The organism is Halomonas shantousis (assembly GCF_054654615.1).
The window spans coordinates 1-57671 of the sequence record NZ_BAAIER010000002.1; the positions used below are offsets into that span (position 1 = coordinate 1).

At 61.5% G+C, this 57671-nt stretch carries 45 protein-coding genes (1 of these 45 running past the window's edge); 21 read left to right on the top strand and 24 right to left on the bottom strand.

The genetic code is table 11. The annotated features are described in order from the left end of the window. The coding region (locus ACYQ12_RS00695) for a UvrD-helicase domain-containing protein (protein WP_459866212.1) at positions 1 to 1649 on the bottom strand (1649 nt) is incomplete at its 3' end. Positions 1650 to 1842: 193 nt separating this feature from the next. On the opposite strand from ACYQ12_RS00695, the gene ACYQ12_RS00700 reads away from it, so the two are divergent. Continuing rightward, the gene (locus tag ACYQ12_RS00700) at positions 1843 to 2307 is read left to right on the top strand and encodes a tRNA (cytidine(34)-2'-O)-methyltransferase (RefSeq protein WP_459866214.1); all 465 of its coding nucleotides are present in this window, start codon (positions 1843 to 1845) and stop codon (positions 2305 to 2307) included. Positions 2308 to 2482: 175 nt separating this feature from the next. Here ACYQ12_RS00700 and ACYQ12_RS00705 read toward each other — a convergent pair whose 3' ends face one another. Together ACYQ12_RS00705 and pyrE are read right to left on the bottom strand one after the other, a co-directional pair. Next, complete coding sequence (locus ACYQ12_RS00705) at positions 2483 to 3037, bottom strand: YfaZ family outer membrane protein (protein ID WP_459866216.1); 555 nt, start codon at positions 3035 to 3037, stop codon at positions 2483 to 2485. An 84-nt stretch (positions 3038 to 3121) separates the two neighbouring features. Then, entirely contained in the window at positions 3122 to 3823 is a 702-nt protein-coding gene (pyrE, locus tag ACYQ12_RS00710; protein ID WP_459866219.1) for an orotate phosphoribosyltransferase, read from the bottom strand. 86 nt (positions 3824 to 3909) lie between these two features. On the opposite strand from pyrE, the gene ACYQ12_RS00715 reads away from it, so the two are divergent. Next, entirely contained in the window at positions 3910 to 4677 is a 768-nt protein-coding gene (locus ACYQ12_RS00715) for an exodeoxyribonuclease III (protein WP_459866222.1), read from the top strand. A gap of 77 nt (positions 4678 to 4754) precedes the next feature. Here the strand turns inward: ACYQ12_RS00715 and rph are convergent, their stop codons facing one another. Then, complete coding sequence (gene rph / locus ACYQ12_RS00720) at positions 4755 to 5510, bottom strand: ribonuclease PH (protein ID WP_459866224.1); 756 nt, start codon at positions 5508 to 5510, stop codon at positions 4755 to 4757. 282 nt (positions 5511 to 5792) lie between these two features. Here rph and ACYQ12_RS00725 point away from each other — a divergent pair, with 282 nt between their 5' ends. Further along, on the top strand, positions 5793 to 6656 hold the full coding sequence (locus ACYQ12_RS00725) for a YicC/YloC family endoribonuclease (RefSeq protein ID WP_459866227.1): 864 nt from the start codon (positions 5793 to 5795) through the stop codon (positions 6654 to 6656). Between the two features lie 76 nt (positions 6657 to 6732). On the opposite strand, the gene ACYQ12_RS00730 is transcribed toward ACYQ12_RS00725, so the two are convergent. The 7 genes from ACYQ12_RS00730 to hsdR all read right to left on the bottom strand — a co-directional run bounded on the left by ACYQ12_RS00730 (position 6733) and on the right by hsdR (position 19582). Continuing rightward, positions 6733 to 7224, bottom strand: a complete 492-nt coding sequence (locus ACYQ12_RS00730; protein WP_459866230.1) for a DUF4411 family protein — start codon at positions 7222 to 7224, stop codon at positions 6733 to 6735. Continuing rightward, entirely contained in the window at positions 7221 to 8360 is a 1140-nt protein-coding gene (locus tag ACYQ12_RS00735; RefSeq protein ID WP_459866233.1) for a helix-turn-helix domain-containing protein, read from the bottom strand. The genes ACYQ12_RS00730 and ACYQ12_RS00735 overlap by 4 nt, the downstream gene beginning before the upstream one ends. Before the next feature lie 95 nt (positions 8361 to 8455). After that, positions 8456 to 11686, bottom strand: a complete 3231-nt coding sequence (locus ACYQ12_RS00740; protein WP_459866236.1) for a DEAD/DEAH box helicase — start codon at positions 11684 to 11686, stop codon at positions 8456 to 8458. Further along, the gene (locus tag ACYQ12_RS00745; RefSeq protein WP_459866239.1) at positions 11683 to 13095 is read right to left on the bottom strand and encodes a restriction endonuclease subunit S; all 1413 of its coding nucleotides are present in this window, start codon (positions 13093 to 13095) and stop codon (positions 11683 to 11685) included. Before ACYQ12_RS00745 ends, ACYQ12_RS00740 begins: the two co-directional genes overlap by 4 nt. Beyond that, positions 13095 to 14720, bottom strand: coding sequence for a class I SAM-dependent DNA methyltransferase (locus ACYQ12_RS00750; protein WP_459866243.1), 1626 nt, complete (start codon positions 14718 to 14720; stop codon positions 13095 to 13097). The genes ACYQ12_RS00745 and ACYQ12_RS00750 overlap by 1 nt, the downstream gene beginning before the upstream one ends. Before the next feature lie 80 nt (positions 14721 to 14800). Then, on the bottom strand, positions 14801 to 15886 hold the full coding sequence (gene fic / locus ACYQ12_RS00755) for a protein adenylyltransferase Fic (RefSeq protein ID WP_459866245.1): 1086 nt from the start codon (positions 15884 to 15886) through the stop codon (positions 14801 to 14803). 198 nt (positions 15887 to 16084) lie between these two features. After that, the gene (hsdR, locus tag ACYQ12_RS00760) at positions 16085 to 19582 is read right to left on the bottom strand and encodes a type I restriction-modification system endonuclease (protein WP_459866248.1); all 3498 of its coding nucleotides are present in this window, start codon (positions 19580 to 19582) and stop codon (positions 16085 to 16087) included. Between the two features lie 435 nt (positions 19583 to 20017). Here hsdR and ACYQ12_RS00765 point away from each other — a divergent pair, with 435 nt between their 5' ends. The 7 genes from ACYQ12_RS00765 (at position 20018) to ACYQ12_RS00795 (ending at position 27429) form a co-directional block, all read left to right on the top strand. Further along, entirely contained in the window at positions 20018 to 20782 is a 765-nt protein-coding gene (locus ACYQ12_RS00765; RefSeq protein ID WP_459866250.1) for a glutathione S-transferase family protein, read from the top strand. Between the two features lie 156 nt (positions 20783 to 20938). Further along, complete coding sequence (locus ACYQ12_RS00770; RefSeq protein ID WP_459866252.1) at positions 20939 to 22078, top strand: ornithine cyclodeaminase family protein; 1140 nt, start codon at positions 20939 to 20941, stop codon at positions 22076 to 22078. A gap of 298 nt (positions 22079 to 22376) precedes the next feature. Beyond that, a complete protein-coding gene (locus ACYQ12_RS00775) occupies positions 22377 to 22802 on the top strand; it encodes a Rid family hydrolase (protein WP_459866255.1) in 426 nt (141 codons plus the stop codon). A gap of 46 nt (positions 22803 to 22848) precedes the next feature. Then, positions 22849 to 24141, top strand: coding sequence for an NAD(P)/FAD-dependent oxidoreductase (locus ACYQ12_RS00780; protein ID WP_459866258.1), 1293 nt, complete (start codon positions 22849 to 22851; stop codon positions 24139 to 24141). A 162-nt stretch (positions 24142 to 24303) separates the two neighbouring features. Beyond that, a complete protein-coding gene (locus ACYQ12_RS00785; RefSeq protein WP_459866261.1) occupies positions 24304 to 25002 on the top strand; it encodes a helix-turn-helix transcriptional regulator in 699 nt (232 codons plus the stop codon). A 94-nt stretch (positions 25003 to 25096) separates the two neighbouring features. Continuing rightward, a complete protein-coding gene (locus ACYQ12_RS00790) occupies positions 25097 to 26404 on the top strand; it encodes an aspartate aminotransferase family protein (RefSeq protein ID WP_459866264.1) in 1308 nt (435 codons plus the stop codon). Next, positions 26401 to 27429 carry a phosphotransferase enzyme family protein gene (locus ACYQ12_RS00795; RefSeq protein ID WP_459866267.1) on the top strand — a complete coding sequence of 343 codons (1029 nt, stop codon included), beginning with the start codon at positions 26401 to 26403 and terminating at the stop codon, positions 27427 to 27429. The genes ACYQ12_RS00790 and ACYQ12_RS00795 overlap by 4 nt, the downstream gene beginning before the upstream one ends. Positions 27430 to 27473: 44 nt before the next feature. Here ACYQ12_RS00795 and ACYQ12_RS00800 read toward each other — a convergent pair whose 3' ends face one another. Continuing rightward, positions 27474 to 28385, bottom strand: coding sequence for a helix-turn-helix domain-containing protein (locus ACYQ12_RS00800; protein ID WP_459866270.1), 912 nt, complete (start codon positions 28383 to 28385; stop codon positions 27474 to 27476). Between the two features lie 287 nt (positions 28386 to 28672). Here ACYQ12_RS00800 and feaR point away from each other — a divergent pair, with 287 nt between their 5' ends. Beyond that, positions 28673 to 29617, top strand: coding sequence for a transcriptional regulator FeaR (feaR, locus tag ACYQ12_RS00805; protein ID WP_459866273.1), 945 nt, complete (start codon positions 28673 to 28675; stop codon positions 29615 to 29617). 34 nt (positions 29618 to 29651) lie between these two features. Here feaR and ACYQ12_RS00810 read toward each other — a convergent pair whose 3' ends face one another. The 7 genes from ACYQ12_RS00810 to ACYQ12_RS00840 all read right to left on the bottom strand — a co-directional run bounded on the left by ACYQ12_RS00810 (position 29652) and on the right by ACYQ12_RS00840 (position 41140). Further along, positions 29652 to 31142 (bottom strand): aldehyde dehydrogenase family protein, encoded by a 1491-nt coding sequence (locus tag ACYQ12_RS00810; RefSeq protein ID WP_459866276.1) that lies wholly within the window; start codon positions 31140 to 31142, stop codon positions 29652 to 29654. A 158-nt stretch (positions 31143 to 31300) separates the two neighbouring features. Continuing rightward, the gene (locus ACYQ12_RS00815) at positions 31301 to 32641 is read right to left on the bottom strand and encodes an alginate export family protein (RefSeq protein WP_459866279.1); all 1341 of its coding nucleotides are present in this window, start codon (positions 32639 to 32641) and stop codon (positions 31301 to 31303) included. A 211-nt stretch (positions 32642 to 32852) separates the two neighbouring features. Next, positions 32853 to 34172, bottom strand: a complete 1320-nt coding sequence (locus tag ACYQ12_RS00820) for a TRAP transporter large permease (protein ID WP_459866282.1) — start codon at positions 34170 to 34172, stop codon at positions 32853 to 32855. Beyond that, complete coding sequence (locus ACYQ12_RS00825; RefSeq protein ID WP_459866285.1) at positions 34169 to 34672, bottom strand: TRAP transporter small permease; 504 nt, start codon at positions 34670 to 34672, stop codon at positions 34169 to 34171. The genes ACYQ12_RS00820 and ACYQ12_RS00825 overlap by 4 nt, the downstream gene beginning before the upstream one ends. Before the next feature lie 48 nt (positions 34673 to 34720). Further along, complete coding sequence (locus ACYQ12_RS00830; protein WP_459866287.1) at positions 34721 to 35797, bottom strand: TRAP transporter substrate-binding protein; 1077 nt, start codon at positions 35795 to 35797, stop codon at positions 34721 to 34723. Between the two features lie 127 nt (positions 35798 to 35924). After that, complete coding sequence (locus ACYQ12_RS00835) at positions 35925 to 38966, bottom strand: cytochrome P450 (RefSeq protein WP_459866290.1); 3042 nt, start codon at positions 38964 to 38966, stop codon at positions 35925 to 35927. Positions 38967 to 39244: 278 nt separating this feature from the next. After that, on the bottom strand, positions 39245 to 41140 hold the full coding sequence (locus ACYQ12_RS00840; RefSeq protein ID WP_459866293.1) for an FAD-binding monooxygenase: 1896 nt from the start codon (positions 41138 to 41140) through the stop codon (positions 39245 to 39247). Between the two features lie 528 nt (positions 41141 to 41668). On the opposite strand from ACYQ12_RS00840, the gene ACYQ12_RS00845 reads away from it, so the two are divergent. The 5 genes from ACYQ12_RS00845 to ACYQ12_RS00865 all read left to right on the top strand — a co-directional run bounded on the left by ACYQ12_RS00845 (position 41669) and on the right by ACYQ12_RS00865 (position 46394). Further along, on the top strand, positions 41669 to 42055 hold the full coding sequence (locus ACYQ12_RS00845; RefSeq protein ID WP_459866296.1) for a 5-carboxymethyl-2-hydroxymuconate Delta-isomerase: 387 nt from the start codon (positions 41669 to 41671) through the stop codon (positions 42053 to 42055). 44 nt (positions 42056 to 42099) lie between these two features. Beyond that, positions 42100 to 43608, top strand: a complete 1509-nt coding sequence (gene hpaE / locus ACYQ12_RS00850) for a 5-carboxymethyl-2-hydroxymuconate semialdehyde dehydrogenase (RefSeq protein WP_459866299.1) — start codon at positions 42100 to 42102, stop codon at positions 43606 to 43608. A gap of 61 nt (positions 43609 to 43669) precedes the next feature. Continuing rightward, complete coding sequence (hpaD, locus tag ACYQ12_RS00855) at positions 43670 to 44650, top strand: 3,4-dihydroxyphenylacetate 2,3-dioxygenase (RefSeq protein ID WP_459866302.1); 981 nt, start codon at positions 43670 to 43672, stop codon at positions 44648 to 44650. Between the two features lie 66 nt (positions 44651 to 44716). Then, the gene (locus tag ACYQ12_RS00860; protein WP_459866305.1) at positions 44717 to 45607 is read left to right on the top strand and encodes a fumarylacetoacetate hydrolase family protein; all 891 of its coding nucleotides are present in this window, start codon (positions 44717 to 44719) and stop codon (positions 45605 to 45607) included. Next, positions 45594 to 46394: an FAA hydrolase family protein gene (locus tag ACYQ12_RS00865; protein ID WP_459866308.1), complete on the top strand. Its 801-nt coding sequence runs from the start codon at positions 45594 to 45596 to the stop codon at positions 46392 to 46394. The genes ACYQ12_RS00860 and ACYQ12_RS00865 overlap by 14 nt, the downstream gene beginning before the upstream one ends. A 22-nt stretch (positions 46395 to 46416) precedes the next feature. Here ACYQ12_RS00865 and hpaA read toward each other — a convergent pair whose 3' ends face one another. Further along, on the bottom strand, positions 46417 to 47316 hold the full coding sequence (gene hpaA / locus ACYQ12_RS00870; protein WP_459866311.1) for a 4-hydroxyphenylacetate catabolism regulatory protein HpaA: 900 nt from the start codon (positions 47314 to 47316) through the stop codon (positions 46417 to 46419). A gap of 147 nt (positions 47317 to 47463) precedes the next feature. Between hpaA and hpaD (ACYQ12_RS00875) the strand changes: the two genes are divergently transcribed. The 4 genes from hpaD (ACYQ12_RS00875) (at position 47464) to hpaR (ending at position 51224) form a co-directional block, all read left to right on the top strand. Beyond that, a complete protein-coding gene (gene hpaD, locus ACYQ12_RS00875) occupies positions 47464 to 48318 on the top strand; it encodes a 3,4-dihydroxyphenylacetate 2,3-dioxygenase (protein ID WP_459866314.1) in 855 nt (284 codons plus the stop codon). Between the two features lie 84 nt (positions 48319 to 48402). Further along, positions 48403 to 49206, top strand: coding sequence for a 4-hydroxy-2-oxoheptanedioate aldolase (gene hpaI / locus ACYQ12_RS00880; protein ID WP_459866317.1), 804 nt, complete (start codon positions 48403 to 48405; stop codon positions 49204 to 49206). A 68-nt stretch (positions 49207 to 49274) separates the two neighbouring features. Beyond that, complete coding sequence (locus tag ACYQ12_RS00885; protein WP_459866320.1) at positions 49275 to 50726, top strand: NAD-dependent succinate-semialdehyde dehydrogenase; 1452 nt, start codon at positions 49275 to 49277, stop codon at positions 50724 to 50726. A 57-nt stretch (positions 50727 to 50783) separates the two neighbouring features. Continuing rightward, positions 50784 to 51224, top strand: a complete 441-nt coding sequence (gene hpaR, locus ACYQ12_RS00890; RefSeq protein WP_459866322.1) for a homoprotocatechuate degradation operon regulator HpaR — start codon at positions 50784 to 50786, stop codon at positions 51222 to 51224. A gap of 98 nt (positions 51225 to 51322) precedes the next feature. Here the strand turns inward: hpaR and ACYQ12_RS00895 are convergent, their stop codons facing one another. Together ACYQ12_RS00895 and ACYQ12_RS00900 are read right to left on the bottom strand one after the other, a co-directional pair. Beyond that, positions 51323 to 53023, bottom strand: coding sequence for an amidohydrolase (locus tag ACYQ12_RS00895; protein ID WP_459866325.1), 1701 nt, complete (start codon positions 53021 to 53023; stop codon positions 51323 to 51325). A 379-nt stretch (positions 53024 to 53402) separates the two neighbouring features. Next, positions 53403 to 54809: an APC family permease gene (locus ACYQ12_RS00900; protein ID WP_459866328.1), complete on the bottom strand. Its 1407-nt coding sequence runs from the start codon at positions 54807 to 54809 to the stop codon at positions 53403 to 53405. Positions 54810 to 55036: 227 nt separating this feature from the next. On the opposite strand from ACYQ12_RS00900, the gene ACYQ12_RS00905 reads away from it, so the two are divergent. Next, a complete protein-coding gene (locus ACYQ12_RS00905) occupies positions 55037 to 55825 on the top strand; it encodes an SDR family NAD(P)-dependent oxidoreductase (protein WP_459866331.1) in 789 nt (262 codons plus the stop codon). A 131-nt stretch (positions 55826 to 55956) separates the two neighbouring features. On the opposite strand, the gene ACYQ12_RS00910 is transcribed toward ACYQ12_RS00905, so the two are convergent. Next, positions 55957 to 57402, bottom strand: a complete 1446-nt coding sequence (locus ACYQ12_RS00910) for an amidase (protein WP_459866334.1) — start codon at positions 57400 to 57402, stop codon at positions 55957 to 55959. A 14-nt stretch (positions 57403 to 57416) separates the two neighbouring features. Continuing rightward, positions 57417 to 57671: the final stretch of an MFS transporter gene (locus ACYQ12_RS00915; protein WP_459866337.1), read on the bottom strand. It continues 969 nt past the right edge of the window; 255 of the gene's 1224 nt are visible here — the last part of the coding sequence; the start codon falls outside the window, past its right edge — the gene reads right to left on this strand; it ends in the stop codon at positions 57417 to 57419.

Genomic DNA, 57671 nt, shown 5'->3' on the forward strand with positions numbered 1-57671 from the left:
AGTCGCGAGATGGCGGCTTCCACGTCGTCGGTCTCCGCGGCTTCATCCGCTTCGACCTCTTCCGGGTCGCGCCGCATCGACTTCTCGAGCTGGTCGATCAGCGTCCATACGTTGGCCATGCGCCGCTCGGCGATGGTCGGGGCGCTGGCGTTCTGGTACAGCCAGGCTTCGTAGTCCATGTCGCGCACCATCTCGCGGATCGCGCCGATCGCGTCGCCCTGGTCCATGCGCCGGCGCACGCCGTCGATGAAGTGGGTGAAACGTCCCAGGCGCTCCACGGCGCGGGTGGGCAGGATCTGCTCGAGCCCGAGTTCGTGACAGGCGGCGAACAGCGAGCCGCCGCGCTCGCTGGCATAGTTGGCGAGCTTCTCGAGCGTACCGGGGCCGATCTCGCGACGCGGGACGTTGACGATGCGCAGGAAAGCGTTGTCGTCGGCCGGGTTGATCAGCAACCGCAGGTAGGCCATGGCATCCTTGATCTCGTTGCGCGAGAAGAACGAGGTGCCGCCGGAGAGCTTGTAGGGGATCTGGTAGTGCTGGAGTTTGAGCTCGAGCAGCCGGGCCTGGAAGTTGCCGCGATAGAGCACCGCGAAGTCGCGCCACTCGGCGGACTCCTTGATGCGCCGGGTGAGGATCTCGCTGGCCACACGCTCGGCCTCGGCCTCCTCGTGGCGGTTGACGACGACGCGGATCGCATCGCCCGGGCCCATGTCGGACCACAGCGTCTTCTCGTAGACGTGGGGGTTGTTACTGATCAGTGTGTTGGCGGCACGCAGGATCACCCCGGTGGAGCGGTAGTTCTGCTCCAGCTTGATGACGTTCAAGCGCGGGAAGTCCTCACCCAGGGTGACCAGGTTCTCGGGCCGCGCGCCGCGCCAGGCATAGATCGACTGATCGTCGTCGCCGACCACGGTGAAGGTGGCGCGCTCGCTCATCAACAGCTTGACCAGCAGGTACTGGCTGACGTTGGTGTCCTGATACTCGTCGACCAGCATGTAGTGGATCTTGCGCCGCCAGCGCGCCAAGGCCTCGGCGTCATTCTTCAGCAGCACCACCGGCAGCAGGATCAGGTCGTCGAAGTCGACGGCGTTATAGGCCTTGAGGTGGCGATTGTAGGCCTCGTAGAGGCGCGCGGCGTACTGCTCGTCCTCATCGGCGGCATGCGACAGCGCCTGGCCGGGCAGCACCAGATCGTTCTTCCAGGTCGAGATCTGGCTCTGCACGCGGTTGATCTGGTCGGCGTCGACCTGGGCGTCCTTCTGCATCAGGTCACGCAGCAGCGCCTTGGCGTCCTCGGGGTCGAACAGCGAGAAGCCCGGCTTGTAGCCCAGCGTCTTGAGCTCGCCGCGGATGATGTTGAGCCCCAAGGTGTGGAAGGTCGATACCGTCAGCCCATGGCCCTCGCGCCCCTTGAGCATCTTGCCCACGCGCTCCTTCATCTCGCGGGCGGCCTTGTTGGTGAAGGTCACGGCGGCGATTTTGCGCGCGCTCATGCCGCACTCCTTGACCAGATAGGCGATCTTGGTGGTAATGACGCTGGTCTTGCCCGAGCCGGCACCGGCCAGCACCAGGCAGGGGCCGTCGATGTAGCGTACCGCTTCCTGCTGGCGCGGGTTGAGCTTGGCGATGCGTTGGCGGATATCGGACATGTCGAACCTCTGGGGCGGCCTGACGAAAACCGGCGAAGCACGACATGTCGGGTGCCGGCGCGATTGCCGCAAGGCGTGGGAACTGCACTGTCGAACGCTGGCGTACCACGCGTTCGTTTTGACGGATGGACTCCGTCAGCGGGCCAGCGAAGGATTATACTAGCGGGCCATTTCAACAGCACCCCGGATTGCCATGTTTGATATCGCCCTTCACGAACCCCAGGTGGCACCGAACACCGGCAACATCATGCGACTGGTGGCCAATAACGGCTGTCGTCTGCATCTCATCGAACCCCTGGGATTCGATCTCGAGGAGAAGAAGCTGCGCCGCGCGGGGCTGGACTATCGAGACCTCGCCAATGTCACGCTGCACGCCGATTACACCGCCTTTCTCGCGGCGCTGCCAGGCAGGCGGGTTCTGGCGATCACCACCAAGGGCCAGCAGCGCTACGATCAGGTGGCCTACCGGTCCGGCGATATCCTGCTGTTCGGCTCCGAAACGAAGGGTCTGCCCGACGAGGTGCGCGCAGCTCTGCCACCCGAGCAGCGCCTGCGCATCCCCATGATGCCCAACAATCGCAGCCTCAACCTCTCCAATGCCGCCGCCATCGTCAGCTACGAGGCCTGGCGGCAGTTGGGATTCGCAGAGGGTCAGTAAAGGTTCTCAGACAGGCCAAACGGCTCGCGTCGTTCACGCGCAGGGCACGAAAGCCCACGAGGCCGGGACGCATGATCATGGAAGTCTCTTCCGAGTCATGCGGTGGAGAGCGGGCGCTCTCCACCGCATATCGGCAGCGTAGCGGACGCCGCCGTCACGCTGGTGCAGACAGACGCTAGAAGCCGACGCTGACGCCGAGTACCGGTCCGCTGTTCAGGGTATGCTCGCCACGATCGTCGAAATCGGTGCGATAGTAGCGGTAGCCACCGTAGACGTAGGTCTGCGACACGAGATTGACGCGTGCCTGGGCGCCATATTCGTAGCTCTTCTCGATATCGCCATGGCTCAGGCCTTCCGGCGTGTAGAAACCGTAGGCACCCACGGAGGTCATGGGGATCGGCGTGCCGACGAAGGCGGAGCCGCCGAGACCCAGGCCACCGCCGTCGCCGTAATAGGTGTCCTGGTACTGGTAGCGGCCACCCACCGACACATCGATGCCCGGAACATAAGGCGAGAACATTAGCGAGCCGGAGTAGACATCGGCGTCGTGACCGCTGTCGTCGGTGCTGAAATAGCCGACGCCCGCACGCAGGGTGGGAAAGATCGACTGGCTGGCCTCGACATTGTAGGAATTCTCACCGGCACTGGCGGAGAGACTGAGTGCCATGGCCTGATGACTGGCGAGCAACAATCCGGCGGAAGTGAGCGCAAAACCGATTGACTTGATCATGGACGGGACTCCTGAAAACGTAAGGGATTCCACTGACAATATGGCACAGTCATGAGGTTTAGGAAACGCTGTTTTTAAACAATATCAGAAATTGCTGATACCATAACGCTCGCGATAGGCGCGGATGGCTTCGGCATGCACTCTCAGTTGCTGATCTTCCCCGTCGTCGAGCGTCTGGCGGGATTCGAGGTAGGCCAGCACCTGGTCAAGCGTGACGATGCTTACCACCGGGATGCCATAGGTGGCCTCGACTTCCTGAATGGCGCTTCGGCTCTCGCCTTCGGCCTTGCCGCGCTCCTGGCGGTCGAGCGCGATGACCACACCCGCGGCCTGGGCGGATGCCGCCTCGATCAGGCTCATGACCTCACGGATCGCGGTGCCTGCGGTGATCACGTCGTCGATGATCAGGATGCGCCCTTTCAGCTCGGCGCCGACGAGGGTGCCGCCTTCGCCGTGGGCCTTGGCCTCCTTGCGGTTGAAGGCAAAGGGCATGTCGCGGTCATGGTGATCGGCCAACGCCACGGCGGTCGTGGTTCCCAGCGGAATGCCCTTGTAGGCGGGACCGAACAGCACGTCGGCCTTGAGCCCGCTGTCCTCGATGGCCTGGGCATAGAAGCGGCCCAGCTTGGCCAGGGCACGTCCCGAGCGGAACAGGCCGGCATTGAAGAAGTAGGGGCTGACCCGGCCGGACTTGAGCGTGAACTCGCCGAACCTTAGCACGCCCTCCTGAATGGCGAATTCGATGAATTCCCGCTGATACGGCTGCATGTCTTCGGCTACCTTCATCCCTATCACCTTTAATAAGTGCAGGCCATTTACCCAAACGTCTAAAGCTCGGGTATGATACACGCGCGACGAAAAAGGGACCATGTATGAAAATCGCCAGCATCAATGTCAACGGGATTCGTGAAGCGGTCGGGCGGGGTTTTCTCGACTGGCTGGCCGATCAGGATGCCGACGTCGTCTGCGTGCAGAACCTGAAGGCCAAGAGCTTCGAGCTCGATGACAGCATTCTCTACCCCGAAGGCTACGAGGGTTATTTCCTCGATGCCGAGCAGAACAATTTCTCGGGGGTCGGCATCTACTGCCGCAAGATTCCCAAGGCCATCATGTACGGTCTGGGCTTCGAGCAGTGCGACAACGAAGCGCGCTTCCTGCAGGCGGACTACGACCGCTTCAGCATCGCCACGTTCCTGATGCCCGACGGCAGCGACTACGCCGCCAAGCAGGCGTTCATGACGCAGTACCAGGAGTACTTGAGCAAGATGGCCCGCAAGCGCCGCGAGTACATCATCTGCGGCACCTGGCACATCGCGCACAAGACGCTGGACCTGGCCAACTGGGCCGACAACCAGACCACGCCGGGCTTCAAGCCCGAAGAGCGGGCGTGGATGGACCAAGTCTTCGGGCCCATCGGCTTCATCGACACCTTCCGCGAGGTCAACCGCGACGCCGGCCAGTACACCTGGTGGCCGCAGCTCGATCAGGAAGTGCCGCGCGGGCGACAGGAGGGCTGGCGCCTCGACTATCAGATCGTCGGACCCAACTTCCGCCGTCACGTGGTGGATGCGTGGATCGATCGCGACGCGACCTTCTCCGAGTTCGCCCCGCTGATCGTCGAGTACGATCTCGAGCTGTAACCGCGGTTCTTCGTCGCCCCAAGCAGAACGCCGACCCGAGGGTCGGCGTTCTACGTTTCGTGGCGCACGGTTGGAAATTACGAGCGCAGGCCCAGCGCCTCGCGCTGATGGTCGAACAGCTGCGCTCCGGCCTTCTCGGCGAGATCGAGCATGGCGTCGAGTTCGGCGCGCGAGAACGGTGCCGCCTCGGCGGTACCCTGCACTTCGATCAGCCCGCCGCTTTCGGTCATCACCACGTTCATGTCGGTGTCCGCCTTGCTGTCTTCGGGATAGTCGAGATCGACCACCGGCGTGCCCTTGTAGACCCCCACCGATACCGAGCTGACCAGTTGGCGGAAGGGATCGGCCTTGATCAGCTTCTCGCGCTGCAGATAGCGGATGGCATCGACCAGCGCCACGCAGCCGCCGGTGATCGACGCGGTACGCGTGCCGCCGTCGGCCTGGATCACGTCGCAGTCGACGGTAATGGTGAATTCGCCGAGCTTCTTGAGATCCACCGCCGCACGCAGCGAACGGCCGATCAGCCGCTGGATCTCCAGCGTTCGCCCGCCCTGTTTGCCGCGTGTCGCCTCGCGCCCGCCCCGGGTGTGCGTGGCGCGCGGCAGCATGCCGTACTCGGCGGTGATCCAGCCCTGACCCTTGCCACGCAGCCAGCGCGGTACGCCGGCTTCGACGCTGGCATTGCACAGCACCTTGGTATCCCCGAAGGCCACCAGCACCGAGCCCTCGGCGTGGCGAGTGTACTCCCGGGTCAGCGTGATATCGCGGGGCTGGTCGGGCCGGCGCCCGCTGGGACGGCGCGTAGCGCCTGAAGTGGCAGTATCTGAAGGCATGGGACCTCTTGGATCGCTTGGCAGGAAAGGGCCGCCATTCTACACACTCGGCGCGTTCGAATCCGTTACACTGAGCGTTTTCACCTTTCGGCACTACACCGTCTTAAGCTCTGTCTAAAAAATCGACGAGCGATGCTCGGCCGAGGCGCGTAGCCAAGGCAGAAACCCGCGAAAGGACGGCGTTTACAAGGCGTAAATGAGTACCTTGTGCGGGTTTCAACGCTGCATGCGTGAGTGCAGAGGTTTTTTCAGAGCGTAGTGCCCCGGCTCAAGGGAGTTCACATGGCCCATAGCATGACCGCCTTCACCCGGCAGACCCATGAAGCCGCCTGGGGCAGCCTGCAACTGGAACTGCGCTCGGTCAACCAGCGCTATCTCGAGCCGCATTTTCGCTTGCCCGACACGCTGCGCGATCTCGAACCCGTCTATCGCGATGCCCTGCGCTCGCGCCTGTCGCGCGGCAAGGTGGAGTGCACGCTGCGCTTCGAACCCGCCGAGGGCGGCGAAACGCTGAACGTCAACACCGCACGCCTCGACGAACTCGCCAAGGCGCTGGGAGAAGTCCGGGCGCGCCTGCCCGAAGCGGCGATGCCCAACGCCCTGGCCCTGCTCAACCAGCCCGGCGTACTCGCCTCTCACGGGGTCGATCTCGAAGAGATCAAGGCCAGCGCCAAGGCCCTGTTCGACACGGCACTGGCCGATCTGATCGCCGGGCGCGCCCGCGAAGGCGAGCGACTGGCCGAACTGATTCGCGAGCGCCTGGCCGGCGTGCGCGAACAGGTCGCCGCCGTACGCGTGATGCTACCCGGCATTCTCGCCCGTCAGCGGGAAACGCTAATGGAACGAGTGGAAACCGCCAGGGCTGAACTCGACCCGCAGCGCCTGGAAGCCGAGATTGCCCTGCTCGCCCAGAAGGCCGACGTCGACGAGGAACTCGACCGTCTCGACACCCACGTCGGCGAAGTCGAGCGCCAGCTCAACCAGAAGGGCCCGGTCGGACGGCGCCTCGATTTCCTCATGCAGGAACTCAACCGCGAAGCCAACACACTGTCGTCCAAGGCCGTGGTCGCCGAGACTACCCGCTGCGCGGTGGAACTCAAGGTGCTGATCGAACAGATGAGAGAGCAAATTCAGAATATTGAGTGAGGCGGTTTATTGGCTATTCACGGCAATCGACGTATTGTCGTGAATACAGTGAAACATTAGCGCCTTCCAGCAACGCTCATTGGCCTAGGACAAACCGAGCTTCTAACTCACGTAAAAACCGAAAGGTATTAAGGCAGGGCACTTCAAACTGCTGGCAGATATTAGGCACTTTAACCTTACGGGTATTAACGGCAGCAGTAGTTTCATGAGTCACCACACTGGCACCGATGGCCTTTGCTTTGGCAATAATCCACGGGTCGGCTTTTGCCAGGAAGTTGTCGCGATTGCCGGGGTTGTAGTCGCCTTCCATAACGAACTGTACGATGTCAGCAAACAGTAGTTGAGTTCGTTCATCGTCGTTGTTAATGAAGTGGTCTGGCCGCTCACGTGCCCAGATGGCGAGTTCGTCCTTGCCTTCTTTAAGCTCACGGCCAATCATATCGACACTGGCAATGGTCCCTAGCGCAAACTGCTTATCCAGCCAGTCCCAGTAAGCGGGACAAATATCCATACCATAGTACTGGTTTTTCGCTTGAATATAGGTATTTGCATCTAATAAATATCTCAAATGCCCAGCTCCTTAGCGAAGCGCTCCATCTTATTAGGCTTGACGCCGCCTAGTAACGCGCTTGCTTCTCGTAACATCAACTGACCGCTAAGCGCTTCACTGACGACCGCTTTGGAAAAGCGTTGGCTGATTTGGGATTTTTTGGTCTGAAAGTAAGTAGGTGCTCCACTGCGCTCACGCATTTTATATAACGCTTGCTGATCAGCAATATAGCGGCCGTATTGCGCCGGAGAGATAAAGTTGAGCGTCAGCGCACGGCGAGCCAATGCCCAGGTACTGACGTGGAAGTGGGCTTCCAACGTGGGTAGATTGTCTTGCCAGTGGGCCAAATCGTGTTGCCAAAAGGAGCTGAATTCTTGTTCTGGTACTAAAAACTCTGCCGCGACGGCATTGCAAAGTACTTCTTGTTGGCGGTGAGTATTAGCGTTTCCGTCGGAAATACCAGACTGACCAATCCAAATATGACAAAGCTCATGAATCAGAGTGAACAAGCGCGCACCTAGTGCATCGCCATGATTAACAAAAATGATGGGCGCGTAATCATCTACAATGGCAAACCCACGAAACTCTTCAACGCGCAAAGGGCGTGTGTAATGTCCCATATCACCTTGGCGCATCACCAGGATGCCCAGCGCTTCGATTCGCTGGGTCAAATCGCGGTAATAGTCATCCCATTTACCGCGCTTAGGGTGATCTCCAACCCCTAACTGGGCACGCATGTCAGCAACTATTTCAGCAACAGAGTGGTTGGCAGAATAGCGGCCTACATTAGGGTTGGGCTCAGCCAAATGCTGTTTCAAATAGTCCCGGTACCACTCCTGACGCTGGAGCATCAATTTGATCAAGTCCAGAAGCTCAGCGCTCGGGCGAGTGACTCCTTGGCCTTCCAACGTCCTGAGGTCGGGGATGGGAAGCGTTTCTTCAGGCGGTTCCGTAAGAAACAGATAACCAAAGGGGACGTGAGCCTTTTCGGCAAACTGCATCGCCTGGTGAAAGGTGATGGGCAGCTCTCCAATCTCCCATGCCTGCAACCTTTCTATAGTTACCCCACATTTGCGGGCAAATTCAGGCATCGGGATGCCAGAGCGCTCGCGCGCCCAGGTCAGCATCTGGATGTTGATATTTGCCTTGCTCATGTAACGCTGCCTATGAATTATTTTCAAAAATAGAAAATTTTAACCGAGTTTAGCAGTGCCAAGCATAGCGCCCAATAGAGATCGGCCTTGAATTGTTACTCAGCTCCTGGTGCCAAAGCCTCCTTCGCCTCCGAGAAGTATTTTTTACTTCCCCAGATACCTGTACTCCCCACCACATAAACCCGCCTTTTCGCCCTTGTCAGTGCGACGTTGAGCAGGTTCGGCTTGCTGGATGCCCACTCTGCCGCCCCCGGCGCATCCGTCGACAGTCCCAGCACGAAGATGACGTTGTCTTCTTCCTTGCCCTGAAAGGTATGTACCGTCCCGACCCGTTCACGCAGCCAATCACTCAGCTTGTCGCGTCCACCGAAAATATCAGCGGGCAGCTCCCGTTCGAGGTGCCGTCTGACGCCGTGAGCCACCGCCTTGAAGGGCGAGATCACATAGACGCTCGGTGGTTCGCCGGTCTTTGCAATATGCGGCTTGAGCATACGAGCAATTTGCTCCGCCTGCGCGAGGACGAAGTGCTTGTCTTGAACGCTGCCCCCCACATCGAACCAGCGGCTGTCTCCTGGTCCCGACGGCAATTTGTCGTTGCCGTGGAGCATCTTGTCGTTATAGGCGATGCGGTTGGCGATGCTGAACATCGGCTCGTCGCAGCGCCGATGCACGCGCAGCGGACTACCGACCCAGAACTCATCGGATATCTGGTTCGTGCCGTAGGGGTTTGCGCGGTCCGCGACGACCTGAACCGATGACACCGTGGGCGACCATTTATACCAGTCGCGTTCAAATTCGCCTTTGGCCATGGCCTCGACCAAGCCGGCAGGCACGGTGAAGACCGGCTCGATCTGTAGCGGGTCGCCGACAACGACGGCCCGCTTGGCACGCCATAGCGCTCCGACGGCCTGTTGCGGCGAGGCCTGCCCCGCTTCATCCACGAACAGCCAGCCGATCTCGCCTTCGTTCAGGGCTCGGAACTGGTTGGATACCGATGCGAACGTCGATGACACCACCGGCACGATCATGAACAGTATCTGCCACAGCGCTTTCGCGGCATCGCGGTCGTCGACGCCGCCATTCAGCACAGGCATCAGGGAGCTTATCGTCGGCCAAAGCTGATTCTTCTTATCGGCATAAGCGGCGACGAGCCACGCCTGATGCAGCTCGAAGGCGCGTGCCGTCAGTTGCCCCCGGGCCTGATTCAGCGCTTCGCAATGGCCAAAGGAAGTACGCTGCACCGCCGGTGTTTCCAGATCCAGCTTATCGTCGGGCAGCAGAACATCAACATAGCTTTCTTTCAGCGGTGCGCATTCTCGGCGCTCGGTTTCCAGCCGTTGTTCCATTGATGTCAGGCGCTGCTGACTTACTTCGGCCTGCTGTGCGGCGCGTTGTTCCCGCTGTTTTATCTGCTGGAGTACTTTCCAATGACGGCAGTGCCCTCCCAATGGCCAGAAAGGCACTTTTGCTGCCTGCCGCTTGCTTTTCCAGAGCGCGACACGGGAGGCAAAGCCGCGGTGTGTCTCGGCCTGGCGCCGTGCGGCATCGGTTTGAGTTTCCAAGCGCTGAAGAAGCTGCAGCCGCTTGAGGTCCTTTTGAACCGCTTCGACCTTTCGTTCGGCTTCCTTGAAGGCCCGCTGCGCCGAGTGGAAGTCTCGCTTCGCATCGCGCCCTTCCACCAGCGCCTTGAGCGCCGGGATTAGCGTCGAGTAATGTTCGGCACCGTCATGCGCCTCGCACTGGCTGATAGGCTTGAAAAAGACCCGTTCACCAAACGCATTACGATTACTCTTCTTGCCCAACGAGGTGGCAATCAGTCCCCAGCACTCCTTATCCGGCGTGAGCGCGTCGACATGCAGTTTGCCGTCGCTTCGCTCGTCATGGCTGGCAGCGAGTTTCTGCCCGACTGGCTTCAAATACGCAAGGTCATGATAGGCTGCGCCCAGTGCCTTTGACTGCGGCAGCTCCTTTGTGACGTTCTCGACCGCTGCATTGTTGCTAGACGTGACCACCATTTCGAACCCCGTCAACTCGGGAATAAGCGTTTTGATGGGCTTCAACTGATCGTCGATATTGGCGTGCAGATCCTCGCCGAACGCCGCACCCGGAGATGAAAGCGACGCCAGTACCTCGGCACGCTTGACCACGTTGCGAGCCACCAGATCGCGCAGCATCGTCGTCTTGCCGGTGCCGGGCGGGCCGTTGACCGAGTAGAGCCCGGTTTCCGCAAGCGTTTCATCGAGCGTATTGATCGCGAACTGCTGCATCAGGCTCATCGAATGCGCATCTTCGCCCGACCAGCGCCCCGCCGGCATGCGATCCAGCGCCAAGTTGCGCATGAGCAGTTGTCTGCCTTCGGGTAGCAGCAGGTCAGGATGGCGGTCACATTCCCCCTGAAGATATCGCGCCAGTGGCGAGCCGGGTGCCAGTCCCTTCGTTTTGGCCTGTTCAATGACTGCTTCCAGATCACGGATGAAGAAGCTATTGAGAATGGCGATCTCGTTGATCGAAGGCAGCTCTTCGTCCGTCGACGCAGCGGACTCCTGATCCGAGGCGACATTCTGATCGGCGGACGCCAACCGAGGCGCCAGCGCGCCCACCGCTGACCATTCCAGCGCGTCGCGAGCGTTGTCCGCTGCCGGTTCGTCAGCGCTTGCCTTGCTCCCGAACAGCTGGACGACCAGCCCCGGCGCTTCATCCTGGGGTGAAAACGCCGTCCAGCCCTGCATGGCCTTGAGCATTTCGATTAGCTCGAAGGTAGTGAGCTTGGGCGGCAACGCATGTTCGCGCTTGAGGTTATCCGCCACCGTCAGGATCGTGTTCAGCCGCTCCTGGAACACGCCCGTCGCCTCATCGAACGCCTTGATCGTGACGTCATCCAGCGTTCCCTGCTGCAGCGCACCCAGCATCCACGGCGCCGTGGAGATGGCAAAACTCTCGCGATCCACGACGCCGTTGGTATCGACTTCCACCGTCATCGAGCAGGTTAACCCCTCGTCGCGGCTGCGCTCCACCCAGGCCTCGGTCTTTTCCGGATACGCGTCACGTGCGACACGGAAAATTTCACTGCGTGCGAACAGCCTAAGGTAGAGCTTGAAGCGATAGGAGCGCTCGGGCCGATAATCCCTACCGGCGCGCCTGACCATCTCTGAGTCCAGCCACGGCAGGCAGTTCGGCGCTTCCAGCAGCTCCTCGCTGCGGTAGTGAATGGCACCCTTGCCGTGATCGATATCCTTGAGTTCGGCGGATTCGAAAAACTCGACCTTATGCCAGAACGACAGAATGCGCTCGGCCTGCGGGGATGAGGAAGAAGAGGGTGACGTCATGCCGTGGCCTTTTTCCTTGTGCGTTTTTTGGGCTCCTGTGCCGCCCGCTCGGCCTTGATGCGCTCAAGCAGCGCTTCGGCGCTGTTCTCACCGCTGATCAGCTCGGGATTCTCCTCGCGCCACTGGGCGGTCAGCTCGCCGCGAAAGGCCTTGGCGAGGATCGACTGGGTGAGCTGGTTGACGCGCTCGAGGGCGTTATTGACCTGGCGCTCGACGGTATCGGCATAGGCGAAGAGTTGATCGACCCGGCGGACGATTTCGGTTTGTTCTTCTATAGGAGGATAAGGAAAAGGCAATGTTTTAATACGGCTCAATGCAAGCTTACCCTGGGCTGCGGATTTAGTTTCTAATTGGATTAATTGCTGCAGGCACTCACTTCTTAACCAAGCGCTTAAGTATTTTGGATATAGGTCGATTTTAAAATTTGTTATTTTTGCAGCATTTTCGGTGAAATTCGCGCCATCATGAGTGGCTGGGATAATACCGGCATCACCGATTGAAGCACCGACAATTGTGATATAAGCATCTCCGGCATTAACTATGTACCGGCTTATTGCCTTTTGCACAGACTCTGTAATATAGAGTTGAGCATTCCTGCTGCCCTCACCAGTTATAACCGTACCGTCCTTAAGTTGGCCAGCCCGTATATACGGAAAACCAGTATTATCAGAGACAAGCTCCTCTCCTTTAGGGAGGCGTTTTCCACCCTTCACATCTGCAATCTTACCAATTGTAGTGATCGTCCAGTTTTTTGGTACTTCAAAGGACCCAAATTCTTGATTCTCTACTGATACCCGCCACTCCTTAGTCAACCGCCCACTCACCGCCGCGGCGAGCACGGATTGACGAAAGCGTTTGAGTATCTCGGGAATGCGCTCGAGGCGGGCTTTGGTGTTGTCCACCTGGGCCAGCAGGGTATCGAGCTTGTCGGCGATGACCTTTTGTTCGGCGAGTGGAGCAAGGATCATTGGCGCAGCAGCACCATCTTTGGTTCCTAGGCGTGGCATATTAACGCCATAGCTGACTTCAGTGACGTAACTCAAAAAATCGTGAGTCTTTAACCAATAAAAAAGATAACGATTGAGAACGAGTGGCTCGGCATTCAATGGGATAATTTCTGTCGTGCAGACTCCGGGGGAATCTGCAAGCACAACCTTGCTCAAATAGGGGCGCAACTTACCGTAAAGCACGTCACCTTTCTCGAAGAGATTCTTCGTGCTTTTGAACGGCCGTTCAGCAGCCGTTTTTCGAGCGATAACCCTAGAGTTTTCTTTCTCTACGTCTTCGAGTTCCAACACCCAAGTCTCGTCAGAGACATCGCTTAAAACGCATTTTTGTGTTTTGCCGTAAGCAACGATATCGCCAAGCTGCGCGTACGACCATTCAGGCGGCAATTCACGCTGAGGCATCACTCGACCCCACCCATCATTTCTTTCATCAACACCCGCTGCCCATCCGCCTCTTCCCCAGCCCCCAACTCCCGCATTAAACCGTCCAGCTCCCCCAGCGCCTGCACCAGCTCGCTCATCGCCTCCCCGGCCAGAATCTCAGGCGCAGGCAGGTCGGCAGCATCGACGCTGTCCTTGTCCTTGAGCCAGCTGATATCCAGCGAGTCACCCTTAGCGTCGCGAATCCACTCGCGGGAGAAGCAGCGCCAGCGGGATTTGGCGAGACGATCGTCGTCGACGTTCTGGTTTTCCTCCGAGGCGTTGGTGTCGACGGCGATCTCTTCGGCATTGAACGACCACTCGCCTTCCTGACGTGGGCTCTGGCCGTTGGGGTCATCACCATAGACCGCCTCGAAGGGTTTCAGATGCTGCTCACCGAACGGGGTGCGCTTGCCGAAGCTCGGCATATTGGTGCGCAGGTCGTAGACCCAGACGTTCTCGGTGCAGCCGGTATCCTGGTACTTGTCCTTGGCCGATCCCTTGGTAAAGAACAGCACGTTGGTCTTCACGCCCTGGGCGTAGAAGATGCCGGTGGGCAGGCGCAGGAGGGTGTGCAGGTTGCATTTGTCCATCAGGTCGCGGCGCACCTCGGTGCCCACGCCGGCTTCGAACAGCACGTTGTCCGGCAGTACCACGGCGGCGCGACCACCGGGTTTGAGGTTGCGGTAGATATGCTGCAGAAAGGCGAGCTGCTTGTTGCTGGTTTTATAGGTCAGATCATCGCGGGTGATGCTCGCTTCACCGCCCTTGGCGGTACCGAACGGCGGGTTGGCGAGAATCACATCTGCTTTGGCGAGGCTCGCCCCCGCTTGACCCAGCGCATTACCCAGATGCACCACACCCTCGTTGTCGCCTTCCATACCGTGCAGCAGGCAGTTCATCAGTGCGAGGCGCCTTGTGCCGGGCACCAGTTCGACGCCGATAAACGCCTGATGCTTCTGAAATGCCTGCTGTCGGGCCTCGAGATCGAACAGTTCGTCGGTCTGATCCTTGATGTAACGATCCGCGGCGATCAGAAAGCCCGCCGTGCCGGCGGCCGGGTCCTGCACGGTCTCCCCGGCCTGCGGCCTGATGCACCGCACCATGGCGTCGATCAGTCGACGCGGGGTGAAGTACTGCCCGGCGCCGGATTTGGTCTCGTTGGCGTTCTTTTCCAGCAGGCCCTCGTAGAGATCGCCCAGGCCATCCTGCTGGGCGCTGAACCAGTCGATCTGATCCAGCGCCTTGATCATCTGTTCCAGATGGCGCGGCTCGCGCAGGCGGGTTTGGGCATCGGCGTAGATCGCACTGATCAGCGGATCGGCGTGCACGAGGTGCCCGTCGCCATCGCGGCCGCTGGAAAGGCTCAACAGAATGCGCTTGTAGTCATTTAGCAGGTTGAGACCGGACTTGCCGTTGAGATCGGTCCAGCGGCAGCCTTCCGGCAGTGGGTGACGCTCCAGCGTGCCGGCTTCGGTGTTCTCGTGCACCATCTTGATGAACAGCAGCAGCACCAGCTCAGTGACGTAATCCGAGTAGTTGATGCCATCGTCGCGCAGGACGTCGCAGAGGTTCCAGAGCTTTTGAACGATGTCGTTGTTGGACATGAAGTCTCTCTAATTCGTGAATCTCGCCAATTCGTGAATAAAGCCGCCGCTGTGACGACACGCTGACTTTCAGGCAATCGTTAGCCGTCGTCGCGCATCAGAGCCATGAGCGGGGCGTTGATGAAGAGTTTCTCTTTACCGGCCTGTCGCGCTTCCAATACGCCGATACCTGACAACTGCTTGAGGTAGACCGAGGCAGTCTGGCGTTTGGCGATATCGCGCTCGACGAGTTTGCCGATCCGGCAGTAGGGCTGCTCGAAGATCAACTGCAGTAGCTCGTGGCTATAGAGTTTGGGTAGCGCCTGCTGAATGCGTTCGCGCGTCTCGCCCATCAGGCGCCGGATTGCAGTGATCTTGTTCGTGGTCCAACGCGCCGTCTGCTCGACCGCCGCCAGCATGAACAGAATCCATGGCTCCCACTCGTCGCGAGCGGATACGGCCAGCAGCAGGCGGTAATAGTCGGTCTTATGGCGGACGATATAGCGGCTCAGGTAGAGACTCGGCAGCGTCAGCAGGTTTCGCTCGATCAGGAACAGGATGTTGAGGATACGCCCGGTGCGGCCGTTGCCATCCAGAAACGGATGAATCGCCTCGAACTGGTAGTGTGCGACGGACATTCTCACCAATGGGTCCAGGTCGTCGTCGGCATGCAGAAATTGCTCCCAGTTGCCGAGCAGATCACGCAGCAGGGGCTCCCCCACCGGGGGTGTGTAGATCACCTCGCCGGTGAGTTGATTGCTGAGCGTCGTGCCCGGCACCTTGCGTACCCCCATCTCGACGCCTTTCAGCGTGCTGCAGATGGTTTCCGCCGTACCGACGGTCAGCGGGCGCGATTGAATGCGACGAAAGCCGTCATGCAGCGCCGTGCGATAGCGCAGCGCCTCTTTCGTGGCAGGGTCCGCGAGCGTGCCTTCCTCGGCAAACTGAAACAGCCTGTCGGTAGTGGTGACGATGTTCTCGATCTCCGAGCTGTCTCGCGCTTCGAGCATCGGCAGCAGGTTGATCAACAGCCCCTGATCCGGCAGCAGTTCCCCCGCCTGCTTCAGTTCCGCCAGCGCCGCGCGCGCTTCGATACACGCTTTGAGAATAGTCATCGTCTCGATACGCCCGCGCTCGGGAGGCAAGGGGGGTATATCGTTGAAAGGCGTTGCAGGCTGCCAGGGCATGGGGAAACTCACACAAGAAGCGTCAAAACAGATGCAGTCGATCCAATCGACATATCAACGATGTCATGTACGCCAAAGCTCAATAAATCGACATAATGGAGATCTCATGTCGATGGTATCGACACGTCGGGGCTTCGTATATAGAAAAATCCAAAATCTCGACACGAACGCCGCGACCTGCAAAGAAAACCGCTTTTACTATGCATGTCGCTCGGGCCACAAGGCGTCGTTCATACCTTCCAGCACCGCATCCAGTTGATCGTCCAGCATCTTGTCCAGCCGACGAGCGCCACCCTCGAACGCCGGCATCCGATTGATGGCATCGCGGTCGAGAATAACTTCATGCATCAGCTGTTTGGCCAGTCGCTCCAGCCACTTCCTTTGCACGGGTGTCCAGGCGTGCTGGCTATAAATACGCTCCATGGCCGTATTCACCCGCTGCTCGAACGGAACCAGCGCCTCGCCCAACGCGGCACGGCGGATATGCCCGATGATGCTGGCAGCGATATCCTGATTGGTCTGGTTGCGCACCGCCGTTTGCAGGCTTGCTTCCGAATAGCCGTGCTGGTCCAGCAGCAGGCGAATCTGCTTGAGGTCGTCGCGGGTAAGATCACGCGGCTTGCTGACCACTGTCGCCAATGCCGCCGAGTCATTGAGATTGTCGCGAATGAACGCCTCGAAGCTCTCCAGATAATCTTCGGGGCGCTTGTGTACACCGTAACTCTGGGTGCGCTCACGTATCTCGTCTTCATGCTCGGAGATCAGCGGCATGCGCTCGCTGCCCATCAGCGACTTTACGTCCGCCAGTTGATGAATCAGGCTCGAATGCTGCTGAACGAACTCTGCCGCCTTGGTCGGCCCGAGTTCCAGCAAATGCTTGTGGAGGGATTTGGGCGGCACCTCCCATAGCGTCTCCAGCTCGTCGAGCTTCTGGCGCAGCGCCGGCTTTTTCTCGGCGGCATTCTCCGCCTTGCGCAGCACCCGCATCAGCTTCTGGCTCAATTGACTGAGCACCACGTGCGCCTGGCTTTCATCCGGTTGCTCGCCCGGCGTGTTCAGCGCGCGCTCAAGCCGGTCAGGGTCCGTTAGTTCGTGAGTCAACTGCTCGAGCGTGACATTGGGATCTTTGACCAGCGGCTTCATGGTGCTGACTTCCGCCAGCGCTGCGTAGATATCCACCGGGTCGTAGATGCGAAAGACGGTCTTGCCGATCTCGTCGCAGCGGCGCGTAGCACGGCCAACCATCTGTTCGTAGAGAATCCGAGACTTCACCCGGCGCATGAACACCAGATGGCAGATCGCGGGCACGTCGATACCGGTCGTCAAAAGATCGACGGTGATGGCGATGTTGGGGTAGCGCTCGTTCTTGTACTGACGAATCAGCTGGTTGGCCTTATCACTCTTGCCGGTGATTTTCTCTACTGCGGCTTGGGGATAGTCTTGGTCGTAGAGGGCCTTGAACGCGGTATCCAGCTGGCGTTTTACCTCGTCGGCATGGCGGTCGGAAGCGCAGAAGATCAGCGTCTTTTCATCGCCGAAGGGATCGAGCTCCTTGGCCAGCTCCTCGCAGATGACGCGATTGAAGTTCGGGTTGAGTACGCCTTTGTTGAAGGCATCGACCTCGAAGTTGAGCTCATCGTCCAGTTCGGCGCTTTCCAACTCGCCGGTTTGCATATTGATGGCGTGCACGGTTTCACCCTTTTCGAAGGTGATCCCTTTCTGCGTCAGCAGCGTTTCATAGCGAACGGGCGGCTCGTGGTCGATCAGCCAGTCATCGGCGACCGCTTCACGGTAAGAGTAGGTATAAACCGGCTTGCCGAAGATCTCGCTGGTGTGCCGAGCAGGCGTTGCGGTCAGGGCGATCTTCACCGCATCGAAATACTCGAGCACCCGGCGGTAGCTGGAGAGATATTGACGAGCGTCACGTGTTGCCAGCTCGCCTTCGGTCATCTCCTGATCCAGCGTATAGCCACGGTGGGCTTCATCGACGATTACGCAGTCGAATTGATCGACTGGCGGTGGCATATCACTGGCAAATACTCGCTTGACCATCGCCTGTACCGTGGCGACCTGAACGCGCGTTTCGGCCTCTGCCGCCATATCGCCGAGTTCAGCGACGTTGTAAATGGTCGATAGCGTCTGGTTCTGTTCGAGTCTGGCTTCATCGAAAGCGCCCAGCGCTTGCTCGCCCAGCGCCGTGCGATCCACCAGAAACAAAATCCGCTTGAAGCGCTCTGCCTTGAGGAACCGGTACATCAGACCGATGATCGTGCGCGTCTTGCCGGTTCCAGTTGCCATGGCCAACAGCGCGTGACGCACGCCCTGCGCCAGGCTGTTTTCCGTCGCGACGATAGCTTTCTGCTGATAGTCACGCAGCCCCAGGTAGCCAAAGGGTTCGTTAGCCAAACGTGCCTCGGCTTCGGCCTTGCTACGCTTGAGAAGGTCAACTAACCCATCAGGCGTATGAAACGCCTGAAGGGCACGCTTGAGGTTGCTGGGTTCGCGAACATCCCGAAACCAGGTGCCGGAGAGCTCCAACTGCTGGGGAACGTAGGGACGGCCGTTGCAGGAGTAGACGAACGGCACCTTGTAGTGACCTTCCTGCTCGTCGGCCCAGGCGATCGTTCGCCCCGCCAGCTCCCAGGCGCCGATCAGTGGCGGCGCGACTGGCATGCCGCGGCTGTAGCGCTCTGCCTGGCCGATCTTGCCGGCGACGTTGACGTTCTCCTTCTTGGCCTCCACCACGGCCAAAGGCATCAGCCCATGGAAAAGCACATAGTCGGCCTTCTCATGCCCTACCGTTGGCCACTCCGCGATCGCTCGGTTGATCCCTTTCTCGGGCCGGGCGCCGTTCTTGAAGCTCAACGTCTCGGTGTCGGCTTCCCAACCCGCCTCGATGAGTTGCTGATCGATCAGAACGCGGGTCAACGCCTCATCCAGCACGATCTGCTGGCTGGCAGTCTGCGTTTGCTGCATCACCTGCTGGCGTTGCGAAGAAACTGCCTGCTGCTGGAGCGCCTTGATCTTCTGTTCGTAAGCCTCTTGCTGCTCGATCAGCGCCTGCTCGTGCGCGCTCGCTTCCTGCGCCTTCTCGCGGGACTCCTCGTCCATCGCGAGTGCCAACGCCTCATACTCCTCTCGCTCCCTTGCGATCAAGTCGTTGAGTTGCTGGCTGGAGTCGAGGGCTTCGTTGGCTCGCAGCAGCTCATGCTTGAGCGTTTCGATATCGACCTGTAACTGGCGGAGTTGGCCGCTGGGGTCGGCGGGTGGGACGAAAGGCCCCGGCTTGAAGTTGGCGCCCGTTTGGCTGAAGGCGCGGTGAAACCAGATCGCTAGCTCGCGGGCGAGTTTCAGGCCTTCCATGGCTTCGCGATGTTGCGTTCTGAATTGATGCGTCGCCCGGTTGCCCTCGATCCGCAGAGTATGAAAAAGCTCGCGCACTACAGAATCGAACTGCAGCTCTTTGGTGAGGCGATACAGCAGCTCTCTTTGCGACGTTTGATCGTCGAATTCGATACCGGAGAGCACTGCGATATGCTGCGCAATGGCCTCGCCCAGCTGGCGCAGCTTGATCAGCGTCGTGTTCGGATCACTTGAAAACGCTCGCTCGGCAGCCGAAGCCAACTGAACAAATAGCGCATCATGCTCGGCCAGAAAGCCAAAATTCTCTGAATCTGGTAAACCAGAACCTTTCATCGCCCCTCCATTCCTGCTGAAGGCTTTTTCTGTATTCAACTAATATTTTGAGTACTTTATCAGCATAAACGAACCATTGCGGTTTCTAATCCACCGCCTTGCGACCAATGCCTAAAGTCTACCCCGCCGCACTTGGCGCCCAGCCCTCGGGACGTGCTAAGCCATCGGCTTCTCCTGATGTGCCGAGATCGCCATGCCAGCCACGGAGTCGGCGTTTCCCAACACGTCCAACGGCTGGGCATAGCTGGACAAGAACGGCGCCGAGGCTCTGGGCAGGATCACCGCCGGCATGCACTATTGGGGAGGCCGGCGGATACCCCAAATCAATATTCACCATCGGGATGCCCGCCGCGCATCCCGATGCTCCTTCGGCATGCGCTACGCTGAAAGCTGCCTCTTCACCCAATGGCCTTGATGTCAGCTCAGGTAACGCCCATGACCATTACCCTCTATGCCCATCGCCTCTCCCAGCCCTCCCGGGCAGTTGAAATCGCCCTGCGCGACCTCTCGATCGATTACGACTTCCACGAAATCGACTTTGCCGGCGGCGAGACTCGTACTCCCCGGTACGCCCGGATCAATGCATTTCAGACCGTGCCGTCGCTGGTGATCGAGGATGACAAGGGCATCGACGACAAGGGAAAGCCGCTAGCGCTGGGCGAGAGTCAGGCGATCATGATGTACCTCTGTCGCATCGCCGCTGATCGAGAGACCGCGCAGAGATGGTATCCCGGCGATCAGAATGTGACGCGTACCGCGCAGATCGACCAGTGGCTGGCCTGGTATCAGGGCAACCTTCGCCGCTTCGACATGTTTCACCACATCATGAACCTGCATCTGACGTTGCCGATGCTCAAACGCGAGATCCAGAGTACGCTTCTGGCCCCGCTGCAGGCGGAACTGAACCGCGGGCTTGCCGTCCTTGAAGCACAGTTGGCACGCCAGCCACACGACGCGCACCCACCTACGGTGCTGGGGGGCGAGCACCCCACGCTTGCCGACCTCGCCATGAGCTGCGAGCTCCATCAGCTCAAGGCGGCGGGCTACCGGTTTGGTCGGTACCCGCAACTGAGCGCATGGCTGGAAGGCATGGCCGAGCGGGCGCATTTTCGGGACGTCTCACGAGAGGTCGACGCGCTGGGTCAGGAGATCCAAGAGAAAAGTGGCGCGTATCTGGCGTTGGATGAAGCGTTTGGGTGAGTAGGTGGCGAGCATGCGCTTGCTTGGCATCCACACGCTATCGACCATTCGCCGATAACGGGGTTGCCGATTTGTGCTAACGCTGGCCGTCCCTGGCCCGCACCATGAAGGGCATTCGATATTCGCTCCTAACCAACAACAAGCCGGAGTGCGGAAATGCCCCACGATACAACAATCGATTTCATCTATCTCTCCGAACAGGACATGATCCGTGCCGGCGTCACCGACATGGCGGCCTGCGTGGACACCATGGAAGAGATGTTCGGTCTTCTGCACCAGGGAGACTACCGCATGGCGGGCCCCAACAATGATTCTCACGGGGCCATGATCATGTTTCCGAAGGACTCTCCCTTCCCCAACATGCCCAAACCCACCGCTGACCGTCGCATGATGGCGATGCCCGCCTACCTGGGCGGCAGTTTCTGCACGTCGGGCGTCAAGTGGTACGGCTCCAATATCGCGAACAAGGAAAAGGGGCTGCCTCGCTCCATTCTGATGTTCACGCTCAGCGATCCCGACACCGGCGCGCCGCTGGCTTACATGTCGGCCAACCTGTTGTCGGCCTACCGCACCGGCGCGGTGCCGGGCGTCGGCGCCCGTCATCTGGCACGCAAGGATTCGAAGGTCGTGGGTATCTTCGGGCCCGGCGTGATGGCACGCACCTCGCTGGCCGCCTTCGTTGCCACCTGTCCGCAGATCGATACCGTCAAGGTCAAGGGCCGCGGTCAGAAGAGTCTCGACACCTTCATCGGCTGGGTTCGCGAGAACTATCCGCAGATCACGACCCTCGACGTGGTCGACGACATCGAATCGGTCGTGCGCGGCTCCGACATCGTGACCTACTGCGCCTCGGGCGAGGTGGGCAATCCCGACGACTACCCGATGGTCAAGCGCGAGTGGGTCAGCCCGGGGACCTTCCTGGCCATGCCGGCTCCGTGCAACTTCGACGCCGGCATGGAAGCGCCGGACGTGCGCAAGGTGCTCGACAACACCGGCCTGTACGAAGCCTGGTTCGAGGAAGTGCCCAAGCCGGCTCACAACTCCATTCCGCTGGTCGGCATGAAATTCATGGACATGATCGCGGACGGCAGTCTCTCCAGCGACGTCCTCGAGGATCTGGGCGAGATCGTCGTCGGCGCCACACCGGGCCGCCGGAACGACGACGAGATCATCATGATGTCGGTCGGCGGCATGCCGGTCGAGGACGTGGCCTGGGCGACCGTGGTCTATCGCAGGGCGATCGAGCAGGGCATCGGCGTCAAGCTCAATCTCTGGGAAAGCCCCGTGCTGAGCTGACGCCAGGCGTCCCCATCCCCGCCCTCGCCACCCGGTGATGGCCCTCTCTATTTAAGAGCTCATTTCCAAACTTCAGTGAGGATGGGCGCCGGGGGCAAGGTGGAGCGAGGGTCCTTTGCCATGGCCGGAAAGTACTCCCTTCTATTCCGGCGTTCCCGCCATCCATGGCGGTCAGATAGCAAAGGTAGCGCCCAGGGAAGGGTTCACAGCGCCCTCGCGAAGTCTTGTCCCTGGAAAAGCCCACTTAGTCTGCCGGGTTGTGAAAGAAACCCTAATTCGATGATTACCAGGAGAGATCATGACTCACATCGTGAAGGTCAAGACAGGTTCGAAGTTCGAAGAGCACGCCAGTTACTCGCGCCTGGTGGCCGTCGACAACTGGATCCTCGTGTCCAATACCGCCGGCCGCAACCCCGACACCAAGGAAATCCCCGAGGACGTGAGCGAGCAGCTGCTGCAGGTCTTCGCCAATATCGAGACCGCCCTCGGCTCGGTGGACAGCGGCCTGGCCGACATCGTCTCCGCGAGAATCTTCATTCAGAATCCGGCCGATACCGAAACCGTCATGACCCTGTTCGGCCAGAAGATGCGCGGCGTCGACCCGTCCATCACCGTGACCTGTCCGCCGCTGGGTTCCGAGGTCTACAAGGTCGAGCTGGAAGTGACCGCCTATCGCGGCGCCGGCAGCGCTGAGGTGCAGCTGATCGACACCTCCGCCCAGTAAGGCGACCCGGTCGCCCCCATTTCGTCGACACTCAGGACTTCCTGCCATGGCACCGACAATCGCGCCCGTTCAAACGTCCAGCGACTTTCCCGACTCGACCACCGTGGTCATCATCGGTGGCGGCATCATCGGTCTGACGGCGGCGCTGGCCCTGTCGGAACGAAACATTCCGGTCGTCGTGCTCGAAAAGGGCCGCCTGGCCGCAGAGCAATCCTCGCGCAACCTGGGCTGGATCAGAAAGACCAGTCGCCACGCGGAGGACATTCCGCTGGCCCAGGCCGCCGACCGGTTGTGGGCCAGCATGGCCGAACGGGTGGGCAGCGATGTCGGCTATCGTCAATCGGGCATCATGTTTCTGGCCCGGAAGGACGAGCAGCTGGCCATGCACGAGGCCTGGCTGAAATCGGTGCAGGCCCTGTCACTGGACTCGCGACTGCTCAGTCCCCGGGAGATAGACGAGCAGGTACCCGGCGGCAGGGGCCAGTGGGCCGGCGGTATCTTCACCGCCTCCGATGGTCGGGCGGAGCCCACCCTGGCCTCCAGCGCCATCGCCAGGGCCGCCATGGCCAAGGGGGCGGTGATCATCGAGAACTGCGCGGTGCGTACGCTGTCGATGTCGGGCGGCAAGGTCAGTGGCGTGGTGACCGAACGGGGCGAGATTCGCTGCGATCAGGCGCTGCTGGCTGGTGGCATGTGGTCGCGACGCTTTCTGGGCAATCTCGGTGTGTCACTGCCGACGCTGCCGCTGACCCTGTCGGTATTCAAGACCACGCCGATGCAAGGGCCGACGGATATCGCGGTGGGGGCCCCCGATTTTTCCTTCCGCCAGCACATGGATGGCGGTTTCATCGTCACTCAGCGCGGCGCTCTCGACGCGCCGCTGACGCTGGATCACCTGTTGATCGGTTCACGTTATCTGGGCGCGCTGCGCGGCCAGCGCGACAACCTGCGGATTTCGCTGGGCAGGCACTTCTTCAAGGATCTAGCCCTGCCAAGGCGCTGGCGCAAGGATCGCCGCTCGCCCTTCGAGCGCATACGCACCCTGGACCCAGCGGTCAACCACGCCTTGAACGAAGAGGCGAGACACAACCTCAGCGCGGCCTGGCCCCTCTTTGAACAGGCCACGGTCGAGTCGTCCTGGGCCGGGACGATCGACGTCACGCCCGATTCCAATCCGGTCATCGGGCCAGTCCGCGGGGTTCCTGGCCTGACCGTGGCCTCGGGCTTCTCGGGGCACGGCTTCGGCACCTCGCCGGCTGCCGGGCAACTGGCGGCCGATCTCCTGTCCGGCCACGAGCCGATCATCGACCCCTCCCCCTACCGATTCGAGCGCTTTTAAGGAGACGCAAGCGGGCCAGGTCGCAGTCCTGTGGCTATCGCAACGAGGCCCGCTTTATTGGCATGATCGAACTTGAATAGGCCGGATGGGATGCCTGCCGAATCAGGCCACTGAGCGTCGAAGGGCTGTCGAAATGGCCAGGCCACTAGAGAGTCGCACCTAATGAACAAGCATCAGGATGCAAACCCCTTTCAGCGTGAAACCCTGGCGTTGATTGGCCGCTTGGTCCCCTTGAGTGGCTCGGCGTTCTTCCTGGTGAATCCGAATATGCAGCATGGGGGTGCCCTGTTATATAACCTGGCACCGAATGCCGAGCGGGAGTATCGCACCGAATATGGCGCACTGGATCCGCTCAACCCCGAACGCTTTGCCGACAGCGACGAAACCGTGGTGACACTGGACTCGCGCATAGCCCCTCATTTCCTGAGGCAGACGCTGTATTACCAGGCGTTCATGGTGCCGCATAACCACCGCTATGTGGCAGACATGTTCTTTCGACGCGAGGGCAGGATCATCGCCGGCATCACGGTTCTGCGCGAAGAGGCGATGGGCGATTTCCTGCCGGAGGAACTCGATCTGCTGCGCAAGGTACAGCCGTTCATCGAGTTTTCCCTGAATGCGAACTACCTGCCGCAGCGCGATCAGCAGCGCAAGGGTGTGGCTGCAAAATACGCCCTGACCGATCGTGAACTGGATGTCCTGGAGTGCGTACTGCGAGGGAGCCCCAACAAGGACATCGCCAATCAGCTATCGCTGGGCCTGGCGACGGTCAAGACCCATCTCCATCATATCTTCCGGAAGACCGGTGTCGGCGCCCGCAGCGAACTGATCGCCAAGGTGATAAGTGATCTGAATCGATGATCTCCATCCTTTGGTGGATGCCGCCCCGCATCTGAAAACCGAATACTGGCCGCTGAATCAGTCAACCGTTTCTCGCTGAGGAGGCCAGCATCACATGGCAGACGACCAGGCTCAGGATCTTCTCTCCAGACGATATCGCGTCATGGGGCACCATTCTCCGCTGTTTTACGACAAACCGCTGCAACTGGTGCGCGGCGAAGGCGTCTGGCTCTGGGACACCGAGGGTAAGCGCTATCTGGATGTGTACAACAACGTTCCTCACGTGGGGCACTGCAACCCCCGCGTCGTCGAGGCCATGAGCCGTCAGGCCGCGACGCTCAACATTCACACACGCTATCTGCACAACAATATTGTCGATTACCTGGAGCGCCTGACCAACACCTTCGATGAAGGGCTGCAGATGGCCATGCTGACCTGTACCGGCAGTGAGGCCAACGAGCTGGCGCTGCGCATGGCACGCTTCTGTACCGGTGCCCAGGGGATCATCGTTAGCGACTTTGCCTACCACGGCAATACGGAAGCGGTGGCCGAGATGGGGACCGGCTTCATGCCGGAAGCCCGGACCACCAAGCGCGTCAAGTCCTTCCCGATCCCGGACTCCTACCGTCCCCTCGATGGGCTCGCGGGCGACGCTCTGGCCCAGGCCTATGCCGACCGGGTCCAGCAGGCGATCGATGAATTCCACGCGGAAGGGATCAAGGTGGCCGGCATTCTGGTCTGCCCCGATTTCGCCAACGAAGGCTTGCTCAACGTCCCCCCGGGCTTTCTGGAAAAGGCCGTGGCGAAAGTGCGTCGGGCCGGGGGCGTATTCATCGCCGACGAGGTGCAGGCGGGCTTCGGACGCAGCGGCAGGCATTTCTGGGCACACCAGTGGTACGACGTCACCCCCGATATCGTCACCATGGGCAAGCCCATGGGTAACGGCTATCCGCTGGCCGGTGTCGTGGCGCGCCCCGACATGATCGAGGCGTTCAGCAAGGAGGCCATGTATTTCAACACCTTCGGCGGTACGCCGGTCGCCTGTGCCGTTGGCATGGCGGTGCTCGATGCCCTGGAAGAAGACCACTTGATGCGCAACGCCGTCACCACCGGCGCCTATGTGGTCGAGGGCCTGCGCAGGTTGCAGCAGAAACACGAACTGATCGGTGATGTCCGCGATCTGGGCATGTTCTTCGGGGTCGAACTGGTCAAGAATCGAACCGCGAAAACGCCGGCGAAGGCCGAAGCGCGTCGAATCATCAATCTGATGCGCGAGAAAGGCGTGCTGATCAGCGCCATCGGCGTCCATGACACCATCCTGAAGTTGCGTCCCCCCATGCCATTCCAGACCGAGCACGCCGATATTCTGCTGCACACGCTGGATGACGTATTGACGCAAGTGGCCGATCAGGAGGTCGCATGAGCCCGTTCGAAACTCTGCCCCCGGCACAGCAGCGCGCGCACCTGCTGGATCTGGCACATAAATCCCTGCGCCATTGGGCACTGGAAGGCAGCGACCTGTCGCTGGTGAAATACCGCGAGAATGCGGTCTACAAAGTGACGGCCAGGAACGGCCAGCGCTATGCCCTGCGCATCCATCGTCACGGCTACCACAGCATCGCGGCGCTGCGTTCGGAACTGGAGTGGATGTCGGCGTTGCTCGAGAGCGGCATCGCCGTTCCCGAGGTGCTGCCGACGGCCGAGGGCCGCCTGCTGGTCAGCGAATCGACCGAGGCCATTGCCGAGCCGCGCAATATCGACCTGTTTGCCTGGATCGATGGCGCCCCTCTGGGCTCCGTGGAAGAAGGTCTGGGCGATAACGCCGAGCAGATCGCCGCGCTATATACCGCGCTGGGGCGTACCGCCGCCGAGTTGCACAACCAGTCGAGCAATTGGGAGTTGCCCGAAGGGTTCGAGCGTCACGCCTGGGACCACGATGGCCTGGTAGGGGAAGCGCCCTTCTGGGGACGCTTCTGGGAACTGGAACTGCTGGATGCGTCCCAGCGACAACTGCTGAAAAAGGCACGTGACCGGATCAGCATCGAACTGTCGGAGTATGACCGCTCGGCCCAGCGCTATGGCCTGATTCACGCCGATTTCGTGCCGGAAAACCTGATGACCGACAATGGCAGCCTGCGCCTGATCGATTTCGACGACGCCGGGTTCGGCTGGCACATGTTCGAACTGGCCACGGCGCTCTACTTCATTCAGGAAGAGGCCTGCTATCCGGTGGCCAAGCAGGCCTTGATCGATGGTTATCGGCACAAGCGCGCCTTGTCGGATAACGATCTGAAGCGCCTGGAGCTGTTCCTGACGGCGAGAGGCTTCACCTACCTGGGCTGGATCCGCAGCCGTCAGGAAACCGATACCGCGCGCGAGCTGGCACCCGATCTGATCCGTCGCGCCTGCGAGCAGGCAGAGCGCTATCTGTCCACCAATCCTCGATGACGCCGCACGCCGCCAGCGTGGCGGCCGTCTCCTGCCCCCTGCGGCTATGAAGGTTGTACTCGCCGCAGGGTGGCGGAGGGCGGCTCCTGAAACAGGCGGCGGTACTCACGGCTGAAATAGCTCTGATGGAAGAATCCCTGGCGGGCTGCAGCATCGGCAACGCACTGGGTAGGATCCTGCAGCAGACTTCTTCGCACCGCATTGAGGCGCAGCGCGCGCAGGTAATGGACGGGCGCCTGTCCGGTTTCCATCTGAAAGCTGTACTGCAGCGTGCGACGCGAGATCTTCAACTGCCGACAGAGCTCCATCAGCGAAGGGGGATCGTCCGGCCGCGCCCGGGTCAGGGCATGGCAGCGATCCACGATGTAGCGCCGGGTGCGGTAGCAGGCGCCATCGAGCTTCGGCGATCTCGAGCAGCCACTCAGCAGCAGCTCGACGCCCTCCTCGAGCTGCTGCGAGAACACTCGCTGCAGCGTCGGCGAGGGTCGGTGCGGTGACGGCGAGGCCAGCAGAGAGTCCGTCATGGCCTGCCACTGCGTCCTGACGCCGGCCAGCAATTCTGCGGGCACCTCCAATGTGCGAAGCCGACGCTCGTCCCGCTCCAGCCATGCATAGCGGCTGCGATCGATCGACATGACCAGAAGGTCGTAGTAGCCAGGTGCCACGCTCCAGAATTGCTCGCAGTGCGGCAGCACCGTTAGGGTGTCGGCGTGGAAGAATGTACCGCCCGGCCAGTTGATGGGTATGACCAGGTGCCACTGCGATTCCGGGAAGTGCATCGACTGCGCCAGGCCCAGGTTTGCGCTTTCGCGGAAAAGCCGCAGTCCCCGACCTGTAATATCGACGATGTTGCCGGAGAAATGCCCCTCCTCGATCTGATCGTACTCCTGCTGCCAGCCGTCCAGGCGCCGGGCATGCTCGGTGACATCCTTACAATGGTGAAGTGCAATCGTCATGGGTGTGCGGCTTCTTGGATGCGATACTTGAATTGTGCAATATTTGCGCCAGCTTGCACGATAATCGATGTTCCAGGAACATCGCGCCGCCGAAGCGGCGAACGTTCTCGGCAAGGTGCCTGACTGGCCGTGAGCGCGCCAGGCACAGCGTCCGATGTCGCCAAGCTCGACGCCACTGACGCTTCGTGAATTCTTCTTGACAACAAAAGCTAGTAATGAATCCGGCTTTTCTCTAAAGTGTTCCGAAAACGTTAAAATATTAATAAAACGACGTTCATGGAGGTCCCATGCAATCCACGGATTCAATGACACTGTCGTTCGATGCCTGGTTGAACGCTCTACGTAGCGTATGCGGAAGCTTCGACTCCACCCCTCTGGACCGCCAGGGCTTTCGAGGACGTATCTCGAAGCGCTCCGTTGGAGGCGTCGAGATTGCCGATATCACCACCAATGCCGAGAGAATCGTGCGCAGCCGGCCTCAACGGCCCGACGACGACCGTCACTGCTTCCTGGTCGTCCAGAAACAGGGCCATGCCACCTTGGTGCAGAACGGCGTCAGTATCGCGATGCGCCCAGGCGAGATGGTGCTCATGGACTCGGCCAAGGCATGCGAAATATTTCCCCATGGGCTGATCGAGCACGAGTCCTTTCATCTGCCGCGTGACGAGGTGGCACGGCAGTTCGACCGCCAGCCGGTGCCCTTCATGAAAATCGTCGCCGGGTGTACCAGCGGTCAGATCATGCAGTTGATCGTGAACCGCATGTTATCGGGACCACTCGCCGACGCAGGCGCCCCGGAACAGGATAGTGGTGTCGCAAACTCTCTGATCGCCCTATTGCCGGCCATTTATCAGCATCAAGCGACGATGCCGTCCCTATGGGATCAAGCCAGCAGCACACTCTATGCGTGCATCCAACAGTTCATCGACCAGCACCTCCACGAAGACGAGCTCGGACCGGAACGTCTGGCAGCGCAGTTCCATATTTCCATTCGCCAGCTCTACCGCCTCTTCGAACAGCATGAGGAAGCCGTGTGCCGTTATGTGCAGCGCCGGCGTCTCGAGCGCTGCGCGGAGGAACTCGCCAACCCGGCAAAAGCGAGCCGCTCGATCACCCAGATCGCCTACCAGTGGGGGTTCATCGATTCGGCCCACTTCAGCCGCTCATTCAAGCGCGAGTTCGGCAGCGCACCGCGCGAATACCGCCGCGCTCGGCTGGACGCCGCCGCGTGACCGGCCCGCTCCCCGGCGAGGGAGCGGGAAATCCTCAATAGGCTATGCACACCGATTTAAGCTCGGTGTAGGCGTTGACCGCCTCGGGTCCGAACTCCTTGCCCAGACCGGACATCTTGAGGCCGCCGAAGGGCAGGCTCGCATCCAGGGTGACATGCGTATTGACCCAGACGGTGCCGGCCTCGATGCGCGGTGTCAGCCGCATCGCCTGCGACAGGCTTTCGGTCCAGAGACTAGCCGCGAGCCCCAGGTCGCTGTCGTTGACCATGGTGACCGCCTCCTCCACGTCATCGAAGGGGATCACCGTCAGCACGGGGCCGAACACCTCATCGCGCGCGACCTCCATGGTGTGATCGGCACCGCTGATCACCACCGGCGAGACGTAGAAGCCCTCCTTGGGGACTTCCCCCCCGACATGGATATTGGCCCCCTGGTTGCGGGCGCGGTCGATGTAATCGAGCACGCTGCGTTGCTGGCGCTGCGAGACCAGCGGCGTGATCTGGGCCTGCGGGTCCATGCCCGGGCCCGCCGCCATGCCGTCGATCGCCTCGGCGAGACGCCGACAGAATTCGTCGTGCAGGCTGCGATGCACGTAGAAGCGCGACGCGGCCGCGCAGACCTGCCCCTGATTGAGCAATCCGCCCATCAACGCGCCGTTGACGGCCTTGTCGAGATCGGCGTCCTCGAGCACCAGCATCGGGTTCTTGCCGCCCAGTTCCAGGGAAAAGTGCGCCATGTGCTCGACAGCGGCATGACCGATCCGCTTGCCCACCGCAGTGCTGCCGGTGAAGGTGACCTTCTGTACGTCAGGATGCTCGGCCAGGCGCGTCCCGACCACCGAGCCGGAACCCAGCACCACGTTGAACACGCCCCGGGGAAGCCCCGCCTCGATCGCCAGCTCAGCCAGTCGCAACACACTCAACGGCGTTTCCGAGGCCGGCTTGAGCACCACCGAGCAGCCCGCGGCCAGTGCCGGCACGACCTTCCACAGCGCGATCATCAGCGGAAAGTTCCAGGGCACGATCGCCGCCACCACGCCCAGCGGCTGGCGCAAGGTGTAGGCGTTGAACCGCGCGCCCTCGGGCATGCCGATCGACATCTCGCGGGTGCTGCCTTCCAGCTTGGTGGTCCAGCCCGCCATGTAGCGCACGAAATCGACCGAGAAGCCCACATCGACCGCCCGGGCGATATGGATCGACTTGCCCTGATTCAGGGTCTCGATCTGCGCCAGTTCCTCGCCATGCTGTTCGACCAGGTCAGCGAAGCGCAACAGGATCCGTTCCCGCGCCGCTGGCGACAGATCGCGCCAGCGCCGGTCATCGAAGCTTGCCTTGGTCAGCGCGACGGCCTCATCCGCCAGCGCGCCGTCGCCCTCGGCTATCGTCGCCAGCCGCTCGCCGTTGGCGGGGTCGAGCACATCGCGGGCATTGCCCTCCGCCCTGAAACGGCCATCCATGAAAGAGCCGGTGGCGCGCTCGAGAAACGCCTGGACCGGCGCGGATGCCGACATCTTGTCGTAGCTCATCGCAAACTCCTTTGATTCGGAAACGGGAAGCGGCGCTGCGAGACGCAGCACACGGCTCGATGCGCGTCGATCGGCACGCCAATGGCCGAAGGCTAGCGCTTTCGGACCGGCGCCACTTGAACCCTGCTGCCAACCACATGACGCTCACTGCCGGCTTCTCAAAAATTGAAACCGACCAGTAACTGGCTGTAATAGTTGCTATCACTGTCGCCCAGTTGCGTCCCGCCCTGGCTTGCGGAAGCGTCGGGATCGTAGCGGCCCAGCAACGGCATGACCCACCAACGCTCGCTCGGCGTCCACAGTGCATAGAGGTCGATCTCGTTGCCGCTGGTGTTCGGCCCTGCCTCGGTGGAGAGGGTGTCGAAGTCGTAGAGCATCGCCCCCAGGCTCACGCTCGGTGACGGCGCCAGCGCCAGGCTGATCTGCTGCACGCGGGTGTTGGTACTGAAGGGACCGGCATAGTTGGCCGCGACTTCGCCCTGGAACCAGGTGCCGAGCGCGCGTCCATTGCCGTAGAACAGCGCATCGTACTGCTCGGAGAAGCGGCTGAACCGATAGCTCACGACAGGCGAGCCGGGCAGCTCGGCGAAGGTCCAGCCTGCCTCGAGATACCAGGCATTCTCATGGTTGTCGCTGCCGTTTTCCTGCCAGGCGTACTGGCCAGCGAGAAACAGCTTCTCGACGCCGGCATTGCCCTGGGCGCGCAGGCTGTAGACTCGGGTATCCTCGCGACCGGGATAGAGAAAGGCGTGATCGTCATCGACATCGAGGACGTCGATGTAGGTCGCTCCGAACGTTCCCGCGTCGGAGACGTTCTCCAGCGTGGCGACGGCGAGCTCCGGTTCGGCCTGGGCGGGGTTGCCCGACTTCAGCCACATCAGGTCGCTCCGCCATCCCCGATCGCCGCCAAGGCGCAACACGGCGGTGTTTTCGAAGGACTGACGCGCCGCCAGATAGTAGGCCCCCCCACGGTTGAGATCGCCGTCCAGCAGCCCCTCGCCGAAATTGAGCGAGTCGCCCGAGATCAGAAAGCCGTCGCCAACCTGGATGCGCTGGCGTCCCACGGAGAGATCGACGCCATCCTGGCCCAGCATCGGGAACAGCTCGCCGGATTTCCAGCCGGCATAGAGATTCTCGAGGTGGGTCCGCCGCTCATCGCCGGTGGTGAAGCCGGCGGCATCGCCCTCGCCGAACGTTCCGCTCGAGACCCAAGCCACGTTGGCGTAGAGCGAACTGCCGCCATCGCCCAACATATGCGTGGCGCCGAGGCCGTACTTGACGAATCCCTCCTGCCAGTCGCGACTGTCCGCCTCGGCGGTTTCGGATTGAGCGTAGCCCTTCTGGCTATGAAAGGCCCCCAGAATGCCCTCGACGTTGACATCGACATGGGTCGTGCCGTCGTCGAACAGTTCCGCAGCGCGAGCCCCGCCGGACACCGAGAGCGTGACGACGGCCGCGACGGACAGCGTGGGCAGCAGGTATGGATAACGTGACATCATGCAGGAAGCCCCCTTGTTGTTATGGTATGTCCCCGGACGATGCGTCGGGTGACATGGGCAGGCTATCCGGCTACGCGGCAACGCTCTTGTCTCGGCCTGACGGAAATCTGGACACACATGCCCAACCGGCCTTTCCTGAACGCCTTGCACATGAAAAAACCGGCGCAATGGCCGGTTTCATCGTCGAAAGAAGGCAAGCGCCAGCACGCTCTCAAAGCCATACCAGCGACAGTGCCGGTACGAACACCACGATGGCGATACGCACCATGTCCGCGCCGATGAACGGCAGGATGCCGCGGCTGACGGTGGCAAGCGAGGTGCCGTGACTGTATTGCTGCACGATGAAGAGATTCATGCCCATGGGCGGCGTGATCAGGCCGATCTCCACCACCATCAGCGCGACGATGCCGAACCAGATCGATTTGGCGCTGGCGTCGAGCCCGAACAGATCGAGTTCGAGGATGATCGGATAGAAGATCGGAATGGTGAGCAGAATCATCGACAGCGAGTCCATCACGCAGCCCAGCAGCAGATAGATCAACAGGATGATCAGCAGCACCGCCAGCGGCGCCAGGCCACTGCCAGTGATCCACTCCGCCAGCGCCGTCGGCAGCTGCCCCAGCGCCAGACCGCTGTTCAGCAGATCGGCGCCGATCACCACCAGGTAGATCATGGCGGTCGCCTCCGCCGTGCCCGCCAGACTGCGGTAGACGCCCTGCCAGCGCATGCCGCCGCGCCACACGGCGTAAAGACCGCAGGCGGCGGCGCCGATCGATGCGGCCTCGGTCAGGTTCGCCCAGCCGCCGTAGAGACCGTAGATGACAATGACGAAGATCACCAGTATCGGCGCGATATCGCCCAGACTCGCCAGCCGCTCGGCCCAACCGTGGCGTGGCGCCCGCTCGACGTCGCGCATGGTTCTCGTCGCCACGATGCGGATCACTGCCAGATAGCCCGCCACCGCCAGCAACCCCGGCAGGATCGCCGCCATGAAGAGCGCGGCGATCGACTCCTGGGTCAGCACGGCGTAGATGATCAGCGGTACCGAGGGCGGAATCAGAATGCCCAGGGTTCCCGCCGCGGCGATCGTGCCCGTGGCCAGGCGCTTGCCGTAGTGGTAACGCTCCAGTTCCGGCAGGGCCACCTGACTCATGGTGGTGGCCGTGGCCAGCGAGGAGCCACAGATGGCACCGAAGCCGGCACAGGCCCCCGCCGCCGACATCGCCAGCCCGCCGCGCCAATGGCCGATCCAGCTGGCACTGGCGCGAAACAGCGCGGCCGAAAGCCCGCCGTGGATCGCGAATTGCCCCATCAGCACGAAAATGGGAATGACCGCCAGGTCGTAGCTCGAGAAGCGGGCGTAAACGAGGTTGTTGAGGGTGAACAGCAACGCCCGGGTGTCGCCGTCGTTGGCCAGCCAGTAGCAGAGCGCTCCCGCCAGCAGCATGGCGACCCCCACGTGCCAGCGACAGCCCAACATCACCAGCAGGACACCGAGCGCGATGGCGCCCATTTCGAGACCGCCGATCATGGGCTCTCGCCTCCCTTCGCCGCTTCCTGGCCGCCGCTCAGCTGGAGAGCGCTCTGATGGAGCGCGCAGACCCCGAGCAGCGCGATTCCCGGCAGCATGGCGGCCTGGGGAATCCATTGCGGAATGCCCAGTTGCACGCTCTGGGCGCTGTAGGCGAGGCTGTCGGCGACCGACAACGCCGTCCGCCATAACAACAGCGCGCTGACCAGCGCCAGCATCAGATGCGAGATCGCCAGCAGCGCGCGATTGAACCCGGCCGGGAAGAGCGTGGCGACGATATCGACCCGGATGTGGCGGTCGTTGACCTCGCATAACGGCAGGAAACAGGCCACGGCAACCGCGACCAGCATCTGCAGCAGCTCGATGTCGCCCGTTATGGGCGCGGAGAAGAGCCGGCGGCCGAGCATCGAGACCAGCGACATGCCGATCGCCGTCAGCAGCAGCATGCCGCCGACCATGGCCAGCGCCATTGATGAGCGTTTCAACACGACCCCTGTCATGAAGGCCTCCGTGCGTCTTCGCGCCGTTCGATGGATTCGGTCATCGACTCAGTCCACTCGCCGCAGTTCAGGGGCTTGCTCGTCGACGAGCGACTCGAGCGTCTCGACCAGTGCACCACGCTCGATGCTGCCCTCGTCGGAGGCGATCCAGTCGTCGACGATACCGCGGGTCGCGTCGCGCATGTCGTCATACGCGGCGGTGTCGAGCGTGATCACCGTATGCTCGGGGTCGCCTTCCACCTGGGTCTTGACCTTGGCGATGGCCTCGTCCCAGGCCCTGCCGAAACGGGCCGACAGCGTCTCTCCGCTCAGCGAATCGAGTACCTGACGGGCCTTCTCGGGCAACCGGTCATAGCTGCGCTTGTTCATCAGCAGCGCCAGCACCGTCACTGTCGGCGTCGCCTGATCGTCCGCCGTCTCGGTGTGGTAGTGGGTCACCTCGTCAAGCTTGGTGGGCGGCACCACCTCCCAGCCGGCCGCGGCGCCATCGATGACGCCCTTGGCCAGCGTGTCGGCGATCTGGGCCGGCGGCATGCTCACCGCCGAGGCGCCGAGCGTATCGATCAGGTTCGAGGCCATGCGCGTGGGCGCACGCAAGCGCAGCCCCTGCATATCGTCGCGGCCATGAATCGGCGTTTCCCGGGTATGGAAGACGCTGCCGCCATCGCTGTGCACGGCGAGCACCTTGTAATCGGCAAAATCCGCCGCGGCGGGGCCTTGCGTGAATGCCCAGGCGATACGACTGGCCTCGACGCCACCGGCCGGCAGCATGAAGGGCAGCTCCAGCGCCTCGCTGCGCGGGAAGCGACCCGCCGAATAGCCCAGTGCCGTCCAGGCGATGTCGACGACTCCGTTGCGCACCATATCGGCGAGCTGCGCCGGGGTGCCGCCCAGTTGCATGGATGGGTAGATCTGGCAGCGCAGCTCACCCTCGGACTGCGCCTCGAGATCCTCGCACCAGGGCTCGATGACGTGCTGCTGAGCGTTGGAGATCGCCGGCAGGAAGTGCGAGATGCGCAGGGTGGTCACCGCCGAGGCCGATTGGCTGGTCAAGCCGAGGGCCAGACAGAGCCCCATTGCCCGTGCCAGGCAGTGCATCATGGTTCCGGCTTTTTTCATTGTCATTGGGTTTCCTCCGAACTCCGAGCGAGCATGCTATTATTATCCTTAACAAGTTAATGGTTAGACGTTGATAAGGCGTCCGGGCAGGTGCCAATCGTGGACCCTGCCCTCCGGTATAACGCCGGCGCCCTCAGGCCGGCTGTTTTTCCTCGGTCGCGAGCAGGGCCAGCACGCCATCCGCCCAATCCAGGGCAACGTCCGAGGCCGCAAGCGCGCCGCTGGCATCGTGGCGGCCATATTCCCCCACCCGCATTGCACCGCAGGCCATCAAGGCCTCCGTGAGCAGTTCGCTGCCGCGGGAATACGTCTTGGCGTAGCTGCTGTCCCCCAGCCCCAGGCTGGCAAAGCGAACGCCGGCGAGGTCCGGGGCGTCGTCACGCAGTGCCTCGTAAAATCCGCGTGCGCCGCTGGGCACCTCGCCATCGCCGTAGGTCGAGCAGAGGATGAGGTAGAACCGGTTCGGGTCGAGAGAACGCGGGTCGGTGTCGGCGAGATCCGCAACGCTTACCGCGCAGCGCCCGTCGAGCGCCTGCTCGAGTTCTTCGGCCATAAGCTCTGCATTGCCCGACTCCGTGCCGAACAGAATGCCGACCGTCAGTCCCCCCAGACTCTCCCCCTCGCCCGTCTCGTCACGGGTCTCACGCTCGAACACCAGGGTGTCATCCCGCGCCGAGTTCAGAAGCGCCTCGAGCGTGGTCAGCTTGGTACGAACGCGGCCGGGCGCGGTTTGCGTGCGCTCCAGATGATCGATCCTGCGCCAGCCGTCGATGTCGGTCGCCTCCGAGTGGGGCACGAGCCCATCGCGCTGACAGCGCACCTGCCCATCAGCAATATCGGAGCCGATGACGCCCGCCAGGGCTCGCGCGTCGCTTCGCTGGTCGGGGATCGTGCCCCGGGCGCCGCGCCGCAGCCAGCCGGCCAGGTACAGACCCGCATCGATTCGGCCATTTTCCGAGACGCTCGGTAGTTCGAACAGCGCCTTTGAGATGGCGTCGTCAGGATCGGGCACGAAGCCGATGGCGGTAATGACCGAGTCCACCTCCAGCCGGACCACCTCCCCGGCGTGACGCAGTGCGACGCCTTCGACCCGCGTCTGTCCGGTCAGCTTCTCGGGCACCGTCTCGAACCACCACTCGACCGTCATGCGGTGATCGTCGCCACTCCCGGCACCGTCCACGCCGGGTAGCGTCCGCAGCGCGTCTAGCCGGGCGTCCTTGCCTTCCGGCACACTCGTCAGGTCAGCCCCGTGGAGGCGATGCGCGACGCCCGTGAAGCGGCCCAGCTCGCGAATCATGACCGGATCGAAGCGGGCCTGCTGCGCAGGGGAGCGCCCGATGATGTGAAGGGTGTCGATCTCGCGGGTCAGTTCGCCGTGAACGCCATCGTCGATGTCGCTGCCCTCGAGTTCCATCGAGCGGATCGACAACAGACGCAGCACATCGATGGCGACGTTGCCCTGCCCGACGATGGCCACGCGCCGCCCGAGCGACGGCGTTACCGGCTCGCCCGGGTGGCCGTTCAGCCGGCGGGTGACGCAACCGGCGCCATACACGTTGGCCAGAGTGTTGCCCGGAATCTCCAACCGGCGATCCTGGTGTGCGCCGGAGGCGAGCACCACCGCGTCGTAGCCTTCACGCAGATCATCGAACGACACCTGATGGCCGATGGTGGTATTGCCGATAAAGCGCACGTATGGCGAGTCGAACAGGCGATCGAACTGGCGCGACACGGCTTTCGTGCCCTGGTGGTCGCCGGCGACGCCGTAACGTAGCAGCCCGTAGGGCACCGGCAGGCGATCGAAAAGGTCGATACGGGCACCGGGCATTCGGCGCTGAATTTCCTTTGCCGTGAAACATCCCGCCGGCCCCGAGCCCACGATGGCCACGTGCGGGGTCGCGTCCTGCTCGGGCGTGATCGACGCCGTGCCTGCAGTGACGGGGACGGATGCCCCGTGGCCTTCAAGAGGGCGAACCTCGCGCCAGGTCACGGGCAGGGAGAGCATGCCGCGAAAGACCCAACCGCCGATGGTGGGTTCATGGTCGGGGTGCAGGTCGAGCCCTTTCAGGTGATGGAACAATAGCGGCAGTGCCACATCGGCAACCTCTGCCCGCGCCGCCCGGGCGCCCAGACAGACATGCGTGCCCTTGCTGAAGGCAAGATGCGGCTTGACCTCCCGGTGAATATCGAACGCATCCGCCCGATCCCATACCGACTCGTCGCGGTTGGCGGAGAGAATGCAGATGCCCAGACGCGCCCCGGCCGGCAGCTCGACCCCGGCCAGCACGGTATCTTTCGTGGTCTGGCGAGAGTACATGCCGATGGGGGCCACCCAGCGAATGGTTTCGTCGAATACCGTCGACCACAATCCGGGGTCACGCTCCACCGCCCGGCGCTGGTCGGGGTGGGTCAACAGCGCCCAGGCGGCCACACCCAGCGCGTCACGGGGTTCGTTGAGGCCACCGCCGATGCTCATCTTGATGTTGGCGCGAATCTTTTCCAGCGGCATCTGCTCTTCGGGTGTGGACAACAACGAGGAGATCAGGGAGTTGTCGCGATTGTGGAGGTGCCACTCGAGCATCTCGTCGAGCGCGATATCCACCTCATCGAAGGAGCGCTTGCCGGCTGCCCAGACCTCCGGGTCTTCGCCGTAGTTACCGGTGGCATCGATCAACGTCTGCGACCAGCGCTGCAGATCCTGCGCCTCAGCGTTGTAGAGCCCGAGCACTGATTTCAGGCATTCAGCAGCGAAGGGCGCCGAAAAGTCCCAGATAATATCCGCCCCCGGGCCCTTGTCGATGAACCGGGCCAGTTGCTCCCGCCCCTTTTCATGAAAGATCTGCGTCCAGACGTTTTTTACAGCGTTGGGCTTGAAGACACTCTGCCACTGCCGGCGCTCCCGGTAGTGCTCCGGGTCGTCGCGGCGCAGCATCGAATGGCCCATGGCGCGGATCTGGAGCGAGTCCTTTTCGTTGGCGGAATAGGTCTCCTGGTCATGCTCGGTCGCGACCACGGCCTCGTAACTGGTGATCAGATAGCGATTGACGCAGGGCACCCAGTGAACGCCGCCCTCGCGACGAAGCCGTTTATAGATCGGGAACGGATCACGGTAGAGCGTCTCGAGATCGATCCAGTCCGCCACGGACGCGGGCCGGGATGTCAACGACTTGTTCATACGACCTCCACGGAAGAGATGGCGAAAAGAGGGGACCACGTCATGGGATCTACGCGCGCATCACCCGCTTGCTCATGGGTGAAAGCAAAGCAGGCCAGACAATCGCTACAAGGCATGTACGACTCAAACTAGCCACTTGTTAATAAATTAACGATTAGACTTTAGATAGAGAACGCGAGATGAAAGAATTCAAATCTCGCCGCGCCCTCGCAACAGGGGTGCGAATAGAATCGATAAAAAACGCTGCCGGGAAATCCTGGCAGCTTGCCCGCACGCTTTCAATTTTGAAAAGACGCCGGATCCAGAATGGGCCGAAAGAAGCCACCCAGCTCTTCGGTCGCCGACAGTGGCAGGACATGGGCCACATACTGGTCGGGACGCACCACGACGACCGCGCCGCGTCGATCGATGCCTCGCGCCTCGAAGATGTCGTCGTCGGGCAGGATAGCGAAAACGTTCTCGTAATTGATGAGTTCGAATGGCCCCACTCGCGGCATGAACACCTCGGGCACGCGCGAGATATCGACCGCGGCATGCGGCTGTTGATAGATCACCTTGATATCGAACCAGGCATTGGGCTCGAGCTCCTGCGGGCCAACGTTCAACGGCGAGTCTTCCGCCGTGGAGAGCCACTCGGCGAATGTGTCGACGGCCGATGGTTCATCGGCCCGGGCCGAGTCGGCAAACACATAGAGGCGCCAGCGTCCGTCGGCGTTCGCCTGATGACCAAGGTGGAGCGGATTGCCATCGCACACGCGCGCCACCCTGGCCGACTTGAAGCGCTTGCCCACCGGAAAGCCGGTAGCGAATTGCTGATGACGCGCCTCGGCCGTGATGAGCGACGGTGCGTACTCGGTCATGAAACCTGCCGGGAATTCGATGGTTCGCGTATAGAAGTCCTCGAGCTCGGAGGGATCCTCGAACTCCTCGGGGCGCTTGGCCATCAATGTCGACCATTGCTTGTCGAAATCGATCAGGTTCCTGGCGACGACCTGGCGCTCGGCCGAGTAGGTGGAGAGCAGGCTCGCCGGACTGCGTCCCGACAACACATGCCCCAGCTTCCAGCCGAGATTGAAACCGTCCTGCATCGACACGTTCATGCCCTGCCCGGCCTTGGCGCTGTGGGTATGACAGGCATCGCCAGTGATGAACACATGCGGCAGCCGACCTGACTCGGGATCCTCGACATCGTCGAAACGGTCGCTGAGGCGATGCCCCACCTCATAGACGCTGTGCCAGGCGACGTTACGCACGTCGAGCGTGTAGGGATGCATGATCTCGTTCGCCTTGGCGATGATCCTGTCGATCGGCGTATTGCGAACCTCGCTGCTGCCATCTGCAGGCACCTCGCCGAGATCCACATACATGCGAAACAGATAGCCTCCCTCGCGGGGGATGAGCAGGATGCTGCCACCCGAACCCGACTGGATTGCGCACTTGGTGCGGATATCGGGAAAGTCGGTCACGGCCAGCACATCCATGACGCCCCAGGCATGATTGGCCTGATCACCGGCGAGCGTGCAGCCGATGGCGTCACGCACCTTGCTGCGCGCGCCGTCGCTGCCGACCACGTACTTGGCGCGCACGGTGCGCGTCTGTCCTTCCTGGCTCCCCGAGGTGTGCTTGAGCGTGACGGTCACCGGATACTCGCCCTCGTCAGCGACCTCGAGACCCTCGAACTCGTAACCGTAATCGGGCCGCACGCAGGCCGGGCCGTTGGCGGCCGCCTCGGCGAGGTAATCGAGCACCCGGGCCTGATTCACGATCAGGTGGGGAAATTCACTGATGCCCTGGGGGTCGTCGGGCGTGCACGCCGTGCGCACGATATGGCCCGGCTTCGCCGGGTCCGGCTTCCAGAACGCCATCTCGGTGATATGGTACGCCTCGTCGATGATGCGGCCGGCGAACCCGAACGCCTGGAAGGTCTCGACGCTGCGTGCCTGAATGCCGTCGGCCTGGCCCACCTCGAGCCGTCCCGCACGCCGCTCGACGATGCGCGTGCTGACGCCGGGGAACTGAGCGAGCTGTGCTGCCGTGATCATGCCGGCAGGCCCGGAGCCGACAATGAGCACGTCGACCCTCTCGGGCAGTGTGTCGGAGCGGTCGAGGCCCACTCCGGCCGCGGGCTGGAGGCGAGGATCCTTCGATACATAGCCGTGATGGTGAAACTGCATGATCAATTCCTCGTTATCGTGCCGGCGATCGGGCGTTCGGTGCCGTGCGGCCGTTAGCCGTCCGGCGGGCAAGGTGGCGAGACGCCACGGATCGCTTTCAACAGGTAGCTGCGCATGAATCTCGGGACCGCTGGCGCTGACTGAAGCCGGCGAGCCCCGGACCCGAGCAGGTTGGTTTTTTCATGCTGATGAAACCCCAGGCACTTGAGGATGTGTTTTACAGAGACTTGATTGTACTTTTCGCAATCTCTCCCCCTACCTTGGTCGATCTCGCGTCCCCACGCCTTAAAAACTCATTAATCTATAAACAACACGCTCAACGATACGCTCAGAGAGACATCCAGCGAACGTTCTCCCTGTCCATGTCGTCATTCCAATCGGGGATCTCTGGCAAATTTCTCGCGGGATAAAAATACTCTTGACAGACTGAGCCAGACTATTCGTTAATATATTAACGTAATCGAGAGTTTTCAGACGCCACTCCCGGAGCGATACCGCGGTCACGCCGCCGTACCAAGGAGAAATGACGTGCCACATCTGCATATCGAGTACTCACCCAGCGTCGAGCGGCATGTGGCCATGGCCGATGTCTGCCGGGCCGCCTGGGCGGTCATGAAGGAGAGCGAACTCTTCCCGCTGGCCGGCATTCGCGTGCGCGCCTTTGCCGCCGACCATTGCATCGTCGCCGACGACCATCCCGACAACGCCTTCGTGGCGATGACGCTTTCCGTCGGAGCCGGGCGCGAGACGGCGGCCCTCAAGGCGGCGGGAGAGCGCCTTTTCTCGGCGGTACGGGAGGCTCTCGCCACGCCGCTGGCGACTCCTCACTTCGCGCTCTCGCTGGAGATTCGCGAGATCGATGCCGAGCTGAGCTGGAAGGACACCCCGATTCATGCCCGTCTGTCGAAACGCTGAGTCAGCCGAAACCACGGACTAGCCGATCTACCAGGAGATTTCCGATGAGTACTTTGGACGAGAACATTGCCCGCGCGCAGGAGTACATGAAGCGTTTCCGCGAGCAGGGCGTGATGAACCACATCAATGGCGAGTCGGTGCCCGCCGACTCGGGCAAGACCTTCGAATCCCTGTCGCCGATCGATCTCAAGCCACTGGCCAACGTTGCTCGGGGTGGCGCCAGCGACATCGATCGCGCCGTCAAAGCGGCTCAGGATGCCTTCAAGCCCTGGAGCAGGACGCCGGGCAAGGAGCGTCGTGCCATCCTGATCAAGGTGGCTGAAGCCATCGAGGCGCGCGCCGAGGAGATCGCCTTCACCGAGTGCATGGACACTGGCCAGGCGCTGCGCTTCATGTCCAAGGCCGCGATTCGCGGTGCGGCCAACTTCCGCTTTTTCGCCGACAAGGCCCCGGAAGCCGAGGACGGCCAGGCCCTGCGCAACGATACCCAGATGAACGTCACCTCCAAGCGTCCGCTGGGTCCGGTCGCGGTCATCACGCCGTGGAACACGCCGTTCATGCTGTCGACCTGGAAGATCGCCCCGGCGCTGGCGGCCGGCTGCACGGTAGTTCACAAGCCGGCGGAGTTCTCGCCGCTGACCGCCAAGCTTCTCGTCGAGATCGCCGAGGAAGCGGGTCTACCGAAGGGTGTGCTGAATCTGGTCAACGGTTTTGGCGAAGATGCCGGCAGGACGCTGACCGAACATCCCGGTATCAAGGCAATCGCCTTCGTCGGCGAGAGCCGCACCGGCCAGATGATCATGGCCCAGGCCGCGCCGACCCTGAAACGCTTTCACTTCGAGCTGGGCGGCAAGAATCCGGTCATCGTCTTCGATGACGCCGATCTCGATCGCGCTGCAGATGCCGCCAGCTTCATGATCTACTCGCTCAACGGTGAGCGCTGCACCTCCTCCTCGCGCCTGCTGGTGCAGGATTCGATCTACGAAGAGTTCACCCGGCGTGTCGCCGAGGTTGCTGACAAGATCAAGGTTGGGCACCCGCTGGACCCCGAGACCGTCGTCGGGCCGCTGATCCATCCCGAGCATGAGAAGAAGGTGCTTTCCTACTTCGACAAGGCTCGCGAACAGGGCGCAACCATCGCCGCCGGTGGCAAAAAGTGCGGTGACGAAGGTTGCTATGTCCGGCCGACGTTGTTTACGCAGGCCACCAACGACATGGCTATCGCCCAGGAAGAAATCTTCGGCCCGGTGCTGACCGCCATTTCTTTCAAGGACGAGGACGAAGCCCTGCGTATTGCCAACGACACCCAGTACGGGCTGTCCGCCTACCTGTGGACCAACGACCTGAACCGGGCGATGCGCATGACCGACGAGCTGGAAGCCGGGATGATGTGGGTGAACTCCGAAAACGTTCGTCACCTGCCGGCGCCGTTCGGCGGCGTCAAGGCGTCGGGCATCGGCCGCGACGGCGGCGACTGGTCGTTCGATTTCTACATGGAGACCGTCAACGTCTCCTTCCCGCGCAAGGTCCATCAAGTACCCAAGCTAGATTGACCCCCCTGTCTCGCAAGGTGGCCTGCCCGTCACCTTGCCCGATGGCCCACGGAGATATCCCATGTCCATTCCTACGCCCAATCTCTACCCCGCTTTCAACATTCTGCGTCTGAGTCACGTCGTCTTCGGCGTCACGGACCTGGCCAAGAGCCGTCACTTCTACGTCGACACGCTCGGCCTGCAGGTCACCGACGAGGACGACCGGCGCATCTATCTGCGCGCCATGGAAGAGCGGGGGCACCATTGCCTGGTGCTCGAGCAGAGCGATACCGCCGCGGTTCAGGCCCTGTCATTCAAGGTCTTCGATGAACAGGATCTGGACAAGGCCCACGACTGGTTCGAGGAGCTGGGCCATTCGGTCGAGTGGGTCGAGCGGCCCTACCAAGGACGCACGCTACGGACGGTCGATTGCTTCGACACGCCCATCGAGTTCTATTTCAAGATGGATCGCCTGGCCCCCATCCATCAGCAGTACGCGCTGTACCACGGCGTCAAACCGTTGCGTATCGATCACTTCAACCTGTTCTCGGCCAATGTCGACCAGGCGGTCGAGTTCTACAACCGCATCGGTTTTCGCGTCACCGAGTACACCGAGGATGAGGAGAGCGGCAAGCTGTGGGCGGCCTGGATGCACCGCAAGGGTGGCGTTCACGATATCGCCTTCACCAACGGTAACGGTCCTCGCCTGCACCATACCGCCTTCTGGGTACCGACCCCGCTCAACATCATCGACCTATGCGATCTGATGGCCACCACCGGCTACGTCGGCAATATCGAACGCGGCCCCGGGCGGCACGGCATCTCCAATGCCTTCTTCCTGTATATCCTCGATCCGGACGGCCATCGTATCGAGATCTACTGCTCCGACTACCAGACCGTCGATCCGGACCTCGAGCCGATCAAGTGGGACCTGAAGGATCCGCAGCGACAGACCCTGTGGGGCGCACCGGCGCCACGCTCCTGGTTCGAACACGGATCCTTGTTCGAGAACGTCGAACCCCAGGCGTCGCAGTTGAAGGCCACGCCCATCATCGCCCCGTGAGAAACGCGGTTGTCGAAACCCCGAACACACGGCCCGGCGGCGATCGGGCCCTTCAGGAGAGACTTCATGAGCAACGCCCTTCCCGCCCGCCTGGCGTCCTTCCATGCCAACGGCGCCGACCGCTACGGCGTCGTCACCGATGATGGCATCATCGACCTGACGCCGGAATTCGGCACTCGCTTCAAGGGGCTCAAGGAAGTGATCGAGGCCGGCGCCATCGACGAGGTGATGCACGCCGCCGAGCAGCGACGCCCGAGCTATCGTGAGGAGGACGTCACCTTCCTGATTCCGGTCGCCAACCCCGAGAAACTGATCTGCGTCGGCGTCAATTTCCCGTCGCGCAACGAAGAGTACAAGGACGGTCAGGCGGCACCCAGCAAACCCTCGCTGTTCATTCGCTTTCCGCGCAGCTTCGTCGGCCATCGCCAGAATCTGGTGCGTCCGCCGGAGAGCGAGCAGCTCGACTACGAAGGGGAAGTGACCATCGTCATCGGCAAGGGTGGGCGTCGCATTCCCCGCGAAAAGGCCTACGAGCACATCGCGGCGTTGACGCTGTGCAACGAGGGTACGTTGCGCGACTGGGTGCGCCACGCCAAGTTCAACGTCACCCAGGGCAAGAATTTCGACGCCAGCGGCGCCATCGGCCCCTGGCTGGTGCCGTTCAAGAGCGCCGACCAGCTCGACGACATTGCGCTGACCACCCGGGTCAACGGCGAAGTCCGCCAGAACGATCGCACCTCGCGCATGATGTTCGATTTCCGCTACATCGTGAATTACGTCTCGACCTTCACCACCCTGGTGCCGGGCGACGTCATCGTCTGTGGCACGCCCACCGGCGCGGGCGCGCGCTTCGATCCGCCGATCTGGCTCAAGCCGGGCGATGTCATCGAAGTCGAGGCCGACGGCATCGGCACCCTGGTCAATGGCGTGGAGGATGAGAAGCATGGCGTTAACTGAGGCCCAGGTGTCCGACGCCGCCGACGCCCTGCTTGCAGCGGAAGAAAACCGCGAGCAGATCGGCCTGCTGTCGCTCAAGTACCCGGCGATGACGCTGAAGGATGCTTACGCGATCCAGGCGGCGCAGCTCGAGAAGAAGAAGCGCCACCACGCCGTCATCGGCTGGAAGATCGGCCTGACGTCCAAGGTCATGCAGGACGCGCTGGGTATCGACACACCCGACAGCGGCGTGCTCTACGACTACATGCGCTTCGACAGCGGCGTGGTAATTCCCAAGCACCACTTCATTGAACCGCGCATCGAAGCCGAGATCGCCTTCGTCATGAAGGCACCGCTGGAAGGCGAGGTCACGCGGGAGGATGTCCTGGCGGCCACCGACTATGTGATACCGGCTGTCGAGATTCTCGACACCCGCGTCGTGCGCCAGGACCCCCGTACCGGCCAGCGGCGCGTCATCGTCGATACCGTCTCCGACAACGCGGCCAATGCCGGTATCGTACTCGGCAAGGAACGCCATGCACCCGAGGCCATCGATCTGCGCTGGGTCGGCTCGATCGTCAAGAAGAACGGCGACGTCGTCGCCACCGGCCTGGGCGCCGGCGTGCTCGACGATCCGGTGACTGGTCTGGTGTGGCTGGCACGGCGCATGGCGACCTATGGCCAGCGGATCGAGGCCGGTCAGGTCATCCTCTCCGGCTCCTTCATCGGCCCGATAGAATGTCCGTCCGGCAGCGATATCGAGGCGGACTACGGTGCGTTCGGGAAAGTGACGCTGCGGTTCGACTGATCGGCTGCCCCGCCGCTCCGGTTCATGCCTGCCCGGTCTGGCGACGACGATAACGTGACGGAGTGATGCCGGCATGACGCGCGAAGAAGCGACAAAAATAGCCCGGATCCTGAAAACCGAGCCGATAGCCGATCTCGTTGATCGTCATCCGCGTGAAGGTCAGCAGGCGCCGCGCTTCCTGCGCCAGCCGGTCATGCACCAGTCGCTTGCTCGGCACGCCGGCGATACGGCGACATACGCTGTTGAGCCGCGCCTCGGTCACGTTGAGTGCCGCCGCATACTCCGACAGCGTCCAGTGCGCCTTGTAGTGCGCTTCGATTTCCAGATTGAAGCGATGAAACAGCGCCAGTTCATCGTGCCGAACATGCTGGGCCTTGAGCGAACTGGCCGACAAGCGAAACAGGCCGATGAATATCAAGCGTGTCAGCGTGGTCAATGCCACTTCACGACCCGGGCGGGCGGCATCGAATTCCAGCCGAAGATCGTCGAACAGCCGCTCGACGCGCGCCACATCAGTGCGCGCCTCCTCGGTGACATGGCCGGTCGCCACGCAGACCGGGGCGACGTGCTGCATGTCGCCGAGGTCCGCGCTCTCCTCGAGCAGCGACCAGACCAGCTGCTGGCGTACCGTCAGCACATGGCCGTCGCTGCCCTCCTCCGTGGTGAACGAGTGCGGCACGGTAGGAGGGGTCAGAAAGAACATCGGCCCTTGCTGGTGAAACTGCCGGTCGTCCAGGTAGACCCGCACCATGCCGCTTTTGACGTAGTGCACCTGGAAGAAGCGGTCATGATGATGCACGGGCATGTTTCGCCCATAGAAATCGGCCATGCGGCCCAGCGCTTCGTAGTGCACCGTGGCGTCGGCGTAGCGCCGATCGTACTCCTCACCGATCGTGATGTTGGGAATCGGCTCCAGTGCCATACCGCGACTCCTGTGTATAAGCGCTTTTTCCTGACTGCCAGTTCACATATTAACAAACTTGCGATACGCGACATGCCGACCAGGCCTCATGCGCCGTTCGACATCGCACGATCGCCAAAAGCCATACTTCACTAAAGGAAATAGCTCATGGGTGAGATCGTCCTCGCTGCCAAGATCACGCACGTCCCCTCCATGTACCTCTCGGAGCAGCCTGGCAAGCATCATGGCTGTCGAGCGCAAGCCATTGCCGGGCACAAGGAAATCGGCCGACGCGCGCGGGAGCTGGGCGCCGATGTCGCGCTGGTCTTCGACACCCACTGGCTCGTCAACAGCGGTTACCACATCAACTGCGGCGACCATTTCGAAGGCATCTATACCAGCAATGAACTGCCGCACTTCATCCAGAACATGGAGTACTGCTACGACGGCTGCCCTGCGCTGGGAGAACGGATCGCCGAGCAAGCCAATGCCTCGGACATCCGTACCATGGCCCACAATATCAAGAGCCTCAAGCTGGAATACGGCACCCTGGTGCCGATGCGCTACATGCACATGGATATCCCCAAGGACCAGGCCTTCAAGGTGGTGTCTGTCGCGGCCTGGGATGCCTGGCACGACCTGAACGAAAGCATCAAGTTCGGCGCGGCCGTACGCCGGGCGATCGAAGCCAGCGACCATAAGGTCATGGTGCTGGCTTCAGGCTCGCTGTCGCACCGCTTCACCGATAACAGCATGGCGCAGGAAAACATGCATCGCTGGACGCGCGAGTTCGACCGCCAGATGGATATACGGGTGGTGGAGCTGTGGCGTCAGGGCAAGTTCGACGAGTTTCGCGCCATGCTCCCCGAGTATGCCCAGCACTGTTACGGCGAAGGCGGCATGCACGACACGGCCATGCTGCTGGGCGTACTGGGCGAAGGGTACGACACCCCTGCAGAGATCCTGACCGAGCCATTCGGTAGCTCCGGTACCGGCCAGATCAACGCCATCTTTCCGCTATAACGACATCGATGTCGCGAATCCGCCGGCTTCACGGCTCCTGCTGTCGATACAGCGGCTCTGCACAACATTACCGGGAGACTCTCCATGGACATGCCTATCAATTCGTTCAAGCAGGCAATGATGACCAGGGATGCAGCCCAGATCGGGCTCTGGCTGGGCCTGGCCAACGGCTACTGTGCCGAACTGGCCGCCAACGCCGGTTTCGACTGGCTGTTGATCGATGGTGAACATGCGCCCAACGATCTGCGCGCCATCCTCGAGCAACTGCAGGCGGTGGCCCCCTACGCGGTGCAGCCCGTGGTGCGCCCTCCCGTGGGGGAGACGGCCCTGATCAAGCAGTATCTCGATATCGGCGTGCAGACCCTGCTGGTGCCCATGGTGGACAACGCCGAGCAGGCGCGCGCCATGGTCCGCGCGACGCGCTATCCGCCGGAGGGTGTGCGTGGCGTCGGCAGTGCCCTGGCGCGGGCCTCGCGCTGGAACTCCATTCCCGGCTACCTGGACAAGGCCGACGGTGAAATCTGCCTGCTGGTGCAGATCGAGACGCAGGAAGGGCTCAATAACATCGACGAGATCGCCGCCGTGGAGGGCGTCGATGGCGTGTTCATCGGCCCGGCGGACCTGAGTGCCTCACTGGGCCACCGCGGCAATCCGGGGCATGAAGCGGTCCAGACGGCGATCGAAGAGGGCATTCAGCGTATCCATCAGGCAGGCAAGGCATCCGGCATTCTATCGGCCAATCAGACACTGGCCTGGCGCTATCTCGAATTGGGCTGCACCTTCGTGGCCGTCGGCGTGGATACCAGCCTGCTGATGAGTTCGTTGAAGGCGCTGGCCGCCACCTTCAAGGGTGGCGAGACGCCGGCCGCATCCTCCTCCGTGTATTGAACGCAATTTTCCGGGCCTGACTCCCGTGGGCCTGAATGGCTAACTTTTCATTTTTCAGAGCGACCCTCATGAACCTAACCGACTCCCGCCTGCTGCGTCAGCACGCCTATATCAACGGGCAGTGGACCAGTGCCGACAATGGTGCGACCTTCCCCGTCACCAATCCGGCCGACAACACGACCATTACCGAGATTGCACGCGTCGGCGGTGCTGAAACGCGCCGAGCCATCGAAGCGGCCGAAGCCGCCCTGCCAGCCTGGCGCGACAGGACCGCCAAGGAGCGGGCAGCGATCCTGCGTCGCTGGTTCACATTGATGCAGGAGCACAAGGAAGACCTGGCGCGCCTGCTGAGTTGGGAGCAAGGCAAGCCGCTGGCCGAAAGCCGCGGCGAGATCGATTACGGCGCCAGCTTCATCGAGTGGTTTGCCGAAGAAGGCAAGCGCGTATATGGCGACGTCATTCCCAATGACAAGCCCGGTCGTCGGCTGGTCGTCATCAAGCAGCCGGTCGGCGTCGTGGCCGCGATCACCCCGTGGAATTTTCCGGTGGCCATGATCACCCGCAAGGCAGGCCCCGCCCTGGCCGCCGGTTGCACCATGGTGCTCAAGCCCGCCTCCGAGACGCCGCTGTCGGCGCTGGCGCTGGCCGAGCTGGGCGAACGCGCGGGGATACCCGCCGGTGTCTTTAACGTGGTGACCGGCCGCGCCGGTGAAATCGGTGGCGAACTGACCCACCATGCGAGTGTCCGCAAGCTGTCTTTCACCGGCTCGACCGAGATCGGCCGACAGTTGATGGAGGAGTGTGCCGGTACCATCAAGAAGGTCAGTATGGAGCTTGGCGGCAACGCCCCCTTCATCGTCTTCGACGATGCCGACCTGGACGCGGCCGTCGAAGGCGCGATCGCCTCCAAGTTTCGTAACAGCGGACAGACTTGTGTCTGCACCAACCGCATTCTGGTCCATGCTGACGTCTATGACAGCTTCAGCGAGAAGCTGGTTGCGGCCGTGAGGCGACTCAACGTCGCGGCAGCCACCGACGACACGGCGCAGCAAGGTCCGCTCATCAACCTGAAGGCAGTCGACAAGATAAGAGCGCATATCGATAACGCCGTCAGCCTCGGGGCGAAGGTGCTGTGTGGCGGAAAGGGGCACGCTCTCGGCGGCAGCTTCTTCGAGCCGACCGTGTTGGGCGAGGTGACCGCCGAGATGGATGTCGCTGCCGAGGAGACCTTCGGTCCGCTAGCGCCGCTGTTTCGCTTTCATAGCGAGCAGGAAGCCATTCGGATGGCGAATGACACACCGTTTGGCCTCGCGGCCTACGTCTATTCGCAAAACATCGGGCGCTGCTGGCGTATGGGCGAGGCGCTCGAATATGGTATGGTCGGCATCAACGAAGGCCTCATTTCGACGGAAGTCGCACCGTTTGGCGGCATCAAAGCCTCAGGCGTCGGTCGGGAAGGCTCCCGCTACGGCATTGAAGACTATCTCGAAATTAAATACTTGTGCATGGGGATTCGATAACCCGGTAGTCAAACCAAGGGGGCGATCCCCTTGGTTGCTTTCTCGACAAGGCGAAACATGGCGCGTCCGACCCCCTCTCTTACCCTCGCACTGCTTCAGGCTCGTGAATCCGCGATGAACTTTTTCCGGCCGCACCTCAACCGCAACAATATTACCGAGCAGCAGTGGCGAGTCATTCGTATCTTGTGGCAGGCCGACGAGCAGACGCTCGAAAGCCATCAACTGGCCGAGCTGGCCTGTATTCTGCGCCCCAGCCTGACCGGCGTGCTGGTGCGTCTAGAGCAGAGCGGCCTGGTACACCGCTGGAAACCCGAAACCGACCAGCGACGCCTTTGCATCACCCTGACGCCGAAGGGCAATGCGCTGTTCGAAGAGATGAAAGAAGAGATGATGCATCAGTATCAAAAAATCCAGCAGGCTCTAGGGAAGGAGAAATATCGCACCCTGATGAGCCTATTGGCCGAGGTCAAGAACCTGCATCCTGACGACCATGTTTAACGGTTTGTTAATTTGGCATCGCAGTTGCGGCCTTCCGTCCTTTCCCTGACACATCAGCGGTCTACTCGACCGGCATTGCCGCGACTTTTACAACACACCTAATTGATCATCTGAGCATCTTTGTAAACCGGCTCCCCCCTGAACACCGTCAACAACACATGGGTGTCGGAAATGTCCGATACCGGGACAGCAAATATATCCTGATCGATGACTACCATGTCCGCGGATTTACCTGGCTCTATGGAGCCTATTTCCGACGACAGGTTAGCGGAATAGGCTGCTCCCAGTGTCATTGTGTCGAAGGCCGCTTGCAGAGGAATGCTCTCCTCGGGGCCGATTTCCCGCTGCACCATTGACTCCAGATGAGGCCAGGGATTTATCGAGCTGGAGATGGATGGCCAATCGGAGCCATAGGCGATCGTCGCGCCAGCCTCCAGGAGTTCTGCCGTCGGTGGCGTTCTTGCATAGCGATCTTTACCCAATGCTTCGATCATGGCTTCGCTGTAGGGGCCCGGTATCCAGATAGGGGGCGCGATGTCAGCCACCACATTCAGTTCGCGGAAACGGGGCAGGTCCTGCTTGCTTACCATGCCTGCATGGGCGATGGAGTGATGAAGCTGTCCGGTCGGGTTTTCCTTGCGAGCGGCCTCTACCGCATTCAATGCTTCGCGTACCGCTGCACTCCCCGAAGCATGGAATTTCATGGTGACGCCTTTCTTATCCAATTCGATGGTGTCTTTGCGAATTTCCTCCGGCGTCATTCTCAGCTTGCCCCGAAAATCGCTCGCAAGATGATGTTCGTGCAGTGCTTCGGCCTGATAGGGATTCAACAGGGCAGCGGTGAATGCCGGCGGAACCCCATCCAGATAGAACTTCACATTATTGGCATAAACGTTATCGGAAAAATAACTTTCCCTGTTTTTTATCGTCTCCAGCTGTTTCTCTCTGGATTCATTGAAGTCGGTTTCATACTGAAGAAAAGCGATTACCCTGGCAGTCAGCCCTTCCTTCTCATCCACGTCATGGTAGGCTTTAAGCGTCGCTCTATCGGTACGGGCCTCCACAAAGGTGGTAATACCGTAGCGGTTCGCCATTTCGGCTGACTTCTTAACGACTTGCTGGTATTTCTCGTCACTCAACGGGGGGATCGCCTGGGTTAATTCCCCGGCTGCTTCTTCGTGCAGTATTCCTGTAGGCTCGCCGCTCTCATCAGTCAGGATGGCAGGCATCTCCCGAGCCTTGTCCTTTGTAAAGCCGGCCACCTCCAATGCCTTGGAATTCACGTATCCGTTATGCCCTGTGTCATCGAGAAGATAAACAGGGTTGTCGGGAGCCACGGCATCCAGTGCTGATTTATGGACTTTTCCGGTATCCGCATAACTCGACGCCCAGGCTCCTCCCGTGATCCATTCTCCGGGCTTTGCCTTGGCCGCGCATTTCTTGACTTCATCGGCGATTGCTTCCGCAGGTGTGCTGCTGGAGAAGCCGCAGTTGAACATCTCCCGCTTGAGCCCGCGCACATAATGTCCGTGACCATCCACTATTCCAGGCATGGCCATCTTTCCCTGCAAATCGACGACGCTGGTGCCTTTACCGATGTAGCCTTCTATGTCCTTGTCACTCCCGACCGCAATAAAAACACCATCCTTTATAGCAACGGCCTCGGCCCGCTCTCTTTTTGCGTTTTGCGTATATATGTCGCCATTCATATAAACGTAATCGGCCACCCTGGCCGCTGCGCAAACATGACCTGCCTGAAACATCACCGTGAAAACAGCAATCCCGGCCAAAGTTTTCATAGCCCCACCTGTTCTTGTTCTCATCTTGAATACTCTCTGCGTAGCGACACTGCCACGGCACCCGATCGGCGAGATCGTGCCGCCGTCCGCCTGATGGTTGCGTTGCCCCGGGAGGCGGCTAGAGGGAAACCCGTCCGTGGTTTTCATCGGTCGTCTAGGCCGCTACGCTCTGTCTGAAAAATGTCTGCGCTCACTCATGCAGCGTTAAAAATTAGCTCGGGCGCGAGTCCGGACTCGGCGTCCCCATTAAAATACTCATTTACAGCACGTAACCCCGAATGCGAGCCCAGTCCGTTTATCGCTGATTTTTGCCTTGCCTGAGTATCGCTCGCCGACTTTTCAGACAGGACTTAGATCGAACGAAGCCACCCACTCGTTTTCAGTCGGTCATATCCGGCTCGAAAAGCCTTTTCTTCATCTTGAACTTGACCCAGAAAAGCGCGATCACGCCAACGATGCCGAGCACGACCCCGAGCAGGGTATAGACGGTTGTCGTCAACTCCGGCGACGGCGAGGCGTTGGCGGCCACATAGCCCATGCCGATGGCCCCGACGACCTGGGGGACGGGATACAGCGGCGTCCGATAGGGGCGTGCATGCTCGGGCTTTGTGACACGCAGCACGATCACATCGATGTGCGCCACAATGTAGGCCAGCAGCCAGCTGGTCGACGCACCGACCAGCAACACGATGATGTTATCCGGACTCACCAGCAGAAACGGAATCGCCACGATCACCGCCAGGAACAGGATGCCGATCCAGGGCGTGTCGAAGCGCGAATGCAACTTGCCCATGATGCCGAAAGCCTGGCCGTTGTCGGCCATCCCGGCGAGCATTCGCGGTACCGAGGCGAGCACGGTATTGACGGTGCTGCAGGTGGCGGTCAAACCCATGACGGTGGCGATGATCAATCCCGCCTCGCCGAATACGCCGTCGACCAGATCCAGGTAGGGCAACGGTGAGGTCGTCAGCGTCTCCATGGACAGATAGCGGCCGCCCCCCAGGCAGAAGAGCACGAACAGCAGGAAAATGATGATCAGCGACACGAACATTGCACGCGGCACGCGCCGCTCCGGCTGGCGGATATCCTCGATCAGCGGACAGATGAACTCACAGCCGACGAACATCCACATCGCCAGCGCCGTCAATCCAATGAAACTGCCATCGGAGATGCCTTCCAGCCCCCAGTCGATGCCGGCCGCCGCCTGCGCGACAGATGACGAGGGCGTGTCCAGGAGCGCGGTGGCGCCGACCAGCAGAATGGCGGCGATCATGGCGAAGGTGAACAGATTCTGCATCTTCGCGAACACGTCGGTCCCCAGGATATTCAGAAACGCCAGCCCGAACAGCAACAGCATCGGAATCAGGTAAGAAGGCAGCACGTCGGGGAAGAGCGTCTGCAGGAGCGCGTCGACCAGAAGCAACTCCGCCGAAAGGCCGAACATCGCCACGATCACGTAGCCGGCAAACACCGACACGATGGCCGGAAAATGGCCGATCGCCTTCTGGGTATAGGTTGCCAGCGTCCCCGACGACGACGGGTACATCAACGAGAGTTCGGAAAAGCTGATCGCGTTGCAGAAAGCGAACAGCAGCGCCAACCCCATCGCCGCCACAAAGCTCAAGCCTCCGATGCCGAACCCTATCAGCGCGGAGGCCATCGCGCCCTGCACCACGACGCAGCCGACACAAATGGCGATCATGGTCTTGAATCCGATGCCCGGTGCGCTCGAGCGGTGACGACTCTCGCGGATGCTCGCGCCTCGGGCAGGCGTCGTATCGGTCATTGCGAATCTCCTTAGGCTTTTTGCCATTGTTGTGCCCAGACCCACTACTGATTCGTTCCCTAGCCTGCTCTCTGACGACCTTGTGCGTCTTGACTGGCCTTGACAGTCAATTGGCCCTCATCGCCTGAAGGCGCCGCTCCTCTCCAGAACTCAACCATCCGGTTGATACCCACTGCTCTTTGCTTGACGACACCATAAGGAGACACCCCCACCGATGGAGTACCCCGATGGCCAATGCAAGCGTTGTGATTACGGGCGCCGGAACCGGCGTGGGAGAGGCCTGTGCGCTGCAACAGGCGGCCCGAGGCAACCACGTCATACTCATAGGGCGGCGCGCGGCACCGCTCGAACGGCTGGCGCAACGCACCGGCGGCCTGGCGCTGGCCGGCGATGCCGCCAGCGCTGACGTCTGGGAGGGATTCATCGAGCAGATCATGGCGCGCTACGGCCGTATCGATGGGCTGATCTGCTGCGCCGGAGGGCTCGGCTTGGGGAGCGTGACCGAGATCGGCGAGAAGGCCTGGCGAGAGGCCATGCACCTGAACCTCGACACCGCCTTCTTCAGCGCCAGGGCCTGCCTTCCCGCGCTGATCGAACAGCGGGGAAGTATCGTGCTGCTGGGCTCGCTTGCCTCGCTGGCTGCCGGCCCCGAAGTCTGCGGCTACACCACTGCGAAACACGCACTGATCGGCCTGAGCCGCTCAATGGCCCGCGATTACGGCCCCCATGGCGTACGCGTCAATTGTGTCTGCCCCGGATGGATCCGCACGCCCATGGCCGACGCCGAGATGCAGCCGCTGATGGAGCGCTACCGGGAAACCCTCGACGATGCCTACAGGCGCGTCACCCGCGACGTGCCGCTGCGTCGCCCGGCCACGGCCGAGGAGATCGCCGAAGTCTGCAATTTCCTGATCAGCCCGGCCGCCTCGATTCTCACCGGCACGACCCTGATGGCCGACGGCGGCTCCAGCATCGTCGACGTGCCCACCCTCGCCTTCGATCATATGGAGCGCTGATGAATAGCACGATCGGCCTCACTACCGGACCCCGTCGTCACTGACGACGCGATTGCCCAAGAAAACACCGGGCATTGCCCGGTGTCATTGGATGGCAATCCTCGTCGGGATGGGGGGTGTCCACACTCTTGTCAGCGGCAGCACGCATTGACCGCTGGAACGCGCCCCGCCCAAGGCTGAGCGCGTTCGAGCTGCGCCGCCAACGAGAACAATCGGCTTTCCTCGCCGAAGCGCCCCGCGAAGTGGCTGCCCAGCGGCAATCCCGCGTCGGTCCAGTAAAGCGGTACCGACATCGCAGGCTGCCCGGTGGCGTTGAAGAGCGCGGTGAAGGGGCAATAGCTGTGAAAGTCGTCGATGACCTCCGCCAGAGACAGTCGGTCATCGAAGGCGTCCAGCTCGCCGATCCGCGGCGGCTGGCGCGCCAGGGTCGGCGACAGCAGCAGGTCGTACTGTTGCATGGTCGCCGCCATCCGGCGCCCCAGGGCATGGATATCATTGATGGCCGCGATGTAGCGGGTAGCATCGATTCGTCCCCGCTCGCGCAGCATGACCCGGGTTCTCGGTTCCAGTTCCTGCTCGTCGACGGGCGTTCCGCGCATCTCACCCAGCATGTCCAGGAATTCGCGGGTACTCGGGCCGATGATGTCGAAGCAGCGCTGATAGAACGCTTCCCAGTCGACGGGCAACGTGACCGATTCGACGCGATGACCCAACGATTCGCAGAGCGATGCGGTTTGCCGCGCGATGGCCTCGGCTTCCGGCGCCAGCACGGGCCCCTCGATGAGCCCGATCCGCAGCATGCCGGGATCGCGCTCGGTCGCCTGGCGATAGGGCACGGGGCTGCTGGGCGCCGCATAGGGCGCGCCCAGGTCGGCACCCGCAGTCGCGTCCAGTAAGGCCGCACTGTCGCGCACCGAGCGGGTAATGGCGTGTGACGTGCCCATTCCTCCCCACCCCTCACCCACCATCGGCCCCGAGGGTATCAAGCCGCGGCTCGGCTTGAAGCCGAACACGCCACAGCAGGACGCCGGGACTCGCAGCGAACCGCCGCCGTCGTTGCCATGGGCGAAAGGCACGACACGCGCCGCCACCAGCGCCGCCGCACCGCCGCTGGAGCCGCCCGCGCTACGCTCGAGATCCCAGGGGTTGCGCGTCGCACCATGGCGGGTCGATTCCGTGGTATAGGAGGTCCCGAACTCCGGCGAGGTAGTGGTGCCCAGCAAGAGACAACCGGCCCGTCGAAGCCGCGCCACCGCCTCCGCATCGAAATCCGCCCGAACCTCGCCGGTGGCGCGCGACCCTTGAGTCATCAGCGCGCCGGCGACCGGCGAGAAGAGATCCTTGACCAGGGTCGGAACGCCGGCAAAGGGCTGGCTTTCGTCGACGGGCCGGCGGCTGGCCGCCCGCGCCTCATCGTAGAGACGCTCGACGACCGCGTTGAGACTGGGTTCAACCCTTTCGAGGCGCTCGATGACCGCCTCCACCAGTGCCGTGCTCGACACTTCGCCACTCGTCACGCGCTGGCCGAGAGCAAGGCCGTCATGCGTATCCAGCAGACGATGAATTTCACGCTCCATTCTCATTCTCCAGATCAGGGACAGGAACTCTTACGCTGGGAGGTATCCACCAGACGGCGCTCACGGAGCGCCGCGCCTCCCCAGCCCACGGCATAGATCACACCGATTGCGGCCAGGATGAGGATCGCCCCGTTCAAGTCGCCGGCGATGCCGGCCGCCATGCCCACGATCAGCGGGCTGACGAACTGGCCGATGTAGAGAGAGCCGGTGAAGACGCCCATCCCCCGCCCGCGGGTCTTTGGCGTGAGGGCATTCATCACCGGTGCCAT

What these genes read in the sequence shown, in the direction of transcription:
- ACYQ12_RS00700 (WP_459866214.1), top strand. Translation starts at nt 1,843, where the DNA reads ATGTTTGATATCGCCCTTCACGAACCCCAGGTGGCACCGAACACCGGC.
- ACYQ12_RS00705 (WP_459866216.1), bottom strand. Translation starts at nt 3,037, where the DNA reads ATGATCAAGTCAATCGGTTTTGCGCTCACTTCCGCCGGATTGTTGCTC.
- pyrE (WP_459866219.1), bottom strand. Translation starts at nt 3,823, where the DNA reads ATGAAGGTAGCCGAAGACATGCAGCCGTATCAGCGGGAATTCATCGAA.
- ACYQ12_RS00715 (WP_459866222.1), top strand. Translation starts at nt 3,910, where the DNA reads ATGAAAATCGCCAGCATCAATGTCAACGGGATTCGTGAAGCGGTCGGG.
- rph (WP_459866224.1), bottom strand. Translation starts at nt 5,510, where the DNA reads ATGCCTTCAGATACTGCCACTTCAGGCGCTACGCGCCGTCCCAGCGGG.
- ACYQ12_RS00725 (WP_459866227.1), top strand. Translation starts at nt 5,793, where the DNA reads ATGGCCCATAGCATGACCGCCTTCACCCGGCAGACCCATGAAGCCGCC.
- ACYQ12_RS00735 (WP_459866233.1), bottom strand. Translation starts at nt 8,360, where the DNA reads ATGAGCAAGGCAAATATCAACATCCAGATGCTGACCTGGGCGCGCGAG.
- ACYQ12_RS00740 (WP_459866236.1), bottom strand. Translation starts at nt 11,686, where the DNA reads ATGACGTCACCCTCTTCTTCCTCATCCCCGCAGGCCGAGCGCATTCTG.
- ACYQ12_RS00745 (WP_459866239.1), bottom strand. Translation starts at nt 13,095, where the DNA reads ATGCCTCAGCGTGAATTGCCGCCTGAATGGTCGTACGCGCAGCTTGGC.
- ACYQ12_RS00750 (WP_459866243.1), bottom strand. Translation starts at nt 14,720, where the DNA reads ATGTCCAACAACGACATCGTTCAAAAGCTCTGGAACCTCTGCGACGTC.
- fic (WP_459866245.1), bottom strand. Translation starts at nt 15,886, where the DNA reads ATGCCCTGGCAGCCTGCAACGCCTTTCAACGATATACCCCCCTTGCCT.
- hsdR (WP_459866248.1), bottom strand. Translation starts at nt 19,582, where the DNA reads ATGAAAGGTTCTGGTTTACCAGATTCAGAGAATTTTGGCTTTCTGGCC.
- ACYQ12_RS00765 (WP_459866250.1), top strand. Translation starts at nt 20,018, where the DNA reads ATGACCATTACCCTCTATGCCCATCGCCTCTCCCAGCCCTCCCGGGCA.
- ACYQ12_RS00770 (WP_459866252.1), top strand. Translation starts at nt 20,939, where the DNA reads ATGCCCCACGATACAACAATCGATTTCATCTATCTCTCCGAACAGGAC.
- ACYQ12_RS00775 (WP_459866255.1), top strand. Translation starts at nt 22,377, where the DNA reads ATGACTCACATCGTGAAGGTCAAGACAGGTTCGAAGTTCGAAGAGCAC.
- ACYQ12_RS00780 (WP_459866258.1), top strand. Translation starts at nt 22,849, where the DNA reads ATGGCACCGACAATCGCGCCCGTTCAAACGTCCAGCGACTTTCCCGAC.
- ACYQ12_RS00785 (WP_459866261.1), top strand. Translation starts at nt 24,304, where the DNA reads ATGAACAAGCATCAGGATGCAAACCCCTTTCAGCGTGAAACCCTGGCG.
- ACYQ12_RS00790 (WP_459866264.1), top strand. Translation starts at nt 25,097, where the DNA reads ATGGCAGACGACCAGGCTCAGGATCTTCTCTCCAGACGATATCGCGTC.
- ACYQ12_RS00795 (WP_459866267.1), top strand. Translation starts at nt 26,401, where the DNA reads ATGAGCCCGTTCGAAACTCTGCCCCCGGCACAGCAGCGCGCGCACCTG.
- ACYQ12_RS00800 (WP_459866270.1), bottom strand. Translation starts at nt 28,385, where the DNA reads ATGACGATTGCACTTCACCATTGTAAGGATGTCACCGAGCATGCCCGG.
- feaR (WP_459866273.1), top strand. Translation starts at nt 28,673, where the DNA reads ATGCAATCCACGGATTCAATGACACTGTCGTTCGATGCCTGGTTGAAC.
- ACYQ12_RS00810 (WP_459866276.1), bottom strand. Translation starts at nt 31,142, where the DNA reads ATGAGCTACGACAAGATGTCGGCATCCGCGCCGGTCCAGGCGTTTCTC.
- ACYQ12_RS00815 (WP_459866279.1), bottom strand. Translation starts at nt 32,641, where the DNA reads ATGATGTCACGTTATCCATACCTGCTGCCCACGCTGTCCGTCGCGGCC.
- ACYQ12_RS00820 (WP_459866282.1), bottom strand. Translation starts at nt 34,172, where the DNA reads ATGATCGGCGGTCTCGAAATGGGCGCCATCGCGCTCGGTGTCCTGCTG.
- ACYQ12_RS00825 (WP_459866285.1), bottom strand. Translation starts at nt 34,672, where the DNA reads ATGACAGGGGTCGTGTTGAAACGCTCATCAATGGCGCTGGCCATGGTC.
- ACYQ12_RS00830 (WP_459866287.1), bottom strand. Translation starts at nt 35,797, where the DNA reads ATGACAATGAAAAAAGCCGGAACCATGATGCACTGCCTGGCACGGGCA.
- ACYQ12_RS00835 (WP_459866290.1), bottom strand. Translation starts at nt 38,966, where the DNA reads ATGAACAAGTCGTTGACATCCCGGCCCGCGTCCGTGGCGGACTGGATC.
- ACYQ12_RS00840 (WP_459866293.1), bottom strand. Translation starts at nt 41,140, where the DNA reads ATGCAGTTTCACCATCACGGCTATGTATCGAAGGATCCTCGCCTCCAG.
- hpaE (WP_459866299.1), top strand. Translation starts at nt 42,100, where the DNA reads ATGAGTACTTTGGACGAGAACATTGCCCGCGCGCAGGAGTACATGAAG.
- hpaD (WP_459866302.1), top strand. Translation starts at nt 43,670, where the DNA reads ATGTCCATTCCTACGCCCAATCTCTACCCCGCTTTCAACATTCTGCGT.
- ACYQ12_RS00860 (WP_459866305.1), top strand. Translation starts at nt 44,717, where the DNA reads ATGAGCAACGCCCTTCCCGCCCGCCTGGCGTCCTTCCATGCCAACGGC.
- ACYQ12_RS00865 (WP_459866308.1), top strand. Translation starts at nt 45,594, where the DNA reads ATGGCGTTAACTGAGGCCCAGGTGTCCGACGCCGCCGACGCCCTGCTT.
- hpaA (WP_459866311.1), bottom strand. Translation starts at nt 47,316, where the DNA reads ATGGCACTGGAGCCGATTCCCAACATCACGATCGGTGAGGAGTACGAT.
- hpaD (WP_459866314.1), top strand. Translation starts at nt 47,464, where the DNA reads ATGGGTGAGATCGTCCTCGCTGCCAAGATCACGCACGTCCCCTCCATG.
- hpaI (WP_459866317.1), top strand. Translation starts at nt 48,403, where the DNA reads ATGGACATGCCTATCAATTCGTTCAAGCAGGCAATGATGACCAGGGAT.
- ACYQ12_RS00885 (WP_459866320.1), top strand. Translation starts at nt 49,275, where the DNA reads ATGAACCTAACCGACTCCCGCCTGCTGCGTCAGCACGCCTATATCAAC.
- hpaR (WP_459866322.1), top strand. Translation starts at nt 50,784, where the DNA reads ATGGCGCGTCCGACCCCCTCTCTTACCCTCGCACTGCTTCAGGCTCGT.
- ACYQ12_RS00895 (WP_459866325.1), bottom strand. Translation starts at nt 53,023, where the DNA reads ATGAAAACTTTGGCCGGGATTGCTGTTTTCACGGTGATGTTTCAGGCA.
- ACYQ12_RS00900 (WP_459866328.1), bottom strand. Translation starts at nt 54,809, where the DNA reads ATGACCGATACGACGCCTGCCCGAGGCGCGAGCATCCGCGAGAGTCGT.
- ACYQ12_RS00905 (WP_459866331.1), top strand. Translation starts at nt 55,037, where the DNA reads ATGGCCAATGCAAGCGTTGTGATTACGGGCGCCGGAACCGGCGTGGGA.
- ACYQ12_RS00910 (WP_459866334.1), bottom strand. Translation starts at nt 57,402, where the DNA reads ATGGAGCGTGAAATTCATCGTCTGCTGGATACGCATGACGGCCTTGCT.